This is a genomic window from Paucibacter hankyongi (genome assembly GCF_037482915.1).
Taxonomy (GTDB): domain Bacteria; phylum Pseudomonadota; class Gammaproteobacteria; order Burkholderiales; family Burkholderiaceae_C; genus Paucibacter_A; species Paucibacter_A hankyongi.
The window spans coordinates 57,147-113,716 of the sequence record NZ_JBBHJX010000016.1; the positions used below are offsets into that span (position 1 = coordinate 57,147).

At 64.7% G+C, this 56,570-nt stretch carries 43 protein-coding genes (1 of these 43 only partly in view); 23 read left to right on the plus strand and 20 right to left on the minus strand.

Annotated features, from left to right (window positions below; all coding sequences use genetic code 11):
- Nucleotides 1-352 carry the 3' portion of an alpha/beta fold hydrolase gene (locus WG899_RS18765; protein ID WP_339597184.1) on the plus strand. 497 nt of this gene lie to the left of the window's left edge, so 352 of the gene's 849 nt are visible here — the last part of the coding sequence; its start codon lies off the left edge, out of view; the stop codon is at nt 350-352.
- A gap of 4 nt (nt 353-356) precedes the next feature.
- On the opposite strand, the gene WG899_RS18770 is transcribed toward WG899_RS18765, so the two are convergent.
- The 10 genes from WG899_RS18770 to WG899_RS18815 form a co-directional block, all read right to left on the minus strand.
- The gene (locus WG899_RS18770) at nt 357-773 is read right to left on the minus strand and encodes a PilZ domain-containing protein (protein ID WP_339597226.1); all 417 of its coding nucleotides are present in this window, start codon (nt 771-773) and stop codon (nt 357-359) included.
- A 6-nt stretch (nt 774-779) separates the two neighbouring features.
- Nucleotides 780-1,232, minus strand: a complete 453-nt coding sequence (locus tag WG899_RS18775) for a hypothetical protein (RefSeq protein WP_339597185.1) — start codon at nt 1,230-1,232, stop codon at nt 780-782.
- A 96-nt stretch (nt 1,233-1,328) separates the two neighbouring features.
- Entirely contained in the window at nt 1,329-1,970 is a 642-nt protein-coding gene (locus tag WG899_RS18780; protein WP_339597186.1) for a nucleotidyl cyclase domain-containing protein, read from the minus strand.
- A gap of 147 nt (nt 1,971-2,117) precedes the next feature.
- On the minus strand, nt 2,118-3,563 hold the full coding sequence (locus WG899_RS18785) for a sensor histidine kinase (protein ID WP_339597187.1): 1,446 nt from the start codon (nt 3,561-3,563) through the stop codon (nt 2,118-2,120).
- Between the two features lies 1 nt (nt 3,564).
- Nucleotides 3,565-4,932: a sigma-54-dependent transcriptional regulator gene (locus WG899_RS18790; RefSeq protein ID WP_339597188.1), complete on the minus strand. Its 1,368-nt coding sequence runs from the start codon at nt 4,930-4,932 to the stop codon at nt 3,565-3,567.
- Between the two features lie 18 nt (nt 4,933-4,950).
- Nucleotides 4,951-6,171: an ABC transporter permease gene (locus WG899_RS18795; protein WP_339597189.1), complete on the minus strand. Its 1,221-nt coding sequence runs from the start codon at nt 6,169-6,171 to the stop codon at nt 4,951-4,953.
- A gap of 16 nt (nt 6,172-6,187) precedes the next feature.
- The gene (locus WG899_RS18800; RefSeq protein ID WP_339597190.1) at nt 6,188-7,498 is read right to left on the minus strand and encodes an ABC transporter permease; all 1,311 of its coding nucleotides are present in this window, start codon (nt 7,496-7,498) and stop codon (nt 6,188-6,190) included.
- Nucleotides 7,495-8,850 (minus strand): TolC family outer membrane protein, encoded by a 1,356-nt coding sequence (locus WG899_RS18805; RefSeq protein WP_339597191.1) that lies wholly within the window; start codon nt 8,848-8,850, stop codon nt 7,495-7,497. The genes WG899_RS18800 and WG899_RS18805 overlap by 4 nt, the downstream gene beginning before the upstream one ends.
- A 14-nt stretch (nt 8,851-8,864) precedes the next feature.
- A complete protein-coding gene (locus tag WG899_RS18810) occupies nt 8,865-9,590 on the minus strand; it encodes an ABC transporter ATP-binding protein (protein WP_339597192.1) in 726 nt (241 codons plus the stop codon).
- A 40-nt stretch (nt 9,591-9,630) separates the two neighbouring features.
- Nucleotides 9,631-10,905 carry an efflux RND transporter periplasmic adaptor subunit gene (locus WG899_RS18815; protein WP_339597193.1) on the minus strand — a complete coding sequence of 425 codons (1,275 nt, stop codon included), beginning with the start codon at nt 10,903-10,905 and terminating at the stop codon, nt 9,631-9,633.
- A 224-nt stretch (nt 10,906-11,129) separates the two neighbouring features.
- Here WG899_RS18815 and WG899_RS18820 point away from each other — a divergent pair, with 224 nt between their 5' ends.
- The gene (locus WG899_RS18820; RefSeq protein ID WP_339597194.1) at nt 11,130-11,666 is read left to right on the plus strand and encodes a GNAT family N-acetyltransferase; all 537 of its coding nucleotides are present in this window, start codon (nt 11,130-11,132) and stop codon (nt 11,664-11,666) included.
- Here the strand turns inward: WG899_RS18820 and WG899_RS18825 are convergent.
- On the minus strand, nt 11,635-12,417 hold the full coding sequence (locus WG899_RS18825) for a hypothetical protein (RefSeq protein ID WP_339597195.1): 783 nt from the start codon (nt 12,415-12,417) through the stop codon (nt 11,635-11,637). The genes WG899_RS18820 and WG899_RS18825 overlap by 32 nt on opposite strands.
- Before the next feature lie 109 nt (nt 12,418-12,526).
- Here WG899_RS18825 and WG899_RS18830 point away from each other — a divergent pair, with 109 nt between their 5' ends.
- The 5 genes from WG899_RS18830 (at nt 12,527) to WG899_RS18850 (ending at nt 18,720) form a co-directional block, all read left to right on the plus strand.
- Complete coding sequence (locus tag WG899_RS18830) at nt 12,527-13,072, plus strand: Mpo1 family 2-hydroxy fatty acid dioxygenase (protein ID WP_339597196.1); 546 nt, start codon at nt 12,527-12,529, stop codon at nt 13,070-13,072.
- Between the two features lie 65 nt (nt 13,073-13,137).
- Entirely contained in the window at nt 13,138-14,133 is a 996-nt protein-coding gene (locus tag WG899_RS18835; RefSeq protein ID WP_339597197.1) for a 2-dehydropantoate 2-reductase, read from the plus strand.
- Nucleotides 14,134-14,368: 235 nt separating this feature from the next.
- A complete protein-coding gene (locus tag WG899_RS18840; RefSeq protein ID WP_339597198.1) occupies nt 14,369-17,344 on the plus strand; it encodes an adenosylcobalamin-dependent ribonucleoside-diphosphate reductase in 2,976 nt (991 codons plus the stop codon).
- A gap of 151 nt (nt 17,345-17,495) precedes the next feature.
- Complete coding sequence (locus tag WG899_RS18845; RefSeq protein WP_339597199.1) at nt 17,496-18,122, plus strand: hypothetical protein; 627 nt, start codon at nt 17,496-17,498, stop codon at nt 18,120-18,122.
- A gap of 91 nt (nt 18,123-18,213) precedes the next feature.
- Nucleotides 18,214-18,720 carry a 3'-5' exonuclease gene (locus WG899_RS18850; RefSeq protein ID WP_339597200.1) on the plus strand — a complete coding sequence of 169 codons (507 nt, stop codon included), beginning with the start codon at nt 18,214-18,216 and terminating at the stop codon, nt 18,718-18,720.
- A gap of 27 nt (nt 18,721-18,747) precedes the next feature.
- Here WG899_RS18850 and WG899_RS18855 read toward each other — a convergent pair whose 3' ends face one another.
- On the minus strand, nt 18,748-21,360 hold the full coding sequence (locus WG899_RS18855; RefSeq protein ID WP_339597201.1) for a diguanylate cyclase domain-containing protein: 2,613 nt from the start codon (nt 21,358-21,360) through the stop codon (nt 18,748-18,750).
- A 103-nt stretch (nt 21,361-21,463) separates the two neighbouring features.
- Between WG899_RS18855 and WG899_RS18860 the strand changes: the two genes are divergently transcribed.
- On the plus strand, nt 21,464-21,916 hold the full coding sequence (locus WG899_RS18860) for a universal stress protein (protein ID WP_339597202.1): 453 nt from the start codon (nt 21,464-21,466) through the stop codon (nt 21,914-21,916).
- Nucleotides 21,917-21,986: 70 nt separating this feature from the next.
- On the opposite strand, the gene WG899_RS18865 is transcribed toward WG899_RS18860, so the two are convergent.
- Entirely contained in the window at nt 21,987-23,207 is a 1,221-nt protein-coding gene (locus WG899_RS18865) for an SO2930 family diheme c-type cytochrome (protein ID WP_339597203.1), read from the minus strand.
- 29 nt (nt 23,208-23,236) lie between these two features.
- Nucleotides 23,237-24,634, minus strand: a complete 1,398-nt coding sequence (locus tag WG899_RS18870; RefSeq protein ID WP_339597204.1) for a parallel beta-helix domain-containing protein — start codon at nt 24,632-24,634, stop codon at nt 23,237-23,239.
- 215 nt (nt 24,635-24,849) lie between these two features.
- Here WG899_RS18870 and WG899_RS18875 point away from each other — a divergent pair, with 215 nt between their 5' ends.
- The 3 genes from WG899_RS18875 to WG899_RS18885 all read left to right on the plus strand — a co-directional run bounded on the left by WG899_RS18875 (nt 24,850) and on the right by WG899_RS18885 (nt 28,286).
- Nucleotides 24,850-25,560 (plus strand): TetR/AcrR family transcriptional regulator, encoded by a 711-nt coding sequence (locus tag WG899_RS18875; protein ID WP_339597205.1) that lies wholly within the window; start codon nt 24,850-24,852, stop codon nt 25,558-25,560.
- A 3-nt stretch (nt 25,561-25,563) separates the two neighbouring features.
- Complete coding sequence (locus WG899_RS18880) at nt 25,564-26,925, plus strand: NRAMP family divalent metal transporter (protein ID WP_339597206.1); 1,362 nt, start codon at nt 25,564-25,566, stop codon at nt 26,923-26,925.
- Between the two features lie 116 nt (nt 26,926-27,041).
- A complete protein-coding gene (locus WG899_RS18885; RefSeq protein ID WP_339597207.1) occupies nt 27,042-28,286 on the plus strand; it encodes a benzoate/H(+) symporter BenE family transporter in 1,245 nt (414 codons plus the stop codon).
- On the opposite strand, the gene WG899_RS18890 is transcribed toward WG899_RS18885, so the two are convergent.
- The 3 genes from WG899_RS18890 to WG899_RS18900 are packed head-to-tail and all read right to left on the minus strand — an operon-like array spanning nt 28,241 to nt 31,418.
- Entirely contained in the window at nt 28,241-29,674 is a 1,434-nt protein-coding gene (locus WG899_RS18890) for an aminotransferase-like domain-containing protein (protein WP_339597208.1), read from the minus strand. The genes WG899_RS18885 and WG899_RS18890 overlap by 46 nt on opposite strands.
- On the minus strand, nt 29,671-29,892 hold the full coding sequence (locus WG899_RS18895; protein WP_339597209.1) for a cysteine-rich CWC family protein: 222 nt from the start codon (nt 29,890-29,892) through the stop codon (nt 29,671-29,673). Before WG899_RS18895 ends, WG899_RS18890 begins: the two co-directional genes overlap by 4 nt.
- On the minus strand, nt 29,889-31,418 hold the full coding sequence (locus tag WG899_RS18900; RefSeq protein ID WP_339597210.1) for a malonate--CoA ligase: 1,530 nt from the start codon (nt 31,416-31,418) through the stop codon (nt 29,889-29,891). Before WG899_RS18900 ends, WG899_RS18895 begins: the two co-directional genes overlap by 4 nt.
- Before the next feature lie 173 nt (nt 31,419-31,591).
- Here WG899_RS18900 and WG899_RS18905 point away from each other — a divergent pair, with 173 nt between their 5' ends.
- From WG899_RS18905 to WG899_RS18945, 9 genes are all read left to right on the plus strand, one after another.
- Nucleotides 31,592-33,094 carry a sigma-54 interaction domain-containing protein gene (locus tag WG899_RS18905; protein WP_339597211.1) on the plus strand — a complete coding sequence of 501 codons (1,503 nt, stop codon included), beginning with the start codon at nt 31,592-31,594 and terminating at the stop codon, nt 33,092-33,094.
- Nucleotides 33,095-33,236: 142 nt separating this feature from the next.
- Complete coding sequence (locus WG899_RS18910) at nt 33,237-34,778, plus strand: methyl-accepting chemotaxis protein (protein WP_339597212.1); 1,542 nt, start codon at nt 33,237-33,239, stop codon at nt 34,776-34,778.
- Nucleotides 34,779-35,089: 311 nt separating this feature from the next.
- The gene (locus WG899_RS18915) at nt 35,090-36,316 is read left to right on the plus strand and encodes a substrate-binding domain-containing protein (protein ID WP_444718874.1); all 1,227 of its coding nucleotides are present in this window, start codon (nt 35,090-35,092) and stop codon (nt 36,314-36,316) included.
- Nucleotides 36,317-36,342: 26 nt separating this feature from the next.
- The gene (locus WG899_RS18920) at nt 36,343-37,101 is read left to right on the plus strand and encodes an ABC transporter ATP-binding protein (RefSeq protein ID WP_339597214.1); all 759 of its coding nucleotides are present in this window, start codon (nt 36,343-36,345) and stop codon (nt 37,099-37,101) included.
- Nucleotides 37,098-37,886, plus strand: a complete 789-nt coding sequence (locus WG899_RS18925; protein WP_339597215.1) for an ABC transporter ATP-binding protein — start codon at nt 37,098-37,100, stop codon at nt 37,884-37,886. Before WG899_RS18920 ends, WG899_RS18925 begins: the two co-directional genes overlap by 4 nt.
- A 3-nt stretch (nt 37,887-37,889) precedes the next feature.
- Nucleotides 37,890-38,906, plus strand: a complete 1,017-nt coding sequence (locus WG899_RS18930) for a branched-chain amino acid ABC transporter permease (RefSeq protein ID WP_339597216.1) — start codon at nt 37,890-37,892, stop codon at nt 38,904-38,906.
- Between the two features lie 7 nt (nt 38,907-38,913).
- On the plus strand, nt 38,914-40,011 hold the full coding sequence (locus tag WG899_RS18935) for a branched-chain amino acid ABC transporter permease (protein WP_339597217.1): 1,098 nt from the start codon (nt 38,914-38,916) through the stop codon (nt 40,009-40,011).
- 15 nt (nt 40,012-40,026) lie between these two features.
- Nucleotides 40,027-42,159 carry a 3-hydroxybutyrate oligomer hydrolase family protein gene (locus WG899_RS18940; protein WP_339597227.1) on the plus strand — a complete coding sequence of 711 codons (2,133 nt, stop codon included), beginning with the start codon at nt 40,027-40,029 and terminating at the stop codon, nt 42,157-42,159.
- A 112-nt stretch (nt 42,160-42,271) separates the two neighbouring features.
- The gene (locus WG899_RS18945; protein WP_339597218.1) at nt 42,272-43,123 is read left to right on the plus strand and encodes an alpha/beta fold hydrolase; all 852 of its coding nucleotides are present in this window, start codon (nt 42,272-42,274) and stop codon (nt 43,121-43,123) included.
- 9 nt (nt 43,124-43,132) lie between these two features.
- Here the strand turns inward: WG899_RS18945 and WG899_RS18950 are convergent, their stop codons facing one another.
- Nucleotides 43,133-43,672, minus strand: coding sequence for a response regulator (locus WG899_RS18950; protein WP_339597219.1), 540 nt, complete (start codon nt 43,670-43,672; stop codon nt 43,133-43,135).
- Between the two features lie 448 nt (nt 43,673-44,120).
- Here WG899_RS18950 and uvrA point away from each other — a divergent pair, with 448 nt between their 5' ends.
- Nucleotides 44,121-49,775, plus strand: coding sequence for an excinuclease ABC subunit UvrA (uvrA, locus tag WG899_RS18955; RefSeq protein WP_339597220.1), 5,655 nt, complete (start codon nt 44,121-44,123; stop codon nt 49,773-49,775).
- Between the two features lie 83 nt (nt 49,776-49,858).
- Here the strand turns inward: uvrA and WG899_RS18960 are convergent, their stop codons facing one another.
- Nucleotides 49,859-51,379, minus strand: a complete 1,521-nt coding sequence (locus WG899_RS18960) for a BCCT family transporter (RefSeq protein WP_339597221.1) — start codon at nt 51,377-51,379, stop codon at nt 49,859-49,861.
- A gap of 227 nt (nt 51,380-51,606) precedes the next feature.
- On the opposite strand from WG899_RS18960, the gene WG899_RS18965 reads away from it, so the two are divergent.
- Entirely contained in the window at nt 51,607-53,025 is a 1,419-nt protein-coding gene (locus WG899_RS18965) for an esterase-like activity of phytase family protein (protein WP_339597222.1), read from the plus strand.
- A gap of 62 nt (nt 53,026-53,087) precedes the next feature.
- Here WG899_RS18965 and WG899_RS18970 read toward each other — a convergent pair whose 3' ends face one another.
- Nucleotides 53,088-53,645: a hypothetical protein gene (locus WG899_RS18970; protein WP_339597223.1), complete on the minus strand. Its 558-nt coding sequence runs from the start codon at nt 53,643-53,645 to the stop codon at nt 53,088-53,090.
- On the opposite strand from WG899_RS18970, the gene WG899_RS18975 reads away from it, so the two are divergent.
- Nucleotides 53,623-56,283 (plus strand): S9 family peptidase, encoded by a 2,661-nt coding sequence (locus WG899_RS18975; RefSeq protein WP_339597224.1) that lies wholly within the window; start codon nt 53,623-53,625, stop codon nt 56,281-56,283. The two genes, WG899_RS18970 and WG899_RS18975, sit on opposite strands and share 23 nt — an antisense overlap.
- Nucleotides 56,284-56,570: the final 287 nt, after the last annotated feature.

The window sequence follows — 56,570 nt, forward strand, 5'->3', positions numbered from 1 at the left end:
CAACTGGGCCGCTTACTGGACGGGTTGCCGGCATCTGTACAACACCCGGCCGCCGCTGGACCCGCAGGCTGGATCGCGGACCTTGATGCGTGAGGAAATCCTTTTGCACTTCGTCGCGGGAGAGAAGCGGGGGCTGAACCTGCTGCCGGGCCTGGCTTTGGCGCGATGCCCGGTCTTGGTGATGGCGGGCGAGGAAGACCCAGTCTGCCCGCTGCAGGACGCGCGCGATATGGCCGCCGCTTTACCGGCGCAGTGGTCCCGGCTGGTGAGCTTCCCGGATGTGGGGCATGGTGCTTGGCGCGACAACCCCGATGCGGCCTACGCAGTGCTGCGCGAGTTCATCCTCGCTTGAGTGATCAGCCGCTGATCAAGGCGGCCAGTTCGCGTTCAACCAGCGAAGCGTCGCCCAGATTCATCTCGATCAGGCGGCGCAGGTGGGTGATGCTTTCGATGTCGATGCTGCGGCACAGAAAGCCCGCGTGGTCGCCCTCAATATGGGCCAACTCGCCGGCCATGGCGATGATGGTTTCGCCATCCGCCAAGCGCACCTTCAGCAGGCAGGGCATGCCCAGCGCTACATCGGTGGCGCCGGACAGGCGCAGTAGCGCGCCCTTCAAGGAAAGATCGAGCACCTGGGCATCCAGGCGTTCCTGTGTGGTGATCAGTTCGGCCTCGACGTCGAAGGCGACGCGGGCGAACTGGCGGCGTTCGGTATTGATGGCAGCCTCCTGTAGCTTGGTTTTGATGCTAGCAGAGGGCGCTAGCGCTGTCAGGCCTTGTTAGACCTCATTCACCGCGTAAATCGTGCTTTGGTCGACGGCCTGCTGCAGCCGCAGCGGCACCACCGCATCCAGTCCCATCGACTCCAGCGTGTACCAGGCGGCGCGCAGGTAGGCGACGGTCGCTTGCCTGGCATCGTTGGCCTGCTGCGTGGTGCTTGCGTGATTGAACTGCAGCGGCGGGGTATGACCGCGTCGGTGTGGCGGGTTGCGCGAAGCCACCGGCGGGGCCTTGTAGCGCATGGCAATGCGGGCGAGCAGCGTTTGAACCTCATCGCTTTGCGTGTGATGAGGGCCCAGCAGGCGGGCGAGGTCGCCCAATACTTGCTCGGCGGCGGCCGCCAATAGTCGGGCCGCATGGTCGCTGCCGCCAGCCAGATAGTGAGCGGCGGCCAGGTCTGCATATTCCAGAGCGATGGCCAGTTTGGGCAGGTCTGCGTCGGTGCTGCTCATGGTGTCACGAATGCGTGCTGCGGTCGGCTTCTGTATGGTGACCGAACAGTGTAGGAGTTTGAATTCTCGGAGAAGCGGTGTCGCTCGTGCAGCAATTCACGCCGCGCCGCTGCGCAGGCAGTTGCCGCCCGAATGCTGGGCCGCGGCCAGGCCATTTTCGGCCCGCTCGACCCAACGAAGCAGTTCATCGATCGGGCCGCGCCAGGCGCTCAGCCCCATGCTGAGGGTGCCGCCGTGCTGTGTCGCCCAGGCGGCCCGCACCCGCTCGCAAACCTTGCGTGCCGAGGCCAGATCCACATTGGGCAAGGCCAGCAGCAAGCCATCACCCCGCTCGAGTTGCGCCAGCAAGTCGTCCGGTCGGCATTGCAGGCGCAGCAGTTCGCCCAGACGGGCCAGCGACTGCGTGCTGCTTGAGCCACCGGCCGGCGCATCCATGCTCAGGGCCACCAGGCACAGGCCGCTGCCGATTCGATCCGGCCTTTGCAGCAATTCGGTCAGCTGCGGCAGCAAGCGCTCGCGGGGCAGCACTTCGGGCGCCAGTGCCTGCATGCTGAAACGATGGAACAACTGGTGGTGCCGCAAGGCCTGGGCGAAGTCACCGGCCTGCTCAAAGGCGGCGCTGAGTTGCTCGTGCAGTGTTGCCAATTGCGTCAGCTGAGCCGCTCCACGATGGGCCATAGCCTCCATTTGGGCAATGGCTTGCAGCAGGGGCTCGGTGCCCGATTGGGGGCTTGGCATGGCGGGCGTAGGCATGGGCTGAGAAGCGAAGAATCGGTAAGACCCGTATTCAAAGCCGAGGCAAGGCCAGATCGTTGTCCGCCGCCCCAGGGAAGAAATAGTTAAGCAGCAAGAATAACGAGTTTATCGGCCGCTGAGTGGCGGGCCTCAAGCCCTGGGCGGTACTGGCGGCGACAGAGGCTGCGGGTGGGACAGTGACTCTGGCAGCGGGAGCGCTAGGGGTAGAGGCAGCATCAGGCTGACCGACAAACCGCCGCCGTCTCGGTTGGCCAGCGTGATCCGCCCGCCATGGGCTTCGGCGATCTCGCGCGCCAAGGCCAGGCCCAGGCCGGTGCCTCCGCCTTCGTTGCTGCGCTTGGTGGAATAAAAGGGCAACAAGGCCTGCGCCAACACTGTCTCACTCATGCCCGGCCCGCGGTCCAACACACTCAGCACCCACTCCGTCTCTTGTTGGCGCAGGCACAGGCCGACCTCCTCGGCCGGGCCGCCCGCCTCATGGGCGTTTTTGATCAAATTGATCAGTGCCTGCTCGATCTGGCCGGCGTCAAAAAAGCCCGGCCGGTCGGGCAAGTCGCCCTGCAACTTGAAGGGGCTGTGGCTAGCCAGATCGGCCAAAAACTGCGGCCAGGCGACAGTGCTGGCTTGCGGCTGCGGCAGCTTGGCAAAGGTGGCGTACCCGGACAGAAAACTGTGCAGATGTTTGGCGCGTCCCCCAATGCTCTGGAACACGCCCTCCAGCCGCTCGATCTGGCCGCGCCGCGCCAGCTCCGCGCCGCTGTGCGCCAGCGACGAGATCGGCGCCAGCGAGTTGTTCAGCTCGTGGCTGATGACGCGAATGACGCGCTTCCAGCTCGCCACCTCCTGGCGCGACAGCTCGCGTGTCATGCGCCGCAGCAGCAGCAGGCGGTGTGGCTGACCTTGCAGGAGCAACTGGCGCTGCGAGATGTGGAAATGCTCGTCTTCGCCGGACTCGCTGACCGAGACCAGTTGATCCCGGCCATTCTGAAGCGCGTCGCGCAGGGCGGCCGGGGCCTGGGCCAGCAGCTGGTTCAGGTCGCTGTCATTGAGGCTGCGGCCTTCGGCCAGCAATTGGCGCGCCGCCAGATTGGCGTAGGCGACCCGCCCCTCGGGGCCACACAAAAGCATGGCCACCGGTGTGCTTTGGACCACGCTGTCGAGCAGCAACTCCCGTTGGGCCAGGTGTTGGCGCTGTTCGCGCAGCGCCAGGCCGAGTTGGTTGTGCAGGCGCAGCAACTCGCCCAACTCGCCATAACGGTGAGATCCCTCTGCGGCTAGCGACATGCTGAAGTCCCCGTCGCGATAGCTCAGCACCGAGCCTTGCAGGGCTCGCAGCAGCTTTTTCAGCGGAGCCATCATCAGCCCAGCCAGCCACAGGACGGAGGGCAATAACAGCATTAGGCTCAGCCCCAAGCCGGCTGCGCTCCAGGGTTCGGGGACCCAGTCGCCCAGGCCGAGCCAACTCAGCAGCTGCGGCAGCGGCCAGATGCCAACGGCGGCATGCGCCAGCCAGCCGGCCAGTGCCGCCAGCAGCAGCAGGCAACTCAGGCGCAGCTGAAGACTGGGGCCGCGCATCTCAGAGTGCCGGGTCGAGGCCGTAGCGTTCGATGCGCCGATACAGCGCCTGGCGCGACAGGCCAAGGTCCTGGGCGGCGCGGCTGACCACGCCGCCGGCGGCGGCCAGTGCGGTCACCACGGCCTCTCGGCTCGGCTCATCCAAGTTGCGGCTTGCCGGGGCGGCGCTAGGGGCCGCGGCCTCCAGGCCCAAATGGCCGGGGTGGATGGTGCCATGGCCGGCCAGCAGGCCGGCGCGCGCCATGACGTTCTTCAGCTCGCGCACATTGCCGGACCAGCCGTGGTTCATCAGCGCGCTGCGGGCGGCTTCGTCGAGCCGAGCCGATGGCCCGCCGGTGCCGTTGGCAGCCAGGAAATGCTCGGCCAGTGGCAAGATATCGTCGCGGCGCTGGGCCAAGGGCGCCAGGCGCAGCTCGAACACATTTAGGCGGTAGTACAGGTCTTCGCGAAAGCTGCCGGCCGCCACCATCGCCTTCAGATCGGCGTTGGTGGCGCTGATGATGCGGACCTGGGCCTCGCGGGTGCGGCTGGAGCCGAGTCGCTCGAAGCGGCCGGTTTCCAGCACACGCAGCAGTTTGACCTGGCCGGCCAGTGGCAGGGTGCCGATCTCATCGAGAAACAAGGTGCCGCCATCGGCCGCCTCGAAGCGGCCCTCGCGTGCTTTGTGGGCGCCGGTGAAGGCGCCGCTGTCCGCGCCGAAGAGCTCGGCTTCGATCAAGTCGGCCGGCAGCGCCCCGCAATTGAGCGCCACAAACGGGCCCTTGCGGCGCGCCGAATTGGCATGCACCAGCGCCGCCACCCGCTCCTTGCCGCAGCCATTCGGGCCGCTGACCAAGACCGGCAACTCCGTGCGCGCGACCTGCGCCGCTAACTCCAAGGTTGAGAGCATCGCTTCGGAGGCAAACACCAAGCCGTCCAACTCGAAGCGCTGCTGCAAGGCTGCACGGCGGTCACGGCGTTCCTGATGGTTGCGTCGTAACTCGCCCGAGGTTTCCGACAATTCCAGCAGATTGCCAATCGTGATGATCAGCTTGCTGTCATCCCAGGGCTTGGCCAGGTAGTCGGCCGCGCCCGCCTTGACCAACTCCACCGCCGCTTCCAGCCGCGTCCATGCGGTCAACAGGATCACCGGCAGGTCGGGATACTTGGCCCGAATGGCGCGGAACAAGGCCACGCCCTCGGCACCCGAGGTGGTGTCGGCCGTGAAGTTCATGTCCTGTATCACCAGGTCGACCTTGCCGCCGGCCAGCATGGTCATACCCGCCTCGGGGCTGGCCGCATACAGGGGCTCGATATCGTGCAGCGACAGCAGCAGCGAAAGGGCCTCGCCGACGCCGGGGTTGTCGTCAATGATCAGAACAGTACGCATGGGGCCGCAGCATAGCAATCAAGCACCGCGCAAGGCGGCCACCGGTGGCAGGGCCGCGGCCCGACGTGCCGGCACCAGCACCGCCAATTGACCCAGACCCCAGAGGATCAACGCGCCTATAGGTAGAAAGGCCAGCGGCAGCGGCGGTAGGGCGTAGTGCTTCATCAGCGCCAGGCTGATGCCATAGGCCGCGCCCATGCCGAGCAAGATGCCGACGCTGGAGAGAATGAAATTCTCGGTCTGGAAGTAGCGCAAGATCTGACCCTGGGTGGCGCCCAGTGCGCGGCGCGTGCCAATCATGCGGGTGCGTTGTTGGACCCAGAAACTGGCTAGGCCGACGATGCCAAAGGCCGTCACCACCAGCAGCGCCAAGCAGACGGCGGCCAATAAATTGATCATGCTGCGGTCTTGGCGGTAGTAGCGGTCACGGTAGTCTTCCAGGCGTTTGCTCTCCGACTTGATCCGGTTGGGCCCGCTCTTGTCCAGCGCCTCGGCCGCCGCCTTCAACACCTCGTCGCGCCGCTCAGGCTCGGTGCGTAGCAGATAGGTGCCGCTGCGAAAACTCGAACGCACCGGGAACACCATGTTGTAGCTCAGCGCCTCCTCTTTGCCGCCCGGTTGGGCCGACACCAGGGTGTCGATCACACCAACGACGCGGATGGGCTTTTCGCCAATGCCGTAGATGACTTGGCCGAGCGAATCGCCCTTGGGGAACATGCGCTTGGCCATCGCCCGGTTGAGGATGACGGCAGGAATGCTGGGGTCATCGGACTTGTCGACATCGGATTGGTTTTGGTACTCGCCGGATTCAAAATCACGTCCGGCGATCAGGCGCAGCCCGGTGGTTTTCAGCCAGCCTTCGCTGGCCGCATACAGCGATGCATCGACCCCGCTGCCATCTGAATTCGGCTGCAGACGCATGGTGCTCATCTGCATATTGTCGCCAAAGGGAAACTGGTTCAGCAGCGTGGCTTCCTTGACGCCGGGCAGGGCCCGCAGCGCCAACAGATCGGCGCGGGTCAGCGCGTCCTCGTTCTGGATCGGACCGATGCCGCCCATTCGGATGGCGACGATTTCCGAGTCTGCCAGGCCGGAGGGCTCATTGATTTTCTCGACCCTTTGCATGATCAAGAACAAGGCGTTGCAGACGATGGCGCAGGTCAAGGCGATCTGCAGCACGATCAAAAATGATGCCGTTTTGTGGCGCTTCAGCGTGGCGAGGATGGGCAGGATGTCCATATTTTTACTTCCGTCTTTACTGAGACTTCAATTGCAGGGCCGGCGTCACTTGGCAAGCACGCCAAGCGGGCAGGATGCCGGCAATCAGGCTGGCGGCCAGGGCCAGGCCCAGGGTGGTGGCCAGCATCACCGCGTCCATCTGGATCAGGGCAGCGTAGTCACTGGCGCCATTGCGCACCGCCAGCACGCCCAGCCAGGTCAGGCCCAGGCCTAAGAGGCCGCCCAGCAGCCCGAGACTGCCGGCCTCGACCAGGAACTGCGCAAAGATCTGCCGGCGCGGTGCGCCCAGGGCGCGGCGTACGCCGATTTCGCCCGAGCGGCGCAGCGCCTTGGCCAGTTGCAGGCCGACGGTATTGGTCAAGCACACGGCCAGGAAGCCAAAGGCCAGCCAAAGTTGCAGGCCCAGATCCTCGGGCACCACTTGGCTGTGCTTGAGCCAGGCCATCACATCGCGCATGCGCACATTGCTGGGGCGCTCGAAGCGGCCGCTGGCGCGCTGCTGGTCCGAGTATTGGTTCAGATAGGCGAGGTAGTTCCTGGCCTTCTCCGGGCTGTCAACTTGGACCCAGTATTGAATCCAGGAGCAAGGCGCGTTGAGTGCGCGGGCATTGCCACCGGAAGGACTGGCCCAGCAAGAGAAATTGCCGGAGATGCCAAACTTGAGCGCCATCGCCGTGCTGAAGGGGAAGTAGATGTCGTCGATCTTGGAGAAAGGCCCGTTGGTCAGGTCGTAGTAGCGCGGCACCACGCGCCATTCATTCATCACACCGACGATGGTGACGTCTTTGTCGCGCACCCGCAGGGTTTTGCCGCGGCTGTCGGCGCCGCCGAACAAGCGCTCGTTCAAGGCCTTGGAAATCACCGCCACGCGCGCCTCGGCCGCATCATCGGCCGCCGTCCAGCCCTGGCCGTAGAGGAAGGGCACCTCAAACATGGAGAAGAAGTCGGCCGAGGTATTGCGGGACCTGGCGATGAAGGGCTGCTGCCCGGCCTGTGGCGGGGTGATCGCCATATTGCCGCCGGACATCATCACCTGCTTGTCGGCGCGGGCCTCGCGCAGCAAGGTTTCTGCATCGAAGCGGGTCAGTTGCAGATTCGGCTCCTCGCCAGGCTTGTAGCCGTTCATCGGACTGGCATCCAATTGAATATTGAAGAGCTGGCTGCTCTTGCCCGGAATCGGGTTGCCCGACAGCACATGAAACACCGTCAGCGTTGTCATGCAGGCGGCCACGCCCATGGCGATGGTCAAGAGCATCAGCGCGGTTAGTCCGCGGGATGACTTGAAGCTGCGCAGCGCCAAGTCGAAGTAATAGCTCAACATCATCATGATTGACCTCCTTGGTCTTGCTTCGCAGCCGGTGTTGCGTCGCTGTTCGTGTCGCTGCGCAGCCATTGGTTGGCCGCCGCCAGTTCGGATTCATCCAAGGCGCCCGCGGCCTGGCTCAAGAGCAGCTTGGCCAGCACATGGTGATGGCGCGCTTGCTCATAGGCGTTTTGCGCCGAGGCCTGGGTCTGGATGGCCAGCAGCAGATCGGTCATGCTGCGCGTGCCCAGGGCCTGACCAGCGCGGGTGGAGGCCAGCGCTTGGTCGGCGGCGGCGACGGCCGAGCGGCTGCTTTCCATCAGCGCCAAGGTGGACAGCACGGCTTGGTACTGCGCCTGCGTCTCGCGGATCAGGGCGCGGCGTGTCGCCTCTTGCTCACCCTGGGCGGCGTCGCGCCGGTAGCCGGCCTGGCGAACCTGCGAGGCGGTGGCACCGCCGGCGAACAGCGGAATATTCAGCTGCACGCCAACGCTGTGGAGGGTGCGGCCGTTCATGCCGTCCGCGATCCCGGAGCCGCTGCGCCGGTCGCTATCAAGACCCAGCTTCAGGGTCGGCAGGTGGCCGGCGCGGGCCGCTTCGATGCGGCGCTCACTGGCGGCCAGATCGAAGCTGCTGGCCTTCAGGGCGGGGTTGCTGAGGAGTGCGCGCTCGACCCAGGTCTGCGGTTCTTGCGGTTGCGGCGGCAGCGCCGGCAACTCGCGCGCCAGCGTCGCCAGCGCGCCGGGCTCGTGGCCGATGATCTGAGCCAGCGCCTGCTGCGCGTCGGCGAAGCTTTGCTGGGCCTGGATCACATTGCCGCGCACCAGTTGGTGAAAGCTGCGCGCCTGGTCCACGTCCACCTGGGCCGACAGGCCCGCTTCGAAGCGTGCTTGCGCTTGCTTGACCTGCTCGGCAAAGGCGCGCTCATTGGCCTGCGTGGTGAGCACGCCCGCCTGGGCCAGTAGCACACCGAAATAGGCGTTAGCGACCCGGGCGCACAGGTCCTGCTCGGCGGCGCGCAGGCGTTCGTCGTAGGCCGACAGGCGGGTGTTTTCGGCCTCCAGCGTGCGCCATTGCGAGACGTCAATCAGGCTTTGGCTGATCCGGCTGCCGAGCAGGCTGCTCTGCGTGTGGCCGGCCAGGCCCGAGGTTTCGGCGCGGTTCTGTTCGACCTGCAGGCTCCATTGCGGCAGCAAGGCGGCGCGGGCCTGGCCGGCGCTCTCTTGCTGGATGCCGCGCTGTGCCGCGGCCGCGGCCAGCAACGGATCGGCGGCGCGCGCCTGGGCATAGATGCTGAGCAGGTCGCTGCCGGCCGCCTGGGCGCCGCAGCCCAGGCCAGCCAGCAGTAAAACCAGCAAGCGTTTTGCGTTCTTCATCGAGACCGGCTTTCTCAGTCGACCTGGGCGTGCTCGCCCTTGTTGAACAGGGCGGGGTCCATGCGCAACTCGGCGGCGATGTCGACCACCTGGCCGTCGATCACATGCACATTGCGCTGCGCGCGCGCGGCCAGTTGCGGGTCGTGGGTGACCATCACGATGGTGGCGCCTTCGCGGTGCAGCTCTTCCAGCAACTCCATCACGCTGCGGGCCATCTGGCTGTCGAGGTTACCGGTCGGCTCGTCGGCCAGCAGCAGCTTGGGCTCGCCGGCCAAGGCGCGGGCAATCGCCACACGCTGTTGTTGGCCGCCTGACAACTCGGCCGGGTAATGTTTGGCGCGGGCCGACAGGCCAACGCGAGCCAAGGCGTCGGAGGCGCGCTTCTTGCGCTCGGCCGAGCCCATGCCGCGATAGCGCAGCGGCACCTCGATATTGTCCAGAACGTTCAAATCCGGGATCAGATTGAAGGCCTGGAAGACAAAGCCGATCTTCTGATTGCGAATCTTCGAGCGGGCATCGTCGCTCATGCGGCTGACGTCGACGCCGTCCAACTCATAGCTGCCGCTGCTGAAGGCTTCCAGCAGACCCGCGATGGTCAAAAAGGTGGTCTTGCCCGAGCCCGAGGGGCCGGTGACGGCGACAAATTCGCCTTGCTTGACCTCCAGATTGAAGTCGCGCAAGGCATAGGTCTCGACCATCTCGGTGCGGTAGACCTTGGCCAGGGATTTCATCTTCAGCATGGTGTGTGGCTCCTGTGAATGTGTAGGGGTCAGCAGCCGCTTAGCGGCTGATGGTGACGCGGGGGGCGTCTTTGAAGTTGTCTGCGCCCGAGATGACGACCTGCTCGCCGGCTTTCAGGCCTTCCAGCACCTCGACCTTGGCCAGGCTTTGCACGCCCAGACGGATGGCGCGTTTCTCGGCCTGGTCGCCCTGCAGCACATAGGCGAAATGGCCGCCGCCTTCCTCGACGAAGCTGCCGCGCGACAGCGTCAGCACTTTGTCGCGATGCTCCAGCAGCATGCGCACCGAGAGTCGCTGGTTCTGGCGCAGTTGCTCGGGCTGCTTGCCCTCGAAGCGCAGTCGGGCGGCGACTTCGCCGTTGACCACCTCGGGCGAAACCGAGCTGAGCAGGCCCTTCCAGCGCTGATCGCTGCCGCCGCTGATTTCGCCGCCCATATTCGGCTGCAGTTCGCGGGCCAGGCTCTCGGCCACCTGGATTTGCACCTCCAAGGCGGAGAGGTCAATCACCGACAGCAGCTTGGCATCCTTGGCCACGCTGGCGCGGTCGATCACAAACAACTGGCCGACCTGACCGTCCACCGGCGAGCGCAGATTCAGCTCTTCCAGTTGGCGCTCCACATCCTTGACCACCAGGGCCTGGCGCTCAAAGGCCTGGCGCTTGGCCTGCAACTCGAACTTGACGGCATCGTCCTTCAAGCCCAGCAGCTCGCGCGCTTGCTTCAAGGCCACTTGCGCCTTGGCCAAGGTGTCGCGGGCTTGGTCGACCTGGGCGGCGGCGGTGGCGCCAGCCTTGAAGGCCTGGCTTTGGCGGGCCAATTCGTTCTCGGCCGCCTTGTGGCTGATGCTGGCGGTGTCCAACTGGCTTTGGTCTTGGGCGCGTTGCTGGCGTGAATCGGCCTGGGCGCGCAGCCACTCGCTTTGCAGTGCGTCGGCATTGGCGCGTTCCTGCGCCAGCCGGGCCGTCAGTTCCGGGCTGGCGATCTTGAGCAAGACCTGACCCCGCTTGACCTGGTCGCCGGCCTGCACGCTCAAGGCGACCGTGCCGGGGCTGCCGGCGTAGAGCGTCGGGCTGTTGGCGGCCACGACGCGACCCTCGGCGGCGATGTCGCGCGTCAGCGGACCCACTTCAACGGTGGCCAGCGACAGCCGGTTCAGGCTGACCGAGCTGCCGCCGCTCAGCTGTCCCAATACTTTTGGCGCGCCATAGGCCAAGAGGGCGAGCGCGGCGAGGGCCAAGCCGCTGAGGGCCAGGCGGCGCTTGCGGCCCGAGTTGGGGGGCAGAATTTGGTCTTGTGCCGAGGTGTCTCGAATCATGGTGGCTCTGGCTGGTCCGTGGCTTGAGTTGGGGCCGCTGAAGGCGGTGTCTACCCTATCTATCGCAAGCCGCGTGCCAGCCCCGGCGTTGGCGCGGTGCCCTTGTAAATCAATGGCTTGGCGTTGTCGCAGGGCGGCTCCGAGTGTCCGCGGACACTCCTCGGACAGGGGCGGACAAACAGGGCGGACAAGTTGCCCGGACAATGGCTGCTCAACTTCGAAGCATGCGTATGAATGCCAATCCGGCCATTAAAGTTCAAATCCGCAAAGCCTTGCCCGAGGAGCGCATGCCCTTGTCCAGAATGCTGGAGCTTTACCAGCATGATTTGTCCGATATCTGGGACCAGGATTTAGACGCCCATGGCGAATATGGCTATGAGCTGGATGCCTATTGGCGCGACCCAGCTTGGCATCCCTTCGTGGCCCTCGTCCATGGCCGTTATGCCGGCTTTGCGCTGGTCAATTCCGCGCTTAAGGTCGGCCAGCCGCACGGGGCAGCCCATTGGATGGCGCAGTTCTTTGTGTTGAAGAAGTACCGCCGTCTCGGCCTGGGTGTGCGGTTCGCGACCAGCGTATTTTCGGCACTGCCTGGTGACTGGGAGGTCGGGCAGATGGCCGATAACTTGGCGGCGCAGCAGTTTTGGCGGCGCGTAATTGCCGATTATTCGGGCGGGGCTTTCACCGAGCATAGCTTGACCGAAGGCTGGTGGCAGGGCGTGGTGCAAGTCTTCAAGGCTTCGCCAGCAGATCAAACTCGATAAGCAATTCGTCTTGCACCGCCAGCAGGCCGCCGGCTACGGAGAACGGGGTCAAGCCGAAGTCGCTCTGGCGCAGCACCAAGGCGCCGCGTGCTTGCAAGCGCTGCGCCTGCGGCTCTGCGTGCAGGGCCAGCCATTGTTGGCGCCTTTGCCCATGCAGCTCGATCTCCAGCAGCACCGACAGCTTCGGTGCGGCGCCGCGGATTTCGAGCGAGCGTAGCCGTACCAAGGGATAGGCCTCGGCTTGCAGGCCGGCCGGGCCGAGCATATTGGCGCGGGTGGCGGCGATGGCCTCGGCCGATAGCTGCGAGGCCCAGCCCGGGCCGAGCGCGGCGCGCGCCGCTGGCGCGTCCAGTTCCAACTCATCGAGCCTGAAGCTCAGCTCGAAGGCGGCCCCTTCGAGTGAGCCACTGGCATCGGGCGGCGCCAACACCAGGCCATGCAGCTTGGGCACGCTCAGCACATGGTTGTGGCCCAGGCGCGCTGCCCGTCCGGCGCGAAACACATGGATACGAACGCTGGATGCGGCCGCATCAACCGTCAGCGGGGGCTGCCCGAGGCTCAGGGCCTGTGCGCGCAAGCCGGCCAGCTCGGGCGGCCAGGCGTCGGCCTGTTTGAGGCCAACCGGGTCGACCAGGCTTTGCCTGACTGTCTGTTCTTGCGGCGCCGCGCAGGCGGCCAGCAGGCTCAGCAGCAGGGCTGCCAGGGCCAGCCGCGTGGGGCGGTTCGGTGCGCGCAAACGGGACGTCAGCATCGGTGTCGGGAAATGAGCCACAGAATATGTCCCGATTTTGACAGTCGACCCCTGCCGTGCTGAACTAGCATCATGGGTATTCAATAAAAGCTTAGATTTGGAGACCGCCATGGCCGCCAGCCCCTTTCGTTCCGCGCTTGACCTGATGGTGCAGTACGCCAGCTACCACCGCGATCGGCGCAATATCGCCACTCATTTCGTTGGCATTCCCCTGATCGTGTTTGCGATCGGCGTGCTGCTGGCGCGCGCCGAGCTCGGCGTTGGCGGGGTGTCGCTGACGGCGGCATGGCTGCTTTGGGGGCTTAGCACGGTTTGGTACCTGACCCGTGGCAATCTGGTCTTGGGTTTGGCCGTTAGCGTGGTCAATGGCCTGTTGATGGCCTTGGCCGAGCCCTTGGCTGCCGGCAGCCAAGGCAGCTGGTTGTCCTGGGGCATCGGCTCTTTTGTGCTCGGCTGGATCATCCAGTTCGTCGGCCACTATTACGAGGGCAAGAAGCCGGCCTTTGTCGATGATCTGGTCGGCCTCTTGGTCGGCCCCATGTTTGTCGTCGGCGAGGCCTTGTTCTCGCTCGGTTGGGGGCGCGATTTGCTCGGCGAAATCGAACGCCGCGCCGGCCCCACCCATCTGCGCGATCTGGCTCACCCGGTCGCATGAGGGCGGCGGCCGCCGCCTCTCAAAATACAAAAGCTGACGCGTCACGCCCGCTGACCATTTTGGTGATGGGGGCCGGCTCGGTCGGCTGCTATCTGGGCGGCGTGCTGGCTGCGGCCGGTGCCACGCTGCACTTTGTGGGCCGGCCCCGCGTGCTGGACGGTTTGCGTGAGCAAGGCCTGCGAGTCAGCGATCTCGAGGGGCGAATTCAGCATCTGCCGGCTGCCACGCTGCACCTGCACGCCACGCCGCCGGCCGGGCTGGTGCCCGACATCACGCTCTTGTGTGTGAAAAGCGGCGCCACCGCTGAGGCGGCCGCTTTGCTGCAGCAGGTGCTGCCCGCCGGCAGCCTGGTGCTGTCGATGCAAAACGGCATGAATAACGCCGAGCGCGGGCGGCAGGCCGCGCCGGGGCTGGATTGGCGTGCCGGCATGGTGCCTTTCAATGTGGCCGAGCTCGGGCCGGGCCAGTTCCACCGTGGCACCGTCGGCGGACTGGCCGTGCAGGGGCAAGCCGATGAGCTGCCGCTGTTGGCGCTGCGCCGCGCCCTGGCGGGGCAGGGGCTTGAATTGCAGCTGCGGCCCGATTTGCGGGCGCTGCAATGGGGCAAGCTGCTGCTGAATCTGAACAACCCGGTCAATGCATTGTCGGGCCTGCCCTTGCGCGCCCAGCTCTTGCAGCGCGGCTACCGGCGCTGTTTCGCGGCCCTGCAGGGCGAGGCCTTGGACTTGCTGGAGGCCGCTGGTTTTGCGGTCGAGAAGATGACGCCCTTGCCGCCGCGTTTGCTGCTTCACTTGCTGCGCCTGCCCACGCCCTTGTTTCGCTTGCTGGCCGCGCGCATGTTGAAGATCGACGCCAAGGCCCGTTCCAGCATGGCCGATGACCTGGCGCTGGGGCGTTCGACCGAGATTGACGCGCTGTGTGGCGAGGTGGTTCGGTTGGCGGCCGGCATGGGCCGTTCGGCCCCCTTGAACGCGCGCATGCAGGCTTTGCTGCAGGCTTGGCCGCAGCGCCAAAGACCCTATGGTCCGCAGGAATTGTGGACCGCGCTAACACAGCTCTGAGGCCTGGCGCGGCGCCGGCCGGGTGAATATTTTTGCGTGCGTTCGCGGCTCGGCTCCTCTTTCAAGAGTGCGGCCAAACCGGGGCTTGGCCGATAGTGGCTGCTCACAATCAGGGTATCTCAGCATGCGCGGCAGGGGCCTGGGCTGAGGTCGGTCTGACCAAGGTCAACTTGCGCTCGCTAAGATGCCGGCACCATCGCGCACCGACTTAGATTCAGCCTTCCCGGAGACCTGCATGACCTCGCCCAGCCCCGCCAAAAGCGCTTCCGCCCCAGCCACCCAAGGCGATATTTTCAGCAGCCCGACGCCGCGCGTGGCGGTCGCTCCGGCTTCGGCCCTGCCAGCGCAGGAAATCAGCGCCGAGGTGCTGCTGGAGAAGTACGCCAAGGGCGATGAGCAGACACTGGACGAGTTGCGCCAGCGTATTGCGCGGGCCTTGGCGCAGGCCGAGGCACCGGAGGCGCGGGCCGAGTGGGAGGCGCGTTTTCTGGACGCCCAGCGGCGCGGTTTTGTGCCTGCCGGGCGCATCAATTCGGCCGCCGGCACCGATTTGTCTGCCACCTTGATCAACTGCTTTGTGCAGCCGGTGGGTGACTCGATTGCCTCCAATGAGGATGGCCACCCCGGCATCTATACCGCTTTGACCGAGGCGGCCGAGACCATGCGCCGTGGCGGCGGTGTGGGTTATGACTTCTCGCGCATTCGCCCGCGTGGCGCCTGGGTGGGTTCGACGCAGAGCAGCGCCTCGGGCCCGGTCAGCTATATGCGCGTGTTTGACCGCAGCTGCGAAACGGTGGAGAGCGCCGGCAGCCGGCGTGGCGCGCAGATGGGAGTTTTGCGCTGCGATCACCCCGATGTGGAGGAGTTCATTCACGCCAAGGACAAGGGTGATCTGAAGAACTTCAATATCTCGGTGGGCGTCACCGATCAGTTCATGCAGGCGGTTGAGGCTGACGCGGAAATTGAGCTGACCCACAAGGCCGAGCCGGGCCAAAAGCAGCGTGCCGGCGGGGCCTATCAGCGCGCCGATGGTCAGTGGGTCTACCGCAAGCTGCGCGCGCGCGAGCTGTGGGACCAGGTCATGCGTTCGACCTATGACCATGCCGAGCCGGGCGTGCTCTTCCTCGACCGCATCAACGTCGATAACAACCTCTATTACTGCGAGTCGATCGCCGCCACCAACCCTTGTGCCGAACAGCCTCTGCCGCCTTATGGTTGCTGCTGCCTGGGTTCGGTCAACCTGACTACTTTTGTGCGCGACCCCTTCGGCCCGAACGCCAGCTTCGACGAAGAGGGCTATGCCGAGGTCTGCCGGGTGGCCACCCGCATGCTGGACAACGTGCTCGACGTGACACCCTGGCCCTTGCCTGCGCAGCAGCAGGAAGCGCGCAACAAGCGCCGCGTGGGCCTTGGCTTCACCGGCCTGGGTGACACCTTGGTGATGCTGAACCAGCGCTACGACACCGAAGCCGCCCGCGACGTGGCGCGCCGTCTCAGCGAAGTGATGCGCAATGCGGCCTACGAGGCCTCGGCCGATCTGGCGGTTGAGCGCGGCGCTTTCCCGCTCTTCAATGCCGATCTGTACCTGTCCGGCGGCAACTTCGCCTCGCGCCTGCCGCAGGGCCTGAAGGACAAGATTCGCACGCAGGGTCTGCGCAACTCGCACCTGCTGTCGATTGCGCCCACCGGCACCATCAGCCTGGCCTTTGCCGACAATGCCTCCAATGGCATCGAGCCGGCCTTCAGTTGGAGCTACACGCGCAAGAAGCGCATGGCCGATGGCAGCTACAAAGAGTACGCCGTCGAGGACCACGCTTGGCGCCTGTATCGCCATATGTTCGGCACCGATGCAGCGCTGACACCCGCCTTCGTCACCGCGCTGGAACTGAGCGCGGCCGATCATGCGGCCATGGTGGCGGCGGTGGCGCCATTTGTGGACACCTCGATCTCCAAGACCGTCAATGTGCCGGCCGACTATCTGTACGAGGACTTCCAGGACCTCTACACTCAGGCTTGGAAGGCCGGCCTGAAGGGTCTGGCCACCTACCGTCCCAACAGCATTTTGGGTTCGGTGCTCAGCGTTGAACCCGCCGCGGTGCAGAAGCCCGAGCCGCTCAAGCCGGTGCCGGCCGATGGCAGCAACCAGCGCATGTTGGTGTCGCGTCTGCCGAATGCCGTGCTGGCCTCGCTGCGCTGGCCGAGCCGCCCCGAGTTGCCCGGCGGCAACCCGGCTTGGAGCTACATGATCCGGCACCCGCATGGCGACTTCGCGCTCTTCGTCGGCGAGCTGCCGGCCGAGGGACCGGACGCCGGCCTGTTCGGCAAGAACCTGCCCTTCGAGGTCTGGGTGAATGGCGCCGAGCAGCCGCGCGGCTTGGCCGCAGTGGCCAAGACCTTGTCGATGGATCTGCGCACCAATGACGCCGCCTGGCTGCGTCTGAAGTTGGACGCGCTGGCCACCGTGGCGGAGGAGCGCGCCTTCGAGATGCCGATTCCCCCGGGCGGCGAGCATCGCCTCTTCCCCGGCGTGGTGGCCGCCACGGCCGCGGTGATCCGCTGGCGCTGTGAGCAACTGGGTGCCTTGCAGGACGGCGGCCCGACCCCGGTGATCGATGCCATGTTCAGCCGCGAGGAGCCGCGCACCAGCACCATGGGCACGCTGGCCTGGGCGGTCGATGTGGACAATCCGGCCACTAACGAACAATTCACGCTGACGCTGAAGGAAGTCAGCCTGCCGACGCCGGACGGCGGCTTTGTGACGCGGCCTTGCGCAATGGGCTTCTCGGGCAATTACCCGAAGGCGCTGGACGGCATGGCGCGCCTGCTGAGCCTGGACATGCGGGTGATGGACCCGGCCTGGATCGGCATGAAGCTGCGCAAGCTGTTGAATGTGGGCGAGCCTCTCGGTCACTTCATGGCGCCGGTGCCTACCTTGACCGGCGAGCGCCGCCAGCAGATCTGGCCCTCCACCGTAGCCTATGTGGCGCGCCTGATCATCCATCGCTACGCCATGCTGGGTGTGCTGGATGAGCAAGGCCTGCCGTTGGTCGAAATGGGCCTGCTGCAGGCGCCAGTGGCCAAGGTCAAGACCGGCTCGACCGTGCAAGCCATGGCCGGCAAGCCCTGCCCGGAATGCGGCAACAGCACCATGATCCACAAGGACGGCTGCGACTTCTGCACCGCCTGCGGTTACGTGGGGCAGTGCGGCTGAGCGACTTCGGGCCTGACCGTTGCATCGTGTGCGACGGGCCGGCGCCTGATTCGGCTCGGCGCAGATTTGGCGCCCACACCTTGATCGGTATGCCCGCCATCTTTCTGGCTGCCCAGCATCGGCGGGTCACGGCGTGTAGAGTTGCATATCCATGAGTAGCCGTGATTCCATGTTGCCGGCGCAAGCAGGCAAGGCGCAGATGTCGGAGCGCCTGTCGAATGCCTTGCTGACGCTGATCGGCACGCGCCCCGAGTCGAAGGCTTTGCCGCGCGCGACCCCCTCGTTGACGGCCCAGGCCGCACGCAAGGCCGCTGCCGATGCCGCCTCGAAGGCCGCCATGGCGGCCGGTGCTTTTGCGCTGCCGCCAGGCCCCTTGGGTTGGCTGACGATCCTGCCGGAGATGGCGGCGGTCTGGCGCATCCAGTCGCAGTTGGTGGCCGATATTGCGGCCTTGTATGGCCGCTCTGCCGACTTGGGTCAGGCGCAAATGCTGTACTGCCTGTTTCGCCACACGGCGGCGCAGGCGGTGCGTGACCTGGCCGTGCGCGTCGGTGAACGGATGTTGGTGCGCCCGGCCACGACGGCGCTGATGCAGCGGGTGGTGGGGGCCGTTGGCGTGCAACTGAGCCAGCGGGTCTTGCACAAAGGTGTGTCGCGTTGGGTGCCGATGGTGGGCGCTGCGGCGGTCAGTGCCTATGCTTATTACGACACCCAGCAGGTGGCGATGGCGGCGATCGAGTTGTTCGAGCGTGAGCAAATCATCGAAAACCCTGGCTGAATCGGCCTAGAACTGCCGGCGTCAATCGCTTACAGGCGCTTACACTTGGCTCGAATGTCAGCCTTGATGCCAGTCTTGATGCCCGCCCACCATGACGCCGCCCACCATTCTTGATGTTGAAGCCTCCGGCTTCGGCCGCGGCAGTTATCCGATCGAGATTGGTTTTGTCGAGGCTGGTGGTGCTGCTTTTTGCAGCCTGATCCAGCCCGAACCGGAATGGCAACATTGGGATGCCTCGGCCGAGGCGTTGCATGGCATCACCCGTGACATCCTGCGGCAGCACGGCAAACCGCCGCGCTGGGTGGCCGAGCAGATCAATCAGCGTCTGGCCGGTCAAACCGTTTATTGCGATGCCTGGGGCCATGACTATCCTTGGCTGTGCCGCTTGTTCGATGCGGTCGACATGAATCCGAGTTTCCGCTTAGCCGATATCCGCTCGCTGCTCAGCGAGGCTGAGGCTGCATGCTGGCATCCGGCCTTGGATCAGGTGCGCTCGGAAGCGCAGTTACGTCGTCACCGCGCCAGCAGTGATGCGATGGTCTTGCAGCTGACGCTGATGCGTGTGAAGCAGGCCCAGCCGATGCGCGGCGCGGCCTGAGGGCGCGCCCCTTCCAGCCTTGGGTTCTCAACGCTCCGGCAGGCTGCCGCGCGCGCAGCTGCGGCCGGCGCGCTTGGCTTCGTAGAGCTTGGCATCGGCCACTTCGACCATATGCTCTAGCTCCGCCTGCGCGCCATGGCGCACGCAAAAACCAACGCTGATGCCGATATGCAGTTCCACGGTGTCGATCATGAAGGGCAGGCCGATGGCGTGCACGATCTTGTGCGCCACCACGGCGGCATCTTCGGCCTGATGGATGGCGGACAGCAAGACGGCAAACTCATCACCACCGAGCCGGGCCACCAGGTCTTGGGGCCGCAGCGCATTGCGTATGCGCATGGCCACGGCGCGCAGCAGCGCGTCGCCGACCGGATGACCATGCTGGTCATTGACCGGCTTGAATCGGTCCAAATCCAGATACAGCAAGGCCACCAGTTGGCCCTTGTGCCGCACCTCTTCCAGTCGTTCCTGTGCATGCAGGGCAAAGCCGGCTCGGTTCAGCAATTGGGTCAAGGGGCAGCTCAGCGAGGCATCGCGCAGGCGCTGCTCTTCTCGCTTGGCGGCGGTGATGTCGCGAGCAATGCAGATGGTGCCTTCAACCGCCGTGCCTTCGGTGCAGAGCGGTGAGTACTGCACATCAAACACCTGGCGGTCCTCGCGCTCGCCGTACTCTCGCTCCAGACCGACCGTCTCGCCGGCCAGCGCGCGTTGAACAATGGTTTGTCGGGCGCCGTATTCGGCCTCGCCGATCACCTGGCGCAAGGGCAAGCCCACCCAGCCCGTGGGCTCGAGATGGAAGTGGCGTTGATAGGCTTGGTTGATGAAGAGCAGGCGTTCGTCGAGGTCGATCACCGAGATCATGGCCTCCGAGGTGTGGGCAATGGCGGCCAGGATGGCCTCGCTGCGCTGGCGCTCGCGTTGCGCCTGCAAGTCGGAAGTGATGTCGCGCAGGATCACCGACATGGTGCTGCTTGCGTCGCTGGAGCCGCGATGCCGCATCACCGTGCACTCGCAGATCATCGTCCGGCCCTGGCCATCGATCAAGCTGCGCCGGCCCTGCCATTGCCCCTGTTCGCTGGCGGTTTTGCTGACTTGGTTTTCAAAGCCCTGCAGCGTTTCTGCGCTCAGAAAGCGCTTGATATCGACCGAACCCAGGTCAGCGTCGGCGGCCAGATCCATGCGCAAGCGCGCGGCGGGGTTCAGGTAGATCAGGCGGCCGCGCTGATCGAATTGGGCGACATATTCGGGCGTTAGATCGAGGATGTCGCTGAGGGTGCGGACGGCGCGTTGTTGCGCCGCCAGTTCGGTGATGTCCTCCACCGTGCCGACCTGGCCCAGCAGCTTGCCGCCCACCCGCAGTGGTGCGGTGCGTACCGACAGCAAGCGGCTAGCGCCGTCGCGGCGGGTGATGCGCCCGACGGTCCTGAGCGGCTCGCCCTTGGCGATCATGGCCTGCCAGTTGGCCTTGGCCAGTTCGCGTTTGTTGGCGGGCAGCAGTTGCAGCCAGCCCCAGGCTTTTTCCTCCGCCTGCAAGGTCTGCAAGTCCAGATAGGTCTGGTTGCCATAGATGACTTGGCCTTGCTGGTCGCAGCGAAACAGGCCCAGCGGCGAGGCATCGGCCGCAGCCGCCTGCAGCGCCTCTTCAACGCGGGCGCGACCTTGCAATCGCGCCAGCATCCAGGTCAAGGACAGCGCTGCGGCGCTGACCAGGGCGCTGAACAACAAGACAACCAGTCGCTGCCAGTGGTACTCGGCCAAGACGGAGCTCTCGGCCTGCGAGAGCAGCAATTTGGCGCCATAGCCTTGCAAGGCTCTGAAGGCCCCGACGCGTTTGATGCCGTCGCTGGCCGAACCGTCGGTGACGAACCAGCCCGCTGGCCCGTTGAAGCTTTCGCGGCGCCCCGGGGCTGCATGGCCAAACACATCGCGCCCGACAAAGCCTGGCAATTCGGGCGTGCGTGCCAGGGCGACGCCGTCGCCACGCAGCAGGGTGACCGCAGAGTCCGGCGCATGGGCAAACAGCTGATGCATCTGCCCGAGTCGGCGCAGGTCGATCAGCGCCACGGCGATGCACAGCCCGTCGGCCGGCGCACTCAAACGGATGGCCACCGGCAAGATCTGCGGACTGGATTCGCGCAGCTTGAAAGGCAAGCCGATGGCCAAGCCCTCGGCGGATGGCTGGCTCAGCAGTTCAAAAAACTCCTGACCTGCGACATTCGCATAGGGCTGCCCGTTCAAGGAGGGGATGCGGAAGACGCTGCCTTGCTGGTCGATCAACATCACATCGACCATATCGCGCGAACTGTCGCGCAAGGTTTCGGCCAATTGCGCCAGCGAGACGTCTTGCAGCGGCGTGCCGCGCCCGCGCGTCAGCAACCAGAGGTCGATGGTGCGCAGGCTGTTCTCGGCATGGCGCAGCACGGTTTCGGTTTGCGCTGCGGCTGTCTGTGCTTCACTGGCGAGTTCCTGGCGCTGATCGTTCTGCAGCCCGACCGGGTAGACCCAGATGAACCAGGCCACAAAGCTCCACAGCAATAACAGCACCAAACCGATGGATAGAAACGGGACCACGGTCTCGTAGCGGCCTTGCTTGGCGAAGAAGCCGGGCTCGGGGGATGATGGGCGCTGGGTCTCGTTCATGCGGTCTTGGGCAGAGCTGGCTGTGGCGGCATTGACTTGGGGCAAGTCTTGCCGCGTTGCAAGCAAGGATGATCATGCCAAATTCCCAGCTCAGGAGCGCTGTATGTTCACAAAAATTCTGTTGCCCACCGATGGTTCCGAAGCTGCGGGACGCGCGGCCCAAGCTGCGCTGGACCTGGCCAGCCGCTACGGTGCCAGCGTGGAGATCGTCAGCGTGGTCGATTCGCTGCCTTTTGTGTATTTTTCAGATGGCAGCGGCGGTGGCGGGGGAGGCGGGGAAGCCTTGGCCTGCTATCTGGATGCGGCGGAAGCCGCGGCCAAACAGGGCATTGCCTTCGCCGAGGCCAGTGCGCGGGTCGCGGGCGTGGCGTTCAGCAGCCATGTGCTGCGCGAGCATGGCCCGGCTCAGGCCATCTGCGACCACGCCCAAAGCAGTGGCTGCGACCTGATCGTGATGGGTTCGCACGGCCGGCGCGGGCTCGATGCCGTCATCTTGGGCAGCGTGGCGCAAAAGGTGCTGACGCTGGCCAAGTCGCCGGTGCTGGTGGTCAAGTAGTTCCGTCTTTGAAACGCCAAGCCGCCGGCCCGTGTCGCAACGGGCCGGCGGCTTGTTGGGTGGAGCGTGCTTAGAGGCAGGCCGGCTGCTTGAGGCTGTTGATCCAGTCCTTGACCACGCTATTGGCCTCCTCGTGGTTCAGGTGGCGGCCCACCGCCGGCATCACATCCCCGGTCGTTGTGTGGCTCATGCGATAGAGCAGCAAGGACACATCGGCCTGACCGGGTTCGATGCCATAACGGTAAGGCGCACCGGGCCCGCCGTAGGCCAAAGGCTTTTTGCAGACACCCCATTGCACCGGTGAAGCGCCGGCCTGAGCGACGCTGTTGAAGTCCAGCATCAATCCACTTTGGAAGGCGGCGCCTCGCGAGCTGTGGCAATGCGCGCAGTTGACGTCCAAGTAGGCCTTGGCGCGCGCTTCCAAGCTTTGTGTGCCGTCACGCCAATCGGCATTGATCGGTGCGGCAGCCAGGCCGGTGAAGCCACTGAGCAGCTTCAACTCGTCCAGATTGACCAACTGGTTCTTGCTGACGCCGGCGCTGTATTCGTAGCTCTTGTTCAGATTGCGAACCTTGGGGCCGATCGGCAGGATGCCGGCGCCGCCGGCGGTGGCGGTGGAGTGGCATTGCTGGCAGCTTTGCGCCGTCGGCACGCTGTAGCTGAACTTCTGGCTCGGTGCACCTGTCGTCACCAACTCCATCGCCACATCCTTGCCGCCGACCTTCAGTTGTGCGTCCTTCTGATCGGCATCCCAGACATAGGGCAGGCCCGACCAGGTGCCGTCCGGCTGCAAGACCAGGATGCGGGTTTCGATCAACACATTGGCGGCCAGATCAATGCTGTTGCCCTGGGCCTTGCCGCTTTGCTTGGCCACGCCCAGATTGGCCGCGTCGCTCGGCGTGGCCTTGGGGTAGTAAAAGGTCTTGGTGAGGACCGAGCCGATCGGGAACTCGAGCGCGCCGTCGGCCTTGTAGCTGATCTGTTTGCCGGGTGGCAGATAGATCGAACGCAGCTTGCTGGCGTAGTCGGAGAACAGCGCCGAATTCAGGTCGTAGGGGATGACGCCGGCATTCAGCGTCAGCGTCTTGCCGTCGTTCAACAGCAGGCGCCAGTCGGACAGCTTCTTCGGTGCGGTGCTTTGCTCAAAAACCTGCGGTTGGCTGTTGGCGGCGGCCTCGTCGCTGCCGCTATTGCTGCTGCCGCCGCAGGCGGTCAGCAAGAGCAGGCTGCCGGCGCACACGAGCCCAGCGGCCTTGCGGGTGAGGGAGGTGTTGATGAAGGGGGTATTCATGGAAGTGGCTCCTCGGGCGTGCTGTGGGGTCAGGGCTTGCCTGTGACGGTGGGCAGCGTGATCGTGCAGTTCATGCGCTCCGGGAAGGGGAAGTTGGGTCCGGCCGACAAACCTTGCAGCAAGGCCATCAAGTCCAGATCGATGGTTTCGTAGGAGATCAGGCCCGGCAGATTGGGCGTGTCCAGCGTGTTGCCGCCGGAGCAGATTTTTTGGTTGCCGCTGTAGTTACCGCCCTGGCCTTGGCTGCCGGTGCTGCCGGTGGCGGGGTCGACGATGCCGTCCCACACGGTTGCGGCCAGCCGCTCGGGCATCAGATTCGATTTCAGATTTGCGAACAGACCGCTCACCATCTGGCCCAGGCCGGCCGGGTCGGCAAAGGCGCCGCCCGGCTTGCTGCCGAAGTTGGTGATGATGTTGCCGCGCGCCAAGTAGCCGCGCAGATAGGGGTCGTAGACCTTGGGGTCGAAGTAGATGCCGGTGGCCTGGAAGCTCACCGCCAGCAGGGCGGTGGTCAGGTGGTCGCTGATGATGTTGTTGCTGACTTCGGTGTTCTGCGAGGCCAGCACCATGATGCCGGTGCCGGGTGGCACCGAGCGCACAAAGCCTGTGGCGTTGTCGGCAATCGGCTGGTTGTTGGCGCGCAACTGGTTGTCGCGCACCAGCGTGTTGACGTTGTCTTTAAATCGATAAGTGCCGGGCAGGGCGAAGACCAAGATGCCGCCCGAGTTGTCGTGCACATTGTTCTTCTCGACCAGCGCGTTTTGCGAGTTCTCGATCTCGATGCCGGCAACGTTGTAATAGACCTCGTTGCCCGACACGGTGATGTTTTTTGACTGGCCGACGTAGATGCCGGCGTCGCGCGTGCCGATGGCCTTGCTGTTGATGATGGTGACGTTGTCGGAGGCCACCGGGTAGAGGCCATAGGCCATGCGCGAGGTGTGCACCGGGTCGGTGGTCCATTCGGCGCGCACGGTGTCCATCAGCACATCGGTGGAGTCTGCCACCAAGATGGCGTCACCGACGGCGTCTTCCACCGCGAACTTGCGCAGCGTGATGCCTTTGACGAAGCGGGCCTCGAAACCATTGCCCTCGCTGGCGTTCTTGAAGGACAGGATGGTGTCCTTGGCCGGGTCACTGCCATTGCCGGTGCCCTGCACGGTGATCTTGTTGACGTTCAGCTTGAGCGGCTTCTTGAACACATAGCGGCCACTGGGGAGGGAAATGGTCTGGCCCGAGCGGGCCTGGAACAGGATGGTGTTCAGGTCCTCGTCATTCATTTCGGCTGCCGTCACGACGCGAATCTCCGATGGCGTGGTCACCAATGGGCCTGGCGCGGGGTTGTCATTGCCGCCACAAGACACCAGGCTGAGCAGCGCCAACAAGGAGCCCAGCGCTTTCAGCCGGTAAGGAGGGAGGGTTTGATTCATGGGTTTGTCTCCTGGCTTGAGTCCATGCTTGGGGCAAGGCGCCTGCTCACGGCCCAGCCTTTGGTTTAAAAAGCTAGCGAATACTATGTTTACATGAACAGAAGATGAACAGGGGGTTTCGCCAATAAGGAAAGCCCTGAGGGCGGCGCGGCTGCACAACAAGGGTTTTGCTCTGTTCGCGCCAAGCTGACTTGTGGCCGGGCTAGACTGGGCCCATGAGCAGAGTTGAAGAGCGAGAGGTGGATGCCGGCAAAGAGGCCGATGGCCAGCAAGCCCCGCCACCGGCCTTGGAGCCCAAGAAGCAGCCGACGCAAAAGCGAGCCCAAGAAACCTATGAGCGCATCCTTGGGGCTTGCGCCGAGCTATTGGGGGAAGTCGGCATTGAGCGGCTTTCCACCAATCTGATCTGCCAGCGCCTGGCGATCTCGCCACCGGCGCTGTATCAATATTTTCCGAACAAGTACGCCATCCTGCATGAGCTCGGGCGGCGCCTGATGCAGGTGCAAAACGAGTTGCTGCAGCCCTGGGCGGTGCCCGCAACGATGCAGTTGCCGGAGGCTGAGTTCGCCGCCAGCGTGGCCGAGCTCTTCATGCAGACCCTGGTGGTGACCGAGCAGATGCCAGCCGGTGTCTGGGTCACGCGGGCCTTGCGCGCGGTGCCTTCCCTGCAGGAGGTGCGCAATCGCTCGCATGACTTCGTCACCGATCTGCTTTTGCAACCCTTTATGCAGGCCTGGCCGCAGGCCGACCCGGCGCAGGCGCGGCTGACCATCCGCCTGGCCATTGACGCGCTGTATGCCGCGCAAGAATTGCTGTTTGACGATCCAAGTCTCGACCCGCAGGCGGTGGCCTGCACCATGGCCGAGATGATCAGCGGCCAGATGCTGCGCTTGCGGCAACCGGGCCGGCCGGGCGCGCGGCGCTGAACCATGGCCGTCCATCACAAGGCGCATCAGGCTCACCGCGCCGCCTTGCGGCAACGTCAAAAGCTTGGCGCTCCGCCGCATGGCCTGGCTCATCACCGGCGCGGCATTGGCCAGCGTTTTGAGCGCATCCGCAGCGCCGGGGCGGGCGCCTTTGCGGCCTTTCTGGCCGTGCTGGGGCCGGGTCTCTTGGCCGGTTTGTCGGATGACGACCCGGCGGGCATCACCACCTATTCGGTGCTGGGGGCCGACTTCGGTTACCGCCTGTTCTGGATCGTGCCGGCGTCCACGCTGCTGCTGGTGCAATTCCATTTGCTGGCGGTGCGGATCGGCGCCGTCACCGGCCTGGGCTTTGTCGGCGCCATCCGGCAGCGCTGGGGCAAGCTGGTGGGCTATTTGGCCGTCTTGGGTCTGCTGTTCGCCAACTTCGGCACCATCTGCGCCGAGTACGCCGGCATTGCCGCCGCCGGTTCCTTGGTCGGAGTTCCCAACTGGTTGAGTACACCGATCGCGGCCGTCTTGATTTCGCTGCTGGTGGTGCTGGGTTCCTTCCACCGCGTCGAGCGGGTCTTGTTGCTGATCTCCTCGACGCTGGCGCTCTACATCATCGACGGCATTCTGGCCGCGCCGGACTGGGGCCTGGTCTGGCATCACTCGGTCGTGCCGCATCTGCCCGACAGCCCGGCCGGCTGGGTGGTGATTGCCGCCACCTTGGGCACGACCCTGGCGCCCTGGGGCCTGGCCTTTATCCAGTCCTATGCGGTGGACAAAAAGATCACCGTGGAGAAGCTGCGCTGGGAGCGGGTCGATGTGGTGATCGGCTCGGTGTTGACCGGTGTCATTGGCCTGGCCATTTCGGTCGCCTGCGCGGCCACCTTGCATCGCGCCGGCGTGCACATCCAGGATGCGAGCGATGCCGCCGCGGCGCTGCGTCCGCTGGCCGGCCAGTTCGCTACTGTGTTGTTCGGCGCCGGCCTCTTGGGTGCCTCTTTGTTGGCGGCCGCCATCGTGCCGCTGGCCACCGCTTATTCAATCGCCGAGGGCGTCGGCGCGCCGGCCTCGCTGGATTTGGACTCGCGGCACTTCCAATGGTTTTACGCCGCTTTCGTGGGGCTGACCGTGGCGGCCGCCGCCGTGGTCTCGCTGCCAGGCCTGCCCTTGATTCCGCTGATCTACAGCAGCCAGGTCGTCAACGCGGTGCTGCTGCCGCTGCATGTGATCGCGCTGCAATTGCTGGCGCGCGATGCGGGGGTGATGGGCGAGGCGCGCACTGGCCCTTGGGCGGCCTTGGCCGGCTGGGTCAGCGTGGGCTTGATCATCGCCTGCGTGGCGGCCTTGGGGGCGAGCGAAGCGGGGCTCTTGCGCTGAAGCGGCTGGCTGGACTGTGCTGCAGCACAGTTGTGGCGGCGCGGCCCTGCGTTGCTGTGCTGGCCCTGTTGCGCGGCGCGCTTGGGCCCTAGTCTCGAGGCTCTACAGGAGCGTCGATGCCGAACACCTCAATACCCGCAAGAGAGAGCCGCCTGGCCGGCTATTCACCCGCCCTCATCAACGGCTTGATCGCCGTGCTGATTTCCTACGCCGGGCCGCTGGTGATCGTGCTACAGGCCGCACAGGCGGCGCACTTGAGTGCGGCGCAAACGGCCTCATGGATTTGGGCCATCAGCATCGGCAGTGGCCTGTCGGGTCTGCTGCTCAGTTGGCGCCTGCGCATGCCGGTGATCACCGCCTGGTCGACGCCGGGCGCGGCGCTCTTGTTGGTGGCCCTGCCGAACCTGCCTTTTGCCGAAGCGGTGGGGGCTTTCATCATGGCCAATGGCTTGATCGCGCTGCTGGCCTTCAGTGGCTTGTTTGATCGCTTGATGGATTGGCTGCCCAAGCCGCTGGCGGCCGCCATGTTGGCCGGCATCCTGCTGCGTTTCGGCCTCAATTTGTTCAATGTGATGCAGGGCCAGCCGCTCCTGGTGGGCCTGATGTTTGCCAGCTACATCCTGGCGCGGCGCCTGCAGCCGCGCTATGCGGTGGCCTGGGTCTTGGCTGTGGGCCTGGGCCTGTGTGCCGCGCAGGGGCAGCTGCATTTGGCAGACCTGAGCCTGCAACTGGCCACGCCGCTGGCGGTCTGGCCGCGCTTTAGCGTCGATGCGTTTTTGAATCTGGGCCTGCCGCTGGCGCTGGTCACGCTCAGCGGCCAGCATGTGCCCGGTCTGGCCGTGCTGCGCAGTGAGGGCTATGCCCCGCCGGCCAAGACCCTGGTTGGGGGCACGGCCGTGGTGTCGCTGCTGCTGGCGCCCTTTGGTGCGCATGCGATCAACCCAGCCGCCATCACCGCGGCCATCTGCACCGGCCCGCAGTCGCATGCCGATCCGGGTCGCCGTTATGTGGCGGGTCTGGCCTGTGGGGGCTTTTATCTGCTGATCGGCAGCTTCGGCGCCACGCTGGCGCAGTTGTTTGCTGCCCTGCCGCCGGCCCTGATCGCCGCCCTGGCCGGGCTCGCGCTGTTGGCGGCGATTGCCGGTGGGCTGAGCGGCGCCATGGCCGAGCCGACGCAACGCGAGGCGGCCCTGGTGACCTTGTTGGCCACCGCTTCGGGTCTGTCTCTGCTCGGCCTATCGGCGGCGTTTTGGGGTCTGGCGCTGGGCTTGCTGACCCACGGGGTGATGGTCTGTCGCGGTCCTTTGCGATCGGTTCAGCTGGCGCCAGCGGCCAGTTCCGCCAGCCGCGCCAAGGCCTGATCGACCTCGGTATCAAAGGGCCGGCCGATGTTCAGGCGCAGGTAGTGGGCGTGCCGGCCTTGGCTGGAGAACACCGTGCCGGGGCTGAAGGCCAGGCCCAAGGGCAGGGCGCGGTCCAGCAAAGCGACGCTGTCGACGCCGCGCGGCAGTCCCACCCAAAGCAGCATGCCGCCGCCCGGTGGCACGATGTCGACCGCGGCGCCGAAATGGCGATGCAGCGCCTGCAGATAGTGGCGGGCGCTGTCGGCCAGCGCCCGGCGCAGGCGCTGCAACTGGGCCTCGTACTGGCCGTCGCGGATGAACTCGGCCAGGGAGCGCTGCATCAACACACCGCCGCCTAGGCTGGCGCTGAGCTTCAGGCTGCGCAAGCTCTTGGCGTGACGCCGGCTCAGGCACCAGCCGATCTGAAAGCTAGGCCCCAGGGTCTTGGAGACCGAGGCGCATAGGATGACTTGCTCATGGCGGTCCCAGGCCTTCAGCGGGCGCGGCCGGGCGCTGCCAAAGTACAGGTCGCCAAAGATGTCGTCCTCGATGATGGTCAGCTCATGGGCCGCAGCGACCTTCAGCAAGCGGCGCTTGGCTTCGTCCGGCATCAAGGCACCGGTCGGGTTTTGGTAGTTGGGCGAGACGATCAGGCAGCGGATCTCGGGCCAGTCCTGCAGTGCCTGATCAACCGCCTCCGGGCTCAGCCCGCCCTCGGCCGGACAGGGCAGCTCCACCGGCAGCAGGCCCAAGGTGGCCAGTGTTTGATGCAAGCCAAAGTACACCGGGCTTTCCACCAGCACCTTGTCGCCCGGGCGGGTCAGCGCACGCAGGGCCAAGCTGAGCGCCTCGGTCGCGCCTTGGGTAATCAGCAAATCATCGGCCGAGGCCTGCACATCCAGCGTGGCGTAGCGCTCGCACAAGGCTTCGCGCAGGACCGCCACTCCGGCCAGCGGGGCGCTATCGGCCAAGAGTTCGGGCGTGCGCTTCAGCAGGCGAGCGACTTGGCGCGCCATCGCTTCGGTGGGCAGCAGGCTGGCGGCCGGCCCGGCCATTTGCAGCGAGACCGGCAGCGGCTGTTCGGCCAGTTGCATCAGGCTCAGCATGCGTTCACGTTGGTGGCGCAACTGGCCCAGGTCGGGCAGGCAGGCCTTGGCCGTTTCGGCAGTGCCGCTCGAATCGGCCGACTCCGCCACAAAGAAGCCCGACTGAGGCCGCACCTGCACCCGTCCCTCATCGAGCAAGCACTCCAGGGCGCGCTTGGCCGTGGCCATGCTGACGCCATGGGCGAGGCAGATCTCGCGCAGCGAGGGCAGGCGCTCACCGGCCGTCCATTCACCCTGGTGGATGCGCAGGGTCAGGTCTTGCGCCAGGGCTTGGTAGCGCAGCGCCGGCTTCTCGTTCATGCGGCCGATTCGCCCTCGGCCTCAGAAGCGGCCAGTGCTTTCAGGCAGGCAATGCACAAGCAGCGGCTGTATTGCGCTGCCAATCGCTGGCGCAGGGTCTCGCTCAGCCGCAGGTCAAAGCAGTCGCAGCGCGGCTCCGAGGCGCCGCAGTGAAAGGCGCCGCCGCAGCGCGGGCAGCTGTCGTCCAGTGGTGGCCGTGGCGGTGTAGGGGCGTTCATGCGAACAAATCCCGGTGCTGCTCGCGCAGCAGGTTCTTCTGCACCTTGCCCATCGCGTTGCGCGGCAACTCGGCCACCACAAAGATCTGCTTCGGGACCTTGAAGCCGGCGATTTGGCGCTTCAAAGTGGCGATCATGGCCGCGCCGTCAACCGTCGCGCCGGCCTGGGCCACCACCACGGCGACCACCGCCTCGCCAAAGTCAGGGTGCGGCACGCCGACAACGGCCGACTCGGCCACGCCGTCCATCTCGTTCAGATAGGTTTCGATCTCGGCCGGGTAGACATTGAAGCCGCCGGAGATGATCAGGTCCTTGCTGCGCCCGACGATGGTCAGGTAGCGCTGCGCATCGAAGCGGCCCACATCGCCGGTCTTGAACCAGCCGTCGGCCGTGAATTCTTCCTGGGTTTTCTCCGGCATGCGCCAGTAGCCGGCAAAGACATTCGGCCCGCGCACCTGCACATGGCCGATGACGTCCTTGGCGCAGGGCTGGCCCTCGTCATTGACGACGCGGATCTCCACCCCGGGCAGGGCCGGACCGACGGTGCCGCCGATGCGGTCGCCGTCCAGCGCACGGCAGGGGTTGGAGCTGAGCATCAGCGTTTCGCTCATGCCGTAGCGTTCCAGAATGGTCTGGCCGGTGCGTGTTTGCCAGTCGCTGAAGGTGTCGATCAGCAAGGGCGCCGAGCCGCTGATGAACAAGCGCATGTGCTGGCAGGCCTCAGGCGTCAGCGCCGCCTCGTTCAGCATGCGCACATACAGCGTCGGCACGCCCATGAAAACCGTGGCCTCGGCAAAACGACGGATCACCGCCCGCGGCTCAAACTTGGCAAACCAAATCATCTTGGCGCCGGCCAGCAGGGCGCCGTGCGAGGCGACAAAAAGGCCATGCACATGGAAGATCGGCAGCGCATGGATCAGCACATCGTCGCTGCGCCAGGCCCAAAAGTCCTTCAACATCTGCGCATTGCTGAGCAGGTTGCGATGGCTCAGCATGGCACCCTTGCTGCGTCCGGTGGTGCCGCTGGTGTAGAGGATGGCGGCCAGATCGTCCGGTGCCCGCTCGGCAACGGCATGCTGGTCGCTCATCTGCGCGGCGCGGTCCAGCAGGGTGCCGCTGCGGTCTTCGTTGAGCGTGAACACATAGGTGGTGCCGGCCAGGAAGGCCAGCTTGGAGATCCAGCCAAAGTTCCTGCCGGCGCAGACCAGCAGGGCTGGCTCGGCGTCGCGAATGAAATAGTCGAGTTCGGCCGCTTGATAAGCCGGGTTCAGGGGCAGATAGACATAACCGGCGCGCAGCACGGCGAGGTAGAGCATCAGGGCTTCGACGCTTTTCTCGGTCTGCGCGGCAATGCGGCTGCCGGCCGGTAGATCCAAGGACACCAGCAGATTGGCCAGCATGGCCGTGCCGCGCTCGAGGTCGCGCCAGCTGTAGCTGAGCTCGGCGCCGTCGGCGGTGTCGATCGCGCAGGCATCCAAATCTTGGGGGAAGGCTGCGCGCAGGGCGGCAAAAAGATTGGCGTTCATCGATTGCAGAGCGGTTGCATGGGGGTGTGGCGGCGACTGAGTGGGCGTAAACCCGGCGACTAAGGTTTGAACCGGCTTGATTGTGGCCTGCCCAGCGTCACTCGTTCGGCTCGGCACGCTGCTACATTGCAACAGCCCCGCAACGCCAGCCTATTTTCGGACCGTTGATGACCATGGATAGCAATGATTGTTTGCCGGAATTTGCGCTCGACGCCGATGGCGTCTTGCGTTTGGCCGCGCAGTCGATGTTCGACATCTTTGCGCGCAACACCGAGGGCATGTTGGTGGTCGACAAGGCCCACCGCATTGTGTGGATCAGCGAGGGCTACAAGCGCTTTCTGCCGGCCTTGGGCTTTGGCGATGCGCGCGAGTTCATCGGCCGGCGGGTTGAGGAGGTGGTGCCTAACTCGCTGATGGTGCAGGTGATCGACAGCGGCCAGCCCATCCTGCTCGACCTGCTGAGCAACAAGGCCGGCACGTTTTTGGTCAGCCGGCTGCCGCTGCGCAATCCGCTTGGCGAGGTGATCGGTGCGATCGGCCTGGTGTTGCTTGACCATCCCGAGACCACGATGCAACCGCTGATGAGCAAGTTCGCGCTGCTGCAGGGCGAGCTGAGCGAGGCGCGGCGCTTGTTGGCCGCGCAGCGCCGACCGAAACACACGATTGCCAGTTTCATCGGCAGCAGTCCGGCCGCCATGGAGGTCAAGCGTCAGGCTCGGCGTGTCGCGCAGACCGATGCCACCGTGCTGCTCTTGGGTGAGACCGGCACCGGCAAGGAATTGCTGGCCCATGCCATTCACGCGGCCTCGCGACGGGCCGACAAGCCATTGGTCAGCGTCAATATCGCGGCCGTGCCGGACAGCTTGCTGGAAGCCGAGTTCTTTGGCGTCGCGCCGGGTGCCTACACCGGCGCCGATCGCAAGGGCCGCGACGGCAAGTTCAAGCTGGCCGATGGCGGCACCCTGTTCCTGGATGAGATTGGTGACATGCCGCTGGCGCTGCAGAGCAAGTTGCTGCGCGTGCTGCAGGAGCAGGAGTTGGAGCCGCTCGGCAGCAACCAGGTGCTGCAGGTCGATGTGCGGGTGATTGCCGCCACCAGCCGCGACCTGGCCGCGATGGTGGCGGCCGGCGAGTTTCGCGCCGATTTGTACTACCGCCTCAGCGTGGTGCCGATCCGCGTGCCGGCGCTGCGCGAGCGCGTTGAGGACATCGAGGTGCTCGTCGATGCCTTGGGCGAAGACATCGCCCGGCGCAGCGGTATGCCGCACAAGCTGCTGACCGCCGGAGCGCTGCAATGGCTGCGCACGCAAGCCTGGCCGGGCAATATCCGCCAGTTGCGCAATGCGCTGGAACAAGCCAGCCTGATGAGCGAGCAGGCGGAACTGAGCGAACTCAGTTTTGGCGCGCCCGATGAACCCGTTAGCGGCTTGGCGCCACCGTCCGCCCCAATATGCGCTGCCGCACAACAGGCCCAAATCACCGTCCTGCCGACGGACAACGCTGCGGCTTCGGGGGGCGTGCCCTCCTTGCCCGAGTTGATCGGCCGCGTCGAACGCGAGGCGATCGCCAAGGCCCTGTCTCTGACCGCCGGCAACCGGATGGCGGCGGCCCGTTTGTTGCAAATCTCACGGGCTTCGCTGTATGAGCGCCTGGGCCGTTGGCCCGAGCTCAGCTGAATCTTAATTACCTCCGTATCCCCGTCTTGATTTCAGCTTGACCGGCTTGCCAATGGCCGCTTTCCGGGCGCATAGTCCGATTGAATCAGTCGGCATTAGACCGAGCAAAAAACTAGCTGAATCAAAACGATTGGAGACGGAGATGGGAAAAATGTTGCTGGCTACGCGCCTGCGTTTGGCGGTGATCGTCGCGGTGCTGGGGTTTTTGTTGCTGATCTTGTGGTTGGCGCAACGCGAGGCCACCAGCTTGATGAGCGTGAAGATGCTGACCACGGTCGAGCAGGTCAAACAGGCGGAAAAGATCGCCTCGGGCTTTTACGACAAGGCCAAGTCGGGCGCGATGAACGAAGCCGATGCCAAGGCCGCCGCAGCGGCCGAGATTGGCAAGATCCGCTACTCGGGCAATGAATACATCTGGATCAATGACATGGGTCCGCGCATGGTCATGCATCCGATCAAACCCGAGCTGAATGGCAAGGACCTGAGCGAGAACAAGGATCCCAAGGGCAAGCACCTCTTCGTCGAGTTTGTGCAGGTCGTCAAGGCCAGTGGCAAGGGCTATGTGGACTACCTCTGGCCCAAGCCGGGCGCGGCCGACCCGGTCAACAAACGCTCCTATGTGCAGGGCTTTGCCCCCTGGGGCTGGGTGCTGGGTTCGGGCATCTATATCGATGATGTTGAGGCCATTGCCCACAGTGATGCCTCGGTCGGTTTGATCCTGGCGCTGCTGGCCGGCGGCCTGTCGCTGGTCGCGGTGGAGGTGTTTGTGCGCAATCTGCGCCGGCGCTTGGCGTCCATGCAAGCCGTGATGCATGCGGTGGCAGAGGGCGATTTGCGGGTCAGCATCGAGACGGGCCAGCGTGACGAAATCGGCCTGGTGATGGAGCAGGTGGTGGCCATGCAAGACCGGCTCAGTGATTTGGTGTTGGCGATCCGCGGCGCTACCGATTCGATCGGCCATGCCTCCAGCGAGGTGGCCTCGGGCAGTCAGGACTTGTCGATGCGCACCGAGCAAGCCGCGGCCAATTTGGAGCAGACGGCGGCTTCGATGCAAGGCCTGACCGAACAGGTCAAACACACCGCCCAAGCTGCACGCCAGACCAATCAGCTGGCCGACACGGCCGCCGGCCGTGCGCGCGACGGCGCGACGGTGATGAATGAGGTGGTGGGGACGATGGAAGGTATCTCGGCCGCCAGCCGCAAGATCTCGGACATCATCTCGGTCATCGACGGCGTGGCCTTCCAGACCAATATCCTGGCCTTGAATGCGGCGGTGGAAGCGGCCAGGGCGGGTGAGCAAGGGCGCGGTTTTGCGGTGGTGGCCTCCGAGGTGCGGGCCCTGGCGCAGCGTTCGGCGCAAGCGGCCAAGGAGATCAAGACCTTGATCAATGATTCGGTGGAGCGGGTCAATGCCGGCACCCAGCAGGTCAGCCGAGCCGGTGCCTCGATGGATGAAATCCTCAACGCGGTGCAGCGCGTCACCACCACCGTCAACGAAATCACCGAGGCCAGCACCGGTCAGTCGGATGGCATCGCGCAGATCAATCAGGCGGTGACCCAACTGGACAGCATGACTCAACAAAATGCGGCCTTGGTGGAACAGACCGCCGCCGCTGCCGAGTCGCTGAAGCAACAGGCCCAAGGCCTGAATGAGACGGTGGCGGTGTTCAGAACCAAACGCTGATCGTCTGAAAAAAACACGGTGTCCAATAAGTGGACAGTCGGCAATGCCGGCTGTCCATTTTTTATGCACAAGCTTGGATGGTTTGGCCGATCAAGTGCGGGCGGAGTCGTCGCAGGGTCACCACAAGTGTTTCGTTATGGTGCAGATGAGCCGGAGCCGGTGCGTGACGGCGAGCCGCTGGTGCAAGCCGCTCGGTGTTTGCACCAGGGTTGTGCCTTGCGGCACGCGGCTTGCGATGTGTGAGGAGGTCGGCTGCCCCCGTGCTGCCCGGCATTCCGCTCACATCCGCTCCGGAGTTTGCTCGCATGACGATGAAGAACCCGCCCTTCGTTCGGCCCTTCGTTCGGCCCGCCGGCCACTTGCTCGTGGCCGCGCTCGCCTTGGCCTCGTTCTGTCCGCAATTCGCTTCGGCGCAAGCGGCTGGCAAGGAAGTCCGCATTGCCCATGTCTACAGCAAGACCGGCCCGCTGGAGGCCTATGGCAAGCAAACCGCCACCGGCTTCATGATGGGGCTGGATTACGCCACCGGCGGCAGCATGACGGTGGCCGGCAAGAAGATCGTCGTGATCGAAAAGGACGACCAAGGCAAGCCCGATGTGGGCAAGAGCCAACTGGCCGCGGCCTATGGCGATGACAAGGCCGACCTGGCCGTCGGTCCGAGCTCCAGCGGCGTGGCCTTGGCTCTGTTGCCGGTGGCCGAGGAATACAAAAAGATTCTGCTGGTGGAGCCCGCGGTGGCCGACTCGATCACCGGCGACAAGTGGAATAAATACATCTTCCGCACCGGCCGCAACTCCTCGCAGGACGCGATCGCCAATGCGGTGGCGCTGGACAAGCCCGGCGTCAGCATCGCCACCTTGGCGCAGGACTATGCCTTTGGCCGCGACGGCGTGAAGGCCTTCAAGGACGCTGTCAAGAAGGCCAAGATCGTCCACGAGGAATACCTGCCGACCAACACGGTGGACTTCACCGCCGGCGCGCAGCGCCTGATCGACAAGCTGAAGGATCAGCCCGGCCGCAAGCTGATCTTCATCATCTGGGCCGGCGCCGGCAACCCTTTCAAGATTGCTGACCTGGACTTGAAGCGTTATGGCATCGAGATTGCCACCGGCGGCAACATCTTGCCGGCCATGGTCAGCTACAAGCAGTTCCCGGGCATGGAGGGAGCCAGTTATTACTACTTCGGCATGCCGAAGAACCCGGTCAATGAATGGCTGGTGGCCAACCACTACAAGAGCTACAAGACGCCGCCGGACTTCTTCACCGCCGGCGGCATGGCGGCGGCGATCGCCGTGGTGGAAGCGCTGAAAAAGACTGGCGGCGAGACCCAAAGCAATAAGCTGATCAAGGCGATGGAGGGCATGTCCTTCGAAACACCGAAGGGCAAGATGACCTTCCGCGCCGAGGACCATCAGGCCATGCAGTCGATGTTCCATTTCAAGATCAAGGTGGACCCGGCCTTTGCCTGGGGCGTGCCGGAGCTGATTCGAGAAATCAAGCCGGAAGAGATGGCGGTGCCGATTCGCAATCAGCGCTGATTGCTACTGCGCATAGACGATTCGCCATGCTCGAGACCAGGGACCTCAGCATCAAGTTCGGCGGCCACACGGCCGTGGACCGGCTCAGTTGCGCCTTCACGCCCGGCACCTTGACCGCCATCGTCGGCCCCAACGGCGCCGGCAAGACGACTTATTTCAATCTGATCTCGGGCCAGCTGCGGGCCAGTTCGGGTCGGGTCTTGCTGGACGGTGAAGACATTTCCGCCTTGCCCGCGCCGCTGCGTACGCAGCGCGGCTTGGGGCGTGCTTTTCAGCTGACTCAGCTGTTTCCGAATCTGTCGGTGCTGGAGAACGTGCGGCTGACCGTTCAGGCGCGCCGCGGCCTGGGCTTGCGCATATGGTCGGTTTGGTTGACGCACCGGGAGCTGCTTGACGAGGCCATGCATATCTTGGAGCGGGTACGGCTGGCCGAGCGAGCCCAAGCCAGCGCCGCCAGCTTGCCGCATGGCGAGCAGCGCAAGCTGGAGGTGGCGATGTTGATGGCGTTGGACCCCAAGGTCTATATGTTCGATGAACCGACCGCTGGCATGAGCGCAGACGAGGTGCCGGTGGTGCTGGACCTGATCCGTGAATTGAAGGCCGCCAAGCGTCACACCATCCTCTTGGTCGAGCACAAGATGGAGGTGGTGCGGGAACTGGCGGACCGCATCATCGTCTTGCACAACGGTCAGTTGGTGGCCGACGGTGAGCCGGCTACGGTGATGGCCTCGCCGTTGGTGCAGAGCGCCTATCTCGGTGTGGCGCCGGAGGCCTTGGCCGTATGAGTGACCTGCAAGACTCGAAGGCCAGCGGCGGCCCGGTGCTATTGCGCCTGCAGGGCGTGCACACCCATATCGGCGCTTACCACATCCTGCATGGCGTCGATCTGGTGGTGCCGGCCGGTCAGCTGACCCTGCTGATGGGGCGCAATGGCGCCGGCAAGACCACCACGCTGCGCACCATCATGGGCTTGTGGCAGGCCAGCCAGGGTCAGGTCTTGCTGGACGGAAAGCCGATTGGCGGCGCCGGCGTCCAGGCCAGCACGCCGGCCATCGCGCAGGCGGACATTGCCTATGTGCCGGAGAACATGGGCATCTTTTCCGACCTGAGCGTGGCCGAGAACATGTTGCTGGCGGCGCGCCGTGCGCGTCGCTTCAGTGAGCTGGACACGCAACGCCTGGAATGGTTGTTTGGCCTCTTTCCGGCCCTGAAGAAGTTTTGGCAATACCCGGCCGGCAAGCTCAGCGGCGGGCAAAAGCAGATGTTGGCGATTGCCCGCGCCATGATCGAACCGCGACGCCTGCTCTTGATCGACGAACCCAGCAAGGGGCTGGCGCCGGCCATGGTGCTCAATCTGATCGAAGCGCTGCGCGAGTTGAAGGCCACCGGCTCCGTGGCGGTGTTGTTGGTCGAGCAAAACTTCAGGGTTGCGCAGGCGCTTGGCGACCGGGTCGCGGTGATGGACGATGGCCAGGTGGTGCACACCGGCGCCATGGACGAGTTGGTGCGCGACGAAGCCTTGCAGCAGCGCCTGCTGGGCCTGTCCGTGTTGGCGCATAGCGGGGCTTGAGGCATGCATACGCCCACTCTGCCCAAGGCCGACGCCGCTTTGCCCAAGGCCCGCTTCGACGCCGCGCCTTTGCTGCTCTTGCTGGCGCTGGCGCTGCTGGCCCTGCCGTTGATCGGCAATGCCAGCAGCTGGGCCACATTGACCGTGGCCGGACTGGCGATGGGCCTGATCATCTTCATCATTGCCTCCGGCCTGACCCTGGTGTTCGGTTTGATGGATGTTTTGAACTTCGGGCATGGCGTCTTCATCGCGCTCGGCGCCTTTGTGGCCAGCAGCGTGATGGCCAGCTGGCCGGCCCTGAGCGGCGGCGCCCTGGCTGGCAATCTGCTGTTGGTTGTGCTGGCCTGCGGGGCCGGCATGAGCGTGGCGGCGGCGGTCGGGCTGGTGTTTGAGCGGGTGTTGGTGCGGCCGGTTTACGGCATGCATTTGAAGCAAATCCTCATCACCATGGGCGGCATGATCATTGGCGAGGAGTTGATCAAGGCCATCTGGGGCGCCCAGATGATTGCCTTGCCGCTGCCGGACGGCCTGCGCGGCGCGCTCTTCATCGGCGATGTGGCGGTGGAGAAGTTTCGCCTGCTGGCGGTCGGCATCGGTCTGTTGGTGTTTCTTGCCCTGCTGTGGCTTTTGAACCGGACCAAGCTGGGCTTGTTGATCCGCGCCGGCGTGCAGGACCGCGAGATGGTGGAAAGCCTGGGCTACCGGATCCGGCGCCTCTTCGTCGGCGTGTTTGTCGGGGGCTCGGCGCTGGCCGGCTTGGGCGGGGTGATGTGGGGCCTGTATCAGCAAAGCGTAACGCCTCAAATCGGCGCACAGGTGAACACGCTGATCTTCATCGTCATCATCATCGGCGGCCTGGGCTCCACGCTGGGCTGCTTTGTGGGCGCCTTGGCGGTGGGGCTGATGGCCAATTACAGCGGCTTCTTGCTGCCCAAACTGGCGCTGTTCTCGAACATCGGCCTGATGGTGGCCGTGCTCTTGTGGCGCCCGCAAGGGCTGTATCCGATTTCCGGACGCTGAGGCGCAGATGCTCAAAGCCTTGCTGTCCCATGATTTTCCGCGTAGCCGCTGGCTCGCTCTCTTGCTGCTGCTGGCCGTCGCCGGCCTGGCCTTGACGCCCTTCATCTTCCCCGGCGTCAAGGCGCTCAATGTGGCGGCCAAGATGCTGGTCTTCATCGTCTTGGTGGCCAGCTATGACCTGCTCTTGGGCTACACCGGCATCGTCAGCTTTGCACACACCATGTTTTTCGGCATAGGCGCCTATGGGGTGGCCATCGCCAGCACGCGCATCGGGCCGGGTTGGACGGCCGTCGCGCTGGGCCTGGCCGCGGCCTTGCTGCTGAGCCTTGTGCTGGCCTTGTTGATCGGCCTGTTCAGCCTGCGGGTGAAGGCGATCTTCTTCGCCATGATCACGCTGGCGGTGGCCTCGGCCTTTTTGACCTTGGCCTCGCAGTTGTCGGAATGGACCGGTGGCGAAGACGGTCTCAGCTTCAAGCCACCGCTGGCCCTGCAAGCCAGCACCGAGTATCTGGAAGAGCCGCTGCTGGGCGCCATGATCGACGGGCGCTTTGCCACCTACTACCTCTTGTTCTTCAGCAGTATGGTGTTGCTGCTCTTGATGCTGCGCATCGTCAATTCGCCGTTTGGCCGGGTGCTGCAGGCGATTCGGGAGAACGAGTTCCGTGCCGAGGCGATTGGCTACCGCACGGTGCTGTACCGGAGTTTGTCGAATCTGCTGGCCGCCATGTTTGCCTGCTGCGCCGGCGCCTTGTTGGCGCTTTGGCTGCGCTACAACGGGCCGGACACCTCGCTGTCGCTCGAGTTGATGCTGGACATCCTGCTGATCATCGTCATCGGCGGCATGGGCACGATTTATGGCGCGGTGATTGGCAGCGTCTTGTTCCTGCTGGCGCAAAGCTATTTGCAGGACTTGTTGCGTTGGGGCGCGCTGGCGGTGGACGGTGTGCCGCTGCTTTCATCCTTGATCTCCCCGGACCGCTGGCTGCTCTGGCTCGGCGTCCTGTTTGTGTTGGCGGTCTACCACTTCCCCAGTGGCATTGTCGGGCGCTTGCGGCTGCGCCAGCGCGACGGCATCGCTGTTGATTCTTCGACCTTGAAATCCTAGGAGCTTGTTGTGAAGATGAAATCCACGAAATCCGTTCACTCTCAGCCGGGCTTGCGCGGTGTCCTCAGTCTGGCGGCCCTGGCGGCGCTGGGAGCCTTGGCGGCTTGCAGCAAGGGCGAAGACGCGATTGAAGTCAATGCCAAGCCGGACTTCCTGACCAGCATGACCTCGGCCAGCTATGACGGTAACAGCGATGACCTGCTGACCGCCGGCCTGGGCAAGACCGGCCTGGGTGCGGCCTTGCCGCCGGCCTATGCCGACCCGCTCAAACCGACCGCGGCCGAGCTGCGCCGCAGTGCCATCCATACCAACTACCGCGCCATCGTCGACATGACGGCCAACGGCGGCTATGGCCTGCTCTATGGGCCGAATGTCGGCTCGGACGGCACGGTCGGCAGCGGCGAAGGCAAGATCGCTGGCACCGAGTACATCGGCTTCAGCGATGACGGAACCGGCGAACGCAATGTCACGCTGATGGTGCAGGTGCCGGCCAACTTTAAGCCCAGTGAGCCCTGCATCATCACCGCCACCTCGAGCGGTTCGCGCAGCGTTTATGGCGCCATTTCGACCGGTGAGTGGGGCCTGAAGAAGGGCTGCGCCGTGGCCTACACGGACAAGGGCACGCACGCGGCCGGTCATGACTTGGCCACCGACACCGTGCCGCTGATGGACGGCACCCGCGCCAGCGCCAGCATGGCCGGCACGGCGGCGGCCTTCAAGGCCAAGCTGTCGGCCACCGAGTTGGCCGCCATCAACGCGGCCAGCCCGAACCGACTTGCCTTCAAGCATGCACATTCGCAACGCAACCCCGAAAAGGACTGGGGCACCTTCACCCTGCATGCCGTGCAGTTTGCCTTCTATGTCTTGAACGAAAAGTTCGGTGAGGCCCAAAGCGATGGCCGCAAGCGCGTCACCATCACGCCGGCCAATACGCTGGTGATTGCCTCCAGCCTGTCGAATGGCGGCGGCGCGGCGATTGCTGCGGCCGAGATGGACAGCGCCGGTCTGATCGACGGCGTGGCCGTGTCCGAGCCGGCGGTGCAGATGCCCAGCGGCCTGAGCATTTCGGTTCAGCGCGGCAGCAGCACACCGAAGACCTTTGGCAAGCCGCTGTATGACTACATCACCCAGGCCAATCTGTTCCAGAACTGCGCCGGGCTGGCCACTGCGGGTTCACCGGGAGCAGTCGGCGCCTATGCGGCCTGGAACGGCAATCGTTGCGCGGCGCTGAAGGCCAAGGGCCTGATCAGCGGCAACAACATCGCCGAGCTGTCGGCCGATGCCTTGCAGAAGCTGCGTGACCATGGCTGGGAAGCCGAGTCCGATGCGCTGCACGCCTCGCATGCCGACTACGAGGTGCCGGCCGCGGTGGCGGCCACCTATGCGATGGCCTACTCGCGCGCCAGCGTCAAGGACAAGCTGTGCGGCTACGGCTTTGCCGCGGCAACGGCGGGCGGCGCGCCGACCGTGGTGGCGCCTGCCGCCTTGGCCGATATGTTTGCCAAAGGCAATGGCGTGCCGCCCTCGGCTGGCGTGACGCTGGTGAATGAAAACGCACTGGGTGGGCCGACCCGGAATCAGTTCTCGGTTTCGGCCAGCAACACGGTACCCGATATGAATGCCGATGGTGCCAAGTGCTTGCGTGATCTGCTGACCGGCACCGATGCGCAAGCGCGCGCGGTGCAGGCGGGCGTCGACGAGACCCGTCGCAATGGCAATTTGAAGGGCCGCCCGGCCGTTATCGTGCATGGCCGCAATGATGCGTTGCTGCCGGTCAATCACACCTCGCGGCCTTACACGGCCTTGAACAAAACGGTGGAGGGCGCGGCCAGTCAGCTCAGCTATATGGAGGTGACCAATGCCCAGCACTTCGATACCTTCATCGGCCTGCCGGCCGCATTGCCGGGCTATGACAGCCGCTACATCCCGCTGCACGTGTATCTGAACCGCGCGCTGGATGCGGTCTATGACAAGCTGAAGAACGGCAAGGCCTTGCCGCCCAGCCAGGTGGTGCGCACCACGCCGCGCGGCGGCACGCCCGGTGCGGCCCCGGCGATTTCGGCGGCCAATCTTCCTGCCTTCGCGGCGGCGCCGGCTGCGGCCGACGCCATCACCATGAATGGCAACACCTTGCGCGTGCCGGACTGAGCTTGCGCTTGATCGGGAGCCATCCAGGCGGATGGTTCCCGCCCGTGGACCGTGCAGCAGCGATCGCTTCATCACGCTGCCGACGCCGGTCTGCGGCCTTCAGGAAAATCCGATGAGCTTTACCTCCCAATACCTGCGCTGCTTGGGGCGCGAGCTGCACTACACCGACTGGGGTGGCGCAGTGCAGGCGACGCGCGGCTGTGTGATTGCCTGGCACGGCCTGGCGCGCAGCTGCCGCGATATGGATGACCTGGCGGCGCATCTGATGTCCTTGGGTTATCGGGTCATTTGCCCGGATACCTTGGGGCGCGGCCTGTCGCAGTGGAGCCCGGCGCCAGCGCAGGAATACTGCCTGGACTTCTATGTGCGGCAAGCCCAGGCTTTGTTGGATCAGCTGGGACTGCAGCAGGTGTTTTGGGTGGGCACCTCGATGGGGGGCGCCGTGGGCCTGCAGGCAGCTGCCGGCTGCCTGCGTGGACGGGTGCAAAGGCTGGTGTTGAATGACATCGGCCCCAAGCTGGCCGAGGTGGCGGTGCAGCGCATCCGCAGCTATGCCGGCAATCCGGCCGCCTTCGCCACCGTGGGTGAGCTGGAGCAATATTTCCGCATGATCTACCAACCTTATGGCGAGCTCAGCGACGCGCAGTGGCGGCGGCTGACCGAAACCTCGGTTCGGCGCCTGCCGGATGGGCGGGTCACGCCACATTACGACCCGGCCATGGTGCAGCAGTTCGAACTGCACCCAAAGGATTACGACCTTTGGGAAGAATGGGACAGTCTGACACTGCCGGTGCTGTGTCTGCGTGGCGAAAATTCCGACCTGCTGGAGGCGGAAACGGCCGAATCGATGCGTCAACGTGGTCCGTGCGCCGCAGTGGTGAATATTGCCAATTGCGGCCATGCCCCGGCCTTGAACGTGCCGGCGCAGTGGACCTTGATTGAGAACTTTCTGGCCGAGGCCTGAAGCGGCAGCTCAGCTGCTCAAGCCGGGCAGCTTCAGGTAGCGGCCGAGCCGCGCCTGCAAGGCTACAAAATCCAAGGGCTTGGTCAAATGCTCGTCCATGCCGGCCGACAGGCTGGCCGCAATATCGCTTTCCAGCGCATGTGCGGTCAGGGCCAGGATGGGGAATTGCGCCAATTGGCCGCTGCGCTGTAATTCGCGCAGGCGGCGCGTGCATTCGAGGCCGTCCATGCCGGGCATCTGAATGTCCATCAGCACCAGATCGGGGGCGCTTTGTGCGCACAACTCCAGGGCCTCGATGCCATTTTTGGCCAGGCGACTCTGCAGACCCATCACCGACAGGAATTCCAGCGCCACGACCTGATTGATGTGATTGTCTTCAACCAGCAGCACGACCGGCACGGCCTGGCCGGCGGTCCGCGCCGGTGGCTCGGCGGACTCGGTGGAAGCGGGGGATTGGCCCTGGGACTCGTCTGCGGCCGTCATCGGATGCTGAGCATTCAGGCGCAACCAGTTGGCCGCAATTGCGCCCTCAATACTGATTGTGTTCATCCTGCTCCTCCATCTAGACTGCAAACCAGGGCCTTGCCGGCTTGCCTGGCCGCCTCATCTTTGATGGCAGCAGGAGCCCTCCCTATACGACTTCACGACTTCAGCGACTTCGGTGCTAAGCATCCCTGCTTGGCGGCAAGTCTAGGTTTTGATATCCAAGGGAAAACCCTTGTTATTTGAATTCCAACTGAGACGAGGGCCGTATTGTTGCTGCAGCGGCGGTGCTGCGCAATGGCCGAACCGGGCGTCCGCGTCGCGCAGGGACACAGCCCCCCAAGTCGGGGCTTGACCTGATGGTGCGGTCGGGAACTTTTGATTAGGGCTGGCAGCAGGGCCCTGATTTACTTTCTGGCGCCGCCAAATTGCCGCCCCAGTTGCCCTACTGACAGCTTTGGGGTGGCACGCTCCCTAGAATGTCCGCTCCCAGCGCAGCAGCAGGCACTCCTCTATGTCCTCCGAAGGCACCATCCGCATCCGCGGCGCCCGTCAACACAATCTGAAGAATCTTGATCTGGACCTGCATACGGGGGAGTTGACCGTTGTGACCGGGCCCAGCGGCTCGGGCAAATCCAGCCTGGTGTTTGACACGCTGTACGCTGAAGGCCAGCGCCGCTATGTCGAGACCTTCTCAGCCTATGCCCGCCAGTTCCTGGACCGCATGGACCGCCCGGCGGTGGACAAGGTCGAGGGCGTGCCGCCCGCGATTGCCATCGACCAGACCAACCCGGTGCGCACCAGCCGCTCCACGGTCGGCACCATGACCGAGCTGAACGACCACCTCAAGCTCTTGTTTGCCCGCTCGGCCGAGTTGTTCGACAAGAAGACCGCCCAGGCGGTGCGCCACGACACGGCGCAGACCATTTATCTGGAACTGCTGGAACGCACCAAGGAGCAAGACCCTCGCATCGTGCTGACCTTCCCGGTCGAGCTGCCGGCCACGACCAGCAGCGAGGAGGTGACGCAGTGGCTCTCCGCCAGCGGTTTCACGCGCGTGCAAGCCGAGCGGGAAGTTGCCACGCCCACCGGCCCGCGCAAGCTGCTGGATGTGGTGGCGGATCGATTCCGTCTGCAAGGCGCTGAAAAACAGCGGGTGATGGAAGCGATTGAGCTCTGCCTCAAGCGCGGCAGCGGCCGATTGAATGTCTACGTTTTGCCTGCGGAAGAAGGTGACGCCGTCCTGTGGCGTTACTCCACCGGCCTGCATTGCCCCGACAGCGATCTGCGCTACCAAGAGCCGCAGCCGGCGCTGTTCTCCTTCAACTCGGCCATGGGGGCCTGCGAGACCTGCCGGGGCTTCGGCCGCGTCATCGGCGTGGACCTGGGCCTGGTGATCCCGGACGAGAGAAAGACCTTGCGCAACGGCGCGATCAAGACGCTCTCCACCCCGGCCTGGAAGGACAGCCAGGACGATTTGCTGCGCTATGCCGGCGAGGCCGGCATCCCGCGCGACACGCCCTGGAACCAGCTTTCGCAGGCCCAGCGCGACTGGGTGATCCACGGCTCGCCGAACTGGACCGGGAACTGGAACAAGCAGTGGTACGGGGTCATGCGCTTCTTCGAGTACCTGGAGAGCAAGGCCTACAAGATGCACATCCGGGTGCTGCTGTCCAAGTACCGCAGCTACACCACCTGCGGCACCTGCGACGGCGCCCGACTCAAGACCGAGGCCCTGCTCTGGCGCGTGGGCTCCAAGGAATTGGCCGACTCGCTGTTGCCGCCCGCACAGCGTCTGATGCCCAAGGGCGTCGATTGGAACCGCGCCCAGCTGGAGGCCCTGCCGGGCCTGGCCCTGCATGATTTGATGCAGCTGCCCATCCACCGCCTGCGCAGCTTTCTCGACCATTTGCAGCTGCCCAGCAGCCTGCTTGATGACGCGCTCAAGCTGCTGTTGGAGGAGATACGCAACCGGCTCAAATACCTCTGCGATGTCGGCATCGGTTACCTCACGTTGGACCGCCAGAGCCGCACGCTCAGCGGTGGCGAGGTGCAGCGCATCAACCTGACCACGGCCTTGGGCACCTCGCTGGTGAACACGCTCTTTGTGCTGGACGAGCCCAGCATCGGCCTGCACCCGCGCGATATGAACCGCATCGTCCAGGCCATGCACCGCCTGCGCGATGCCGGCAATACCTTGGTGGTGGTCGAGCATGACCCGGCGGTGATGCTGGCGGCCGACCGGCTCATCGATATGGGCCCCGGCCCGGGCGAGAAGGGCGGGCAAATCGTCTTCGACGGCACGCCGGAAGCCATCCGCGCGGCCGACACCCTGACCGGCGCCTACCTCGGCTCGCGAAAATTCGTCGGCATGGGCCTGAAGCGCCCGGTCGAGGCCAGCACGCCCAAGCTGATTTTGGAGGGCGTGCGGGAACACAACCTCCGCAACGTCAGCGTCGAGTTCCCGCTGCAGCGCATGGTGGTGGTGACCGGCGTGTCGGGTTCGGGCAAGAGCACGCTGATGCAGGATGTGCTGTACCCGGCCCTGGCCCGCCACTTCGGCCAGGCCACCGAGACGCCGGGCCAGCACGAGCGCCTGCTGGGCGCCGATTGGCTGGCCGATGCGGTGTTTGTGGACCAATCGCCGATCGGCAAGACCGCGCGTTCCAACCCGGCTTCTTACGTCGGTGCTTTCGATGAGCTGCGCAAGCTCTTCGCCGCCACACCGCTGGCGGCCGAGCGAAGCTACACCGCCGGCATGTTCAGCTTCAACGCCGGCGACGGCCGCTGCCCGACCTGCGGGGGCTCGGGCTTTGAGCATGTGGAGATGCAGTTCCTCTCGGACGTGTACCTGCGCTGCCCGGACTGCGACGGCCGCCGCTACCGCGCCGAGATGCTCGATGTGAAGCTGCAGCGCGCCGAACGTGAGATGAGCGTCGCCGACGTGCTTGAATTGACCGTTAGCGAAGCGGTGCGCCTGTTCAAGGACGACCGCGAGGTGCTGGCCAAGCTGCAGCCCATCATCGATGTGGGCCTGGAGTATGTGAAGCTGGGCCAGCCCGTGCCCACGCTCTCGGGCGGCGAGGCGCAGCGGCTCAAGCTGGCCGGCTTCCTGGCCGAGGCGGCCAGCAAGCCGCGTCAGGCCGTGGCCAAGAAGGGCACGCTCTTCATGTTCGACGAGCCCACCACCGGCCTGCATTTCGACGACATCGCCAAGCTGATGCGCGCGCTGCGCAAGCTGCTGGCCATCGGCCATTCGCTGATCCTGATCGAGCACAACCTCGATGTGATCCGTGCGGCCGATTGGCTGATCGACCTGGGCCCCGAGGGCGGGGAAGACGGCGGCGAACTGGTCTGCGTGGGCACACCGGAAGAGGTCAAAGAACACCCGACTTCGCACACCGCCTTGGCCCTGCGCGAGTACTCGGCGCAGATGGACCGCCCGGCCATGAAGGTGGAGGAGGGCCGGCCGCTGCAAAGCCTGATCCGCGCGCGCCGCAAGGCTGCCAACGCCGACAACAACATCCAGATCGTCAACGCCAAGGAACACAACCTCAAGTCGGTCAACGTCAACATCCCGCGCGGCAAGTTCAATGTGATCACCGGCGTCTCGGGCTCGGGCAAATCGACCCTGGCCTTTGACATCCTGTTCAACGAGGGTCAGCGCCGCTATCTCGAATCGCTCAATGCCTATGCGCGCTCCATCGTGCAGCCGGCGGGCCGGCCCGAGGTCGATGCGGTCTGGGGCATTCCGCCCACGGTGGCCATCGAGCAGCGTCTGAGCCGTGGCGGCCGCAAGAGCACGGTGGCCACCACCACCGAGGTCTGGCATTTCCTGCGCTTGCTCTACGTCAAGCTGGGCGTGCAGCACTGTGTTCACGACGGCACGCCGGTGCGGCCGCAGAGCGTCGAGTCCATCGCCGCTCAGCTGCTGCGCGATCACAAGGGTCAGCATGTGGGTCTGCTGGCGCCCCTGGTGGTCAACCGCAAGGGCCTCTACACCGACCTGGCCAAATGGGCCAAGGGCCGCGGCTACACCCATCTGCGCGTGGACGGCGAGTTCACGCCGACCTCGCCCTGGCCTCGCCTGGATCGCTTCAAGGAGCACACCCTGGAGCTGCCGGTCGGCGACCTCGTCATCAGTGTGGACAAGGAAGCCGAGCTGCGCGAGCTGCTGGCCAAAGCTCTGGACTTTGGCAAGGGGGTCTTGCACCTGCTGACACCTTTGGACAGCCTGCATGCCGCCATGGCCGAGGGCCGCTCGACGGTGGGCTTAGGCACCGTCAAAGTCTTCAGCACCAAGCGCGCTTGTCCAACCTGCGGCACCAGCTATGGCGAGCTGGACCCGCGCATGTTCAGCTACAACAGCAAGCATGGCTGGTGCAATAGCTGCGTGGGGACAGGTCTTGCCCTGACGCGCGAACAGCGCAAGGCGCTGGACGATTCGGTCGTCGACGACAAGGGCGGCCGCGAGCAGAGCTTTGCCGGCCAGGAGGTGGACATCGAAGGCCTGGCCGACCAGCCCTGTGGCGATTGCCACGGCACCCGCCTGAACCCCTCGGCCCGCGCCGTGACCTTTGAGTCGCAAGCCATCAGCACGGTGGCGTCCTGGAGCGTCAAGCAGGCCCGCGCCTGGGTCGACAGCCTGGAGCTGCTGGGCCGCGACGCCGAGATTGCCCGCGATGTGGTCAGCGAAATCCAGGGCCGCCTGGAGTTCCTGGAAGAAGTCGGCCTGGGCTATCTGACCCTGGACCGCGCCGCGCCCACGCTCTCGGGCGGCGAGGCGCAGCGCATCCGCCTGGCCGCACAGTTAGGCTCGAACCTGCAAGGCGTGTGCTATGTGCTGGATGAGCCCACCATCGGCCTGCATCCGCGTGACAACCAGATCCTGCTCAAGGCCCTGGGCCGGCTCAGCGATCTGGGCAACACCTTGGTGGTGGTGGAGCATGACGAAGACACGATCCGTCGCGCCGATCACATCATCGACATCGGCCCCGGCGCCGGTAAACGCGGCGGCCATGTGGTGGCCCAAGGCTCGGCAGCCGATCTGGCCCTGCAGGCCGAGTCGGTCACCGGCCGCTTCCTGGCGCATCCGCTGATCCACCCGCTGCAGGCGCGCCGCGAGATGTTGGACGACGCCCCGCGCCTGCGCGTGCTCGATGCCACCCTGCACAACTTGCAGAAGGTGAACATCGATGTGCCGCTGCACCGCCTGGTGGCGGTGACCGGTGTGTCGGGTTCGGGTAAATCCACGCTGGCGCGCGATGTGCTGCTGGCCAATATGGCCGTCGCCGTGCCGCTGCGCAAAGCGCCGGCCCACTGGATTGGCTGCGCCGGCATCGAGGGCCACGAAAAAGTGGACCGCGTGCTGGAAGTGGACCAGACCCCCATCGGCAAAACCCCACGCAGCTGCCCGGCCACCTACATCGGTTTCTGGGACGCGATTCGCAAACTCTTTGCCGAGACGCTGGAAAGCAAGGCGCGCGGCTATGCGCCGAATCGCTTCAGCTTCAACACCGGCGAGGGCCGCTGCCCCGGCTGCGAAGGCCAGGGCATGCGCACCATCGAGATGAGTTTCCTGCCCGATGTGAAGGTGCTCTGCGACCAATGCCATGGCCAGCGCTTCAATCCGGAGACCTTGGGCGTCAGCTGGCGTGGCAAGAGCATCGGCGATGTGCTGGCCATGGAGGTGGACGAGGCGGTCGAGTTTTTCGCCGCCATGCCCGCCATCGGTCACCCGCTCAAGCTCTTGCAGGATGTGGGCCTGGGCTATCTGACCCTGGGCCAGCCTTCACCGACCTTGTCGGGCGGCGAGGCGCAGCGCATCAAGCTGGTGTCCGAGCTGGTCAAGGTGCGTGACGAGGTGGGCCGCCGCGGCCAGAAGGCGCCGCACACGCTTTATGTGCTGGACGAGCCCACCGTGGGCCTGCACATGGCCGATGTCGAGCGCCTGATCCGGGTGCTGCACCGCCTGGTGGCCGGCGGCCACTCAGTGGTAGTCATCGAACACGATCTGGATGTGATCGCCGAAGCCGACTGGGTCATCGACCTGGGCCCGGACGGCGGCACGGCCGGCGGCGAGGTGGTGGTGGCCGGCACGCCGGAGCAGGTGGTGGCGAAGGGCTCGCACACAGGGCAGGCGCTGAGGCCGGTGTTGGCGCGCGCTTGAAGGGAGGTCTGCCCAGCCGAGCTTTGCATCGCGGCTGGCCTGAGGCCTCGCCCCTGGGCCGGCTCCGGCGGGCATAGCTGGGTTTAGTCGGACTTGGCCAGAGCCTCCAAGCGGCGGCGCAACTCACGCTCGCGCAACTGCTGTGCTTCGAAATCGACACGCACGCCTCGCCACAACGCGATGGCCAGCAAGACCAAGATCAGGGTGAAGGGCAGGGCGAACACGATGGTTGCGGTTTGCAGTGCGCTGACGCCGCCGACGCTGAGCAGGCTGGCGGCGATGGCAGCCACCAAGAAACCCCACATCAGCTTGACTGCCGCATGTGGCGCTGGCTTGCCGCCGCTGCTCATCATGCTCAGCACCAAGGTGGCCGAGTCACCTGAGGTCACAAAAAACACGATGACCAGTAGGGTGGCCGCCACACTCATCAAGCCGCTCAAAGGCAGGGCATCGAAGACGCTGAACAGTGCGGTGGCCACATTGGACTGCACCGCTGCTGCAATGGGAATGCCCTCGAAGATCTGCATATGCAAGGCCGTGCCGCCGAAGATGGAGAACCACAGGCAAGCAGCCAAGGTCGGTGCCAGCATGGTGCCCAGGATGAATTCCTTGATGCTGCGGCCGCGCGAAACCCGGGCGATAAAGACGCCGACAAAAGGCGACCATGAAATCCACCAGGCCCAGTAGAAGACGGTCCAGTCGCTGACCCAGGCGCTGTCGCGGAAGGGCGTCATGCGCAAGCTCATGCGCACAAACTCGCTGAGGTAGGCGCCGAGATTGTTGGTGAAGGTGTCGATGATGGCGACGGTGGGGCCGAGGACGAAGACCGTCAGGGCGAGCGCGGCTGCGATCAACAAATTGGCGCTGGACAGCCATTTCACGCCGCGGCCCAAGCCACTCAGTGCCGAGGCCAGGAACAAGGCGGTGCTCACGGCGATGATGCTGAACTGCGCGTGCAACTCGATGGGCAAACCAAAAAGCCGGGCCAGCCCCGCATTGATTTGCAAGGCGCCGACGCCCAGCGAAGCGGCCACGCCAAAAGCCGTCGCCACGACGGCCAAGACATTGATCACCGGGCCGAGGGACCTGGCCCAGGACCAAGGCAGTTCATCGGTGACCGAACTGATCATGGCCGGTCGGCCGCGCCGGAACTGAAAAAAGCCGATCGCCAAGCCGACGATGCTGTAGACGGCCCAGGGGTGCAGTCCCCAGTGAAAGAAGCTGTAGCGCATGGCGGCATTGGCGGCATCCACGCTCTGCGGCGCAATGCCTGGCGGTGGCTTCAGAAAGTGGGAGAGCGGCTCGGCCACGCCGTAGAACACCAGGCCTATGCCCATGCCGGCGGAGAAGAGCATGGCGAACCAAGCGGCACGAGTGAACTCCGGCTCTTCGTCGTCGCGTCCCAGTCGCAGTTGGCCGTAGCGACCAAAAGCCAGGCTCAGACAGCACACCACCAAGCCCAGCACCACCCACAAATAAAGCCAGCCGAATTTGCGTGTCAGCTGTTTCAGCGCGCCGTCGAAATAGCTTGCCATCTCAACGGGTGCGAGCAGGCCCCAAGCGACGACAGCAACAATGATGAGAATGGAAAGAAGTCCTTGCATGAGTGCGTGTGCCTTGCTGCGGGTCTTTCGGTGGCGGAGCAGGTCCAGCGCCTTCTCCTGCACAAGATTGTGCCTGGGGGCTTCCGGAACAGACGGGAAGTGACGCGGGAGGCGCGGCCAGCGCATGCGCTTCAGCAACCCTCATCCGAGGGGTGTGTCACGGTACTGTCATCGCCCGGGCCTAGCCTGCTCGGCTGCTTAGCGACTTTGTTGGGACCCCTCACACCATGACTTCAAACATCCGCTTTATCTCTGCCGCCGTGCTGATGGCTTGTGCAAGCCTTTCTGCGCAGGCCGCGCCGTCCTTCGTCAACGGCCTTGCGCTGGATGGCGCAGCCCTGGACCTGTCCGGCGGCAGCAGCGTCAACAACGGTCGCTTGGGCTATTTCTCGGACATTTATTACGACACCAACCGCAATGAGTGGTGGGGCCTGTCGGACCGCGGCCCTGGCGGCGGCACCCTGAGCTACGACACCCGTGTGCAGCGCTTCACCTTGGATGTGGACCAAAACACCGGCGCCATCAGCAACTTCAAGATTGCTGAGACCGTGATCTTCAAGAGCGGTAACCAGACCCTGAACGGTCTGGCGCCCAACCCGACCAGCAACTTGGGCCTGGCGCATGACCCCGAAGGCGTGGTCATCAACCCGAAGAACGGCAACTTCCTGATCTCCGACGAGTACGGCCCTTCGGTGCGTGAGTTCAATCGCAATGGCGAGTTGCTGCGCACCTTCATCACGCCCGCCAACTTGATCCCGCGCAACAGTGGCACCGGCGTGGCCAATTTCGCCAACGACACTGGCAATAACGCTGGCAAGCGCCTCAACCGTGGCTTCGAAGGCCTGGCCATCAGCCCAGACGGCAAGTACGCTTTTGCCATGCTGCAAAGCGCCATGCTGGACGAGGGCGCAGGTAGCGGCTCGGTCAACCGCATCGTCAAGTTCGATGTTGAGACCGGCACGGCCGTGGCGCAATACGCTTATCAGATGCAGCGCAGCGGCCAGGGTCAAGGTATCTCGGCCTTGGTGGCCATCAACGACCACGAGTTCTATGTGCTGGAGCGCAACAACCGTGGCGTGGGCGTGGGCGCCGATTTCGCCACAGCCGACAAAGAGGTCTATCGCATCGACCTGGCCGGCGCTAGCGATGTGTCCAGCATCAATCTGAGTACCGGCAATTACACCAAGGTCAGCAAGTCGGGTCAGATCATGGACCTGGACGCCAACACCCTGGCAGCCCTGGGCGGCAAGTCGCCCGAGAAGTGGGAAGGCCTGGCCATTGGGCCTAAGCTGGCCAACGGCAAGTATTTGATCCTGGCCGGCACCGACAACGACTACAGCGTGACCCAGAACGGCAGCAATGAGCAGTTCGACGTCTACTTCCGTTTCAGCGATGCAGACCCGTACAAGACGTCGATTCAGTGCCCGCTGGGTACGACGACAGGCTGCGTCACCGTCAGCGGTGCTGCGGCAGTCTTGCCAAGCGATGGCAGCTACAAGCTGCTGCCGGGCGTCTTGCATGCCTACACCATCGATGCCGCAGAACTGGGCAATTACGTCACCGCCGTGCCAGAGCCCGGCACTTGGGCACTGATGCTGGGTGGCCTGTTGGCCGTGGGCGGCTTGGCGCGCCGCCGCCAGGCCTGATGCGCTGACTGGGGGCCGGCTGGGGCTCAGCCCCAGTCGTTCAGATCAAGAGCCGTGCAGTCTCAGTGCAGATTGCGCGGCTTTTTTTCGTCTTGCGCTTCGTTTCCATCGGCGCCGGAGTCGCCGCCCTGGCCGCCAAAGCGCTTGGGCCGGTAGACATTGCCTTCCCAAGCGCCTTCAGGCTTGACGCCATTGCGGGCCTTGCTTTGGGCGCGGCGTATGGCTGCTTCTGCTTCGGCGGAGGCCGCCTTTTTGTTCGGGCGATGCTGGAGCCTGCTCTTCAGACTTTGAAACTGCTGCAGAAGGAAGAACTGCATGCGCCTCAAATGGGCGTCAACGAGGCGCTGTTGCTGCGGCTTGAGCAGCATGCGCACACCCATGAACAGGCAGATCAGCAGAACCAAGGAGGCGAACAGGCTGGATAGGGAGAAGCTCATGCCGCAAGTTTCGCCGATCTGCGCTTGCGACTTTCCATGACCAAGGGCTGAAGGGGCCCGGCCCCGTAAAATCCGCGCGCCCTGACCTTGGGCTCGTCCGGAGATCCGATTGCGCTTTCTTACTCCCCCACCGAAAAAGATCGCAGCCACCAGCTGCTTTGTGCTCGCCTTGATTGGCGCCATCACCGCCCAGGCGGTGGTTGCCCAGCCGCTCGCGGCGACGGCCCTGAGCTCGGCAGCACCCAGCCTGGAGCAGGTGTTCCGCGCTGAGCCTTATCGCGGCGAGAACGCCAAAGAGGCCACGTTCAGCCGCAGTGGCCGCTATCTGGCCTATTTGTGGAACCCCTTTGGCGAGCCCGGCAGCGATTTGTATGTGCATGACAGCAAGACCGGCAAAACGCTGCGCCTGACTTCGCCGGCCATCATGGCTGCCTTCGACGCGCCGGAGGACCTGGAACGCTTCGACAAAAAGCTGCAGCAAAAACGCCGTGAACTGGCCGATCGCCAAGCCAAGGAGTTGGCGCAGGTGGCCTACCTGCGCGGCGATAAGGTGGACCTGGGCCAATGGGAAGCCGCGCAGCTGGAGCTGGTGAAGAAAGAGTTCGCCGCCAAGAAGGCGCGTGACGACGCGCAAAAGGCGGCCGACAAGGCTGAGGCTGAAGCAGAGAAGCGAGCCGCTGAGGCCCTGGCCGCCAAGCGCGCCGGCAAGCCGCTGGCGGCGGCCCCAGCCGCATCGGCAGCGTCTGCAGTTGCAGCGGCCGACAAGCCCGAGAAAGACAAAGAACTCTGGGAATGGCGCGACGAGCTGAAGAAAAAGCTGGCCAAGGAGAAGCTCAAACCAACCGACCTCTACCCGGGCGCCGCACGTGTGGTGTGGGCTAACAAGAAGGACGAGCTGATCGTCCAGTACCGTGGCAGCTTGTTCCGCTGGGTGGCCGGCGAAGCCAGCCTGCAGCCGCTGCAGCTGACGCAGCGTGATCTGCGCATGGTGGCTTACACCGCTGATGATCAGGGCTATGTCTTCATGGACGACAAGCGCGTGCTGCGCGCCAAGTTCAATGCGGGCGGTGTGCAGGTCATCAACCGTGAGTTGATCCACCCCGATGATGCGGACAAAAAGTACAGCATCGAGTCGACCACCATCAGCGAGGATGGTCGCTGGATGGCCCTGGTCGGCCGTGCGCTGTTGAAGGCGCCGGAAGACGGCAAGCCCGCCGTGGAGCCAGCCGGCCGCAAGGTCGAGATCATGGGCTATGCCGAGCGCTTCGCCGCCGCCAAGAAGGTGGACCGGGAGGTTTCTGACGACAAGCGCCAGATCAAGCCCTTGGCGATCTATATCCGCAAGGTACCGGGCGCCGAAGGTGCCCCGGCCAAGCAGCCCGCCCCGGTCTTCATCAACGCGGGCGGCGATGTCTGGTTTGAACTCAGCCCGATTGCTTGGGCGCGCGACGGCAGCCGCTATGCCTTCAGCACCTGGGAGCGCGAGAAAGAGTTGCTGCGCGTCTACGTCGGCAGCGCCGACGAGAACGCTAAGCCAGAGATGGTGCTGGAGCGTCGCGGCGACGTGGGCCACGAGGTTGTCAATGTGATCAAACCGCAGTTCACCCCCGATGGCAAGACCCTGGTCCTGACCCTGGATGAAGCCGGCTTCCGCCAGCCCTATGCCCTGGACATTGCGTCGCGCAGCCTGCGTGCGGTGGTCAAGGGCGAGTTTGAGGCGCACCAGGTCTTGGGCTTCACGCCGGACAGCAAGGCCCTTTTCGTGCTGGCCAATAAGGATGACTTGGCGGCGATGAATCTGTATCGCGTGTCCCTGGCCGACGGCAGCATGCAGGCCCTGGGCGATGCGGCGGACTATCACCGCACGCCGGCCGTCTCGTACGATGCACAATGGCTAGCGGCCAATGCCGGCCACTGGGCTTCGCGCCCCGAGTTGAAGCTGATCAACGCGGCGCAGCCGAGCAAGCCGGTGGCCAAGGTCTTGACCGACAGCCACGACAAGGCCTGGAGCCAGGTCGATGTGCTGCGCCCCGAGCGCTTCCGCTTCAAGAACCGCCATGGCGACAGCATCCCGGCCTATGTGTTCAAGCCGCAAGGCTGGAAAGCGACTGACAAGCGGCCAGCCGTGGTCTACATCTATGGCGGCCCTCTGAACGATCGCCATTCGGTCGAGGCGGATAGCTTCCAGCCCAGCGCCTATATGTTCGCCATGTATATGGCGGCCAAGCATGGCTATGTGATGGTAACGATTGATTCGCGCGGACACTCGAACTACGGCCGCCGCTTCTCGGATGCCAACTGGGAGAACCCCGGCCTGCCGCAGACCGAGGACCTGGAAGACCTGCATGCGCTGATGAGCCGGGACTTCGGCATTGACCCCGCACGCGTGGGCCTCAACGGCTGGAGCTTTGGTGGCTTCCAGACTCAGTACACCATGTTCAGCAAGCCCGATCTGTTCGCCGCTGGCATCGCCGGTGCAGGCCCGACCGAATGGGAGAACTACAACAGCTGGTACAGCGGCCGCACCATCGGCAAGGTCGATCGCAGCAAGCCGAATCTGCGCAAGTATTCGCTGATCCCCATGGCCAAAGGCTTGCGCAAGCCGCTGCTGCTGGTGCACGGCATGATGGACCCTAACGTCTTGTATCAAGACACGGTGAATGTCTATCGCGCACTGCTGGAGTCAGGCAAGGAGGGCCTGGTGGACCTCTTCCTCGACCCCGAAGGCGAGCACGGCATGGGCGGCGCGGTCAAGACCGTCGGCTGGCACCGCAAGTACGAGGCCTTCTGGCTGCAAAACCTGGGCCGAACCAGCCCTTGAGTTGAAGGAAGTAAGTAAGAGGCGCTGCGGCGCCTATTTTTTGCTCAGTCCTGAACCAAATGGACTGGCTGGTGTTGGCACTTAGCTGTCCTTCGGTTTGGCGGTGATCAGGCCACTTGGGGGCTTCACGCCGCTCCTGTCCTCCGTCCCGGGCTTGCGCCCGGGCCTCCTCCTTTACCTCGCGTCGCAAAGCCCCCAAGCGTCCTGATCCAACGCGTCCGTGCTCCCTCGACGCGGACGCACATCGATGGAATTGCCGAGTGGCGTCGGGGGCGTGATTCTGCGAG

Bases quoted from the DNA above. Each gene is read 5' to 3' on its own strand.
- WG899_RS18775 (WP_339597185.1), bottom strand. From the start codon at position 1,232: ATGAGCAGCACCGACGCAGACCTGCCCAAACTGGCCATCGCTCTGGAA.
- WG899_RS18780 (WP_339597186.1), bottom strand. From the start codon at position 1,970: ATGCCAAGCCCCCAATCGGGCACCGAGCCCCTGCTGCAAGCCATTGCC.
- WG899_RS18785 (WP_339597187.1), bottom strand. From the start codon at position 3,563: ATGCGCGGCCCCAGTCTTCAGCTGCGCCTGAGTTGCCTGCTGCTGCTG.
- WG899_RS18790 (WP_339597188.1), bottom strand. From the start codon at position 4,932: ATGCGTACTGTTCTGATCATTGACGACAACCCCGGCGTCGGCGAGGCC.
- WG899_RS18795 (WP_339597189.1), bottom strand. From the start codon at position 6,171: ATGGACATCCTGCCCATCCTCGCCACGCTGAAGCGCCACAAAACGGCA.
- WG899_RS18800 (WP_339597190.1), bottom strand. From the start codon at position 7,498: ATGATGATGTTGAGCTATTACTTCGACTTGGCGCTGCGCAGCTTCAAG.
- WG899_RS18805 (WP_339597191.1), bottom strand. From the start codon at position 8,850: ATGAAGAACGCAAAACGCTTGCTGGTTTTACTGCTGGCTGGCCTGGGC.
- WG899_RS18810 (WP_339597192.1), bottom strand. From the start codon at position 9,590: ATGCTGAAGATGAAATCCCTGGCCAAGGTCTACCGCACCGAGATGGTC.
- WG899_RS18815 (WP_339597193.1), bottom strand. From the start codon at position 10,905: ATGATTCGAGACACCTCGGCACAAGACCAAATTCTGCCCCCCAACTCG.
- WG899_RS18820 (WP_339597194.1), top strand. From the start codon at position 11,130: ATGCGTATGAATGCCAATCCGGCCATTAAAGTTCAAATCCGCAAAGCC.
- WG899_RS18825 (WP_339597195.1), bottom strand. From the start codon at position 12,417: ATGCTGACGTCCCGTTTGCGCGCACCGAACCGCCCCACGCGGCTGGCC.
- WG899_RS18830 (WP_339597196.1), top strand. From the start codon at position 12,527: ATGGCCGCCAGCCCCTTTCGTTCCGCGCTTGACCTGATGGTGCAGTAC.
- WG899_RS18835 (WP_339597197.1), top strand. From the start codon at position 13,138: ATGGGGGCCGGCTCGGTCGGCTGCTATCTGGGCGGCGTGCTGGCTGCG.
- WG899_RS18840 (WP_339597198.1), top strand. From the start codon at position 14,369: ATGACCTCGCCCAGCCCCGCCAAAAGCGCTTCCGCCCCAGCCACCCAA.
- WG899_RS18845 (WP_339597199.1), top strand. From the start codon at position 17,496: ATGAGTAGCCGTGATTCCATGTTGCCGGCGCAAGCAGGCAAGGCGCAG.
- WG899_RS18850 (WP_339597200.1), top strand. From the start codon at position 18,214: ATGACGCCGCCCACCATTCTTGATGTTGAAGCCTCCGGCTTCGGCCGC.
- WG899_RS18855 (WP_339597201.1), bottom strand. From the start codon at position 21,360: ATGAACGAGACCCAGCGCCCATCATCCCCCGAGCCCGGCTTCTTCGCC.
- WG899_RS18860 (WP_339597202.1), top strand. From the start codon at position 21,464: ATGTTCACAAAAATTCTGTTGCCCACCGATGGTTCCGAAGCTGCGGGA.
- WG899_RS18865 (WP_339597203.1), bottom strand. From the start codon at position 23,207: ATGAATACCCCCTTCATCAACACCTCCCTCACCCGCAAGGCCGCTGGG.
- WG899_RS18870 (WP_339597204.1), bottom strand. From the start codon at position 24,634: ATGAATCAAACCCTCCCTCCTTACCGGCTGAAAGCGCTGGGCTCCTTG.
- WG899_RS18875 (WP_339597205.1), top strand. From the start codon at position 24,850: ATGAGCAGAGTTGAAGAGCGAGAGGTGGATGCCGGCAAAGAGGCCGAT.
- WG899_RS18880 (WP_339597206.1), top strand. From the start codon at position 25,564: ATGGCCGTCCATCACAAGGCGCATCAGGCTCACCGCGCCGCCTTGCGG.
- WG899_RS18885 (WP_339597207.1), top strand. From the start codon at position 27,042: ATGCCGAACACCTCAATACCCGCAAGAGAGAGCCGCCTGGCCGGCTAT.
- WG899_RS18890 (WP_339597208.1), bottom strand. From the start codon at position 29,674: ATGAACGAGAAGCCGGCGCTGCGCTACCAAGCCCTGGCGCAAGACCTG.
- WG899_RS18895 (WP_339597209.1), bottom strand. From the start codon at position 29,892: ATGAACGCCCCTACACCGCCACGGCCACCACTGGACGACAGCTGCCCG.
- WG899_RS18900 (WP_339597210.1), bottom strand. From the start codon at position 31,418: ATGAACGCCAATCTTTTTGCCGCCCTGCGCGCAGCCTTCCCCCAAGAT.
- WG899_RS18905 (WP_339597211.1), top strand. From the start codon at position 31,592: ATGGATAGCAATGATTGTTTGCCGGAATTTGCGCTCGACGCCGATGGC.
- WG899_RS18910 (WP_339597212.1), top strand. From the start codon at position 33,237: ATGGGAAAAATGTTGCTGGCTACGCGCCTGCGTTTGGCGGTGATCGTC.
- WG899_RS18915 (WP_444718874.1), top strand. From the start codon at position 35,090: ATGAAGAACCCGCCCTTCGTTCGGCCCTTCGTTCGGCCCGCCGGCCAC.
- WG899_RS18920 (WP_339597214.1), top strand. From the start codon at position 36,343: ATGCTCGAGACCAGGGACCTCAGCATCAAGTTCGGCGGCCACACGGCC.
- WG899_RS18925 (WP_339597215.1), top strand. From the start codon at position 37,098: ATGAGTGACCTGCAAGACTCGAAGGCCAGCGGCGGCCCGGTGCTATTG.
- WG899_RS18930 (WP_339597216.1), top strand. From the start codon at position 37,890: ATGCATACGCCCACTCTGCCCAAGGCCGACGCCGCTTTGCCCAAGGCC.
- WG899_RS18935 (WP_339597217.1), top strand. From the start codon at position 38,914: ATGCTCAAAGCCTTGCTGTCCCATGATTTTCCGCGTAGCCGCTGGCTC.
- WG899_RS18940 (WP_339597227.1), top strand. From the start codon at position 40,027: ATGAAATCCACGAAATCCGTTCACTCTCAGCCGGGCTTGCGCGGTGTC.
- WG899_RS18945 (WP_339597218.1), top strand. From the start codon at position 42,272: ATGAGCTTTACCTCCCAATACCTGCGCTGCTTGGGGCGCGAGCTGCAC.
- WG899_RS18950 (WP_339597219.1), bottom strand. From the start codon at position 43,672: ATGAACACAATCAGTATTGAGGGCGCAATTGCGGCCAACTGGTTGCGC.
- uvrA (WP_339597220.1), top strand. From the start codon at position 44,121: ATGTCCTCCGAAGGCACCATCCGCATCCGCGGCGCCCGTCAACACAAT.
- WG899_RS18960 (WP_339597221.1), bottom strand. From the start codon at position 51,379: ATGCAAGGACTTCTTTCCATTCTCATCATTGTTGCTGTCGTCGCTTGG.
- WG899_RS18965 (WP_339597222.1), top strand. From the start codon at position 51,607: ATGACTTCAAACATCCGCTTTATCTCTGCCGCCGTGCTGATGGCTTGT.
- WG899_RS18970 (WP_339597223.1), bottom strand. From the start codon at position 53,645: ATGGCGCCAATCAAGGCGAGCACAAAGCAGCTGGTGGCTGCGATCTTT.